This window comes from Kribbella sp. NPDC050459 (assembly GCF_040655315.1).
Lineage (GTDB): Bacteria > Actinomycetota > Actinomycetes > Propionibacteriales > Kribbellaceae > Kribbella.
The window spans coordinates 56,005-111,478 of the sequence record NZ_JBFAJQ010000005.1 but is presented as its reverse complement, the minus strand read 5'-3'; the positions used below and the strand labels follow the sequence as shown (position 1 = coordinate 111,478).

At 69.7% G+C, this 55,474-nt stretch carries 55 protein-coding genes (2 of these 55 running past the window's edge); 25 read left to right on the top strand and 30 right to left on the bottom strand.

Annotated elements, in window-relative coordinates:
- From AB0I12_RS19310 to AB0I12_RS19290, 5 genes are all read right to left on the bottom strand, one after another.
- On the bottom strand, positions 1–3,413 hold the 5' portion of the coding sequence (locus tag AB0I12_RS19310; RefSeq protein ID WP_359931220.1) for an AAA domain-containing protein. 1,660 nt of this gene lie to the left of the window's left edge; only the first 3,413 of its 5,073 coding nucleotides appear in the window; its start codon is at positions 3,411–3,413; the stop codon falls past the left edge of the window.
- Positions 3,410–4,573, bottom strand: a complete 1,164-nt coding sequence (locus tag AB0I12_RS19305) for a M48 family metalloprotease (protein WP_359931217.1) — start codon at positions 4,571–4,573, stop codon at positions 3,410–3,412. The genes AB0I12_RS19310 and AB0I12_RS19305 overlap by 4 nt, the downstream gene beginning before the upstream one ends.
- Positions 4,574–4,649: 76 nt before the next feature.
- Positions 4,650–5,543, bottom strand: a complete 894-nt coding sequence (locus AB0I12_RS19300; protein ID WP_359931214.1) for an ABC transporter ATP-binding protein — start codon at positions 5,541–5,543, stop codon at positions 4,650–4,652.
- Position 5,544: 1 nt separating this feature from the next.
- On the bottom strand, positions 5,545–6,582 hold the full coding sequence (locus AB0I12_RS19295) for an iron chelate uptake ABC transporter family permease subunit (protein WP_359931211.1): 1,038 nt from the start codon (positions 6,580–6,582) through the stop codon (positions 5,545–5,547).
- On the bottom strand, positions 6,579–7,646 hold the full coding sequence (locus AB0I12_RS19290) for an iron chelate uptake ABC transporter family permease subunit (protein ID WP_359931208.1): 1,068 nt from the start codon (positions 7,644–7,646) through the stop codon (positions 6,579–6,581). The genes AB0I12_RS19295 and AB0I12_RS19290 overlap by 4 nt, the downstream gene beginning before the upstream one ends.
- Before the next feature lie 114 nt (positions 7,647–7,760).
- On the opposite strand from AB0I12_RS19290, the gene AB0I12_RS19285 reads away from it, so the two are divergent.
- On the top strand, positions 7,761–8,567 hold the full coding sequence (locus tag AB0I12_RS19285; RefSeq protein ID WP_359931205.1) for a siderophore-interacting protein: 807 nt from the start codon (positions 7,761–7,763) through the stop codon (positions 8,565–8,567).
- Between the two features lie 51 nt (positions 8,568–8,618).
- On the opposite strand, the gene AB0I12_RS19280 is transcribed toward AB0I12_RS19285, so the two are convergent.
- The 3 genes from AB0I12_RS19280 to AB0I12_RS19270 all read right to left on the bottom strand — a co-directional run bounded on the left by AB0I12_RS19280 (position 8,619) and on the right by AB0I12_RS19270 (position 10,966).
- On the bottom strand, positions 8,619–9,806 hold the full coding sequence (locus AB0I12_RS19280) for an alginate lyase family protein (protein WP_359931202.1): 1,188 nt from the start codon (positions 9,804–9,806) through the stop codon (positions 8,619–8,621).
- A gap of 159 nt (positions 9,807–9,965) precedes the next feature.
- Positions 9,966–10,373 carry a PPOX class F420-dependent oxidoreductase gene (locus AB0I12_RS19275; protein WP_359931199.1) on the bottom strand — a complete coding sequence of 136 codons (408 nt, stop codon included), beginning with the start codon at positions 10,371–10,373 and terminating at the stop codon, positions 9,966–9,968.
- A gap of 8 nt (positions 10,374–10,381) precedes the next feature.
- Positions 10,382–10,966: a TetR/AcrR family transcriptional regulator gene (locus tag AB0I12_RS19270; protein ID WP_355695260.1), complete on the bottom strand. Its 585-nt coding sequence runs from the start codon at positions 10,964–10,966 to the stop codon at positions 10,382–10,384.
- A 92-nt stretch (positions 10,967–11,058) separates the two neighbouring features.
- Here AB0I12_RS19270 and AB0I12_RS19265 point away from each other — a divergent pair, with 92 nt between their 5' ends.
- From AB0I12_RS19265 to AB0I12_RS19250, 4 genes are all read left to right on the top strand, one after another.
- On the top strand, positions 11,059–11,760 hold the full coding sequence (locus AB0I12_RS19265; protein ID WP_359931194.1) for an SDR family oxidoreductase: 702 nt from the start codon (positions 11,059–11,061) through the stop codon (positions 11,758–11,760).
- Positions 11,761–11,844: 84 nt separating this feature from the next.
- A complete protein-coding gene (locus AB0I12_RS19260; protein WP_359931191.1) occupies positions 11,845–12,009 on the top strand; it encodes a hypothetical protein in 165 nt (54 codons plus the stop codon).
- Positions 12,010–12,086: 77 nt separating this feature from the next.
- Positions 12,087–14,117 carry a sialate O-acetylesterase gene (locus AB0I12_RS19255; RefSeq protein ID WP_359931188.1) on the top strand — a complete coding sequence of 677 codons (2,031 nt, stop codon included), beginning with the start codon at positions 12,087–12,089 and terminating at the stop codon, positions 14,115–14,117.
- 30 nt (positions 14,118–14,147) lie between these two features.
- Entirely contained in the window at positions 14,148–15,998 is a 1,851-nt protein-coding gene (locus AB0I12_RS19250) for a protein kinase (protein WP_359931185.1), read from the top strand.
- A 24-nt stretch (positions 15,999–16,022) separates the two neighbouring features.
- Here AB0I12_RS19250 and AB0I12_RS19245 read toward each other — a convergent pair whose 3' ends face one another.
- Both AB0I12_RS19245 and AB0I12_RS19240 read right to left on the bottom strand, forming a co-directional pair.
- Positions 16,023–17,303, bottom strand: a complete 1,281-nt coding sequence (locus AB0I12_RS19245) for an adenylosuccinate synthase (RefSeq protein ID WP_355695268.1) — start codon at positions 17,301–17,303, stop codon at positions 16,023–16,025.
- 297 nt (positions 17,304–17,600) lie between these two features.
- Positions 17,601–18,086 carry a VOC family protein gene (locus AB0I12_RS19240; protein WP_359931181.1) on the bottom strand — a complete coding sequence of 162 codons (486 nt, stop codon included), beginning with the start codon at positions 18,084–18,086 and terminating at the stop codon, positions 17,601–17,603.
- Between the two features lie 57 nt (positions 18,087–18,143).
- Between AB0I12_RS19240 and AB0I12_RS19235 the strand changes: the two genes are divergently transcribed.
- Positions 18,144–18,962 (top strand): helix-turn-helix domain-containing protein, encoded by an 819-nt coding sequence (locus AB0I12_RS19235; protein WP_359931178.1) that lies wholly within the window; start codon positions 18,144–18,146, stop codon positions 18,960–18,962.
- Here the strand turns inward: AB0I12_RS19235 and AB0I12_RS19230 are convergent.
- The 3 genes from AB0I12_RS19230 to AB0I12_RS19220 all read right to left on the bottom strand — a co-directional run bounded on the left by AB0I12_RS19230 (position 18,949) and on the right by AB0I12_RS19220 (position 21,505).
- Positions 18,949–20,154, bottom strand: coding sequence for an MFS transporter (locus AB0I12_RS19230; protein ID WP_359931175.1), 1,206 nt, complete (start codon positions 20,152–20,154; stop codon positions 18,949–18,951). The two genes, AB0I12_RS19235 and AB0I12_RS19230, sit on opposite strands and share 14 nt — an antisense overlap.
- 153 nt (positions 20,155–20,307) lie before the next feature.
- Positions 20,308–21,054, bottom strand: a complete 747-nt coding sequence (locus AB0I12_RS19225) for a 2-phosphosulfolactate phosphatase (protein ID WP_359931172.1) — start codon at positions 21,052–21,054, stop codon at positions 20,308–20,310.
- 43 nt (positions 21,055–21,097) lie between these two features.
- Positions 21,098–21,505: a DUF3151 domain-containing protein gene (locus AB0I12_RS19220; RefSeq protein WP_359931169.1), complete on the bottom strand. Its 408-nt coding sequence runs from the start codon at positions 21,503–21,505 to the stop codon at positions 21,098–21,100.
- Between the two features lie 143 nt (positions 21,506–21,648).
- Here AB0I12_RS19220 and AB0I12_RS19215 point away from each other — a divergent pair, with 143 nt between their 5' ends.
- A complete protein-coding gene (locus AB0I12_RS19215) occupies positions 21,649–22,098 on the top strand; it encodes an HNH endonuclease (protein ID WP_355484837.1) in 450 nt (149 codons plus the stop codon).
- 82 nt (positions 22,099–22,180) lie between these two features.
- Positions 22,181–23,152, top strand: coding sequence for a type IV toxin-antitoxin system AbiEi family antitoxin domain-containing protein (locus AB0I12_RS19210; RefSeq protein ID WP_359931165.1), 972 nt, complete (start codon positions 22,181–22,183; stop codon positions 23,150–23,152).
- A 65-nt stretch (positions 23,153–23,217) separates the two neighbouring features.
- Here AB0I12_RS19210 and fbaA read toward each other — a convergent pair whose 3' ends face one another.
- Both fbaA and AB0I12_RS19200 read right to left on the bottom strand, forming a co-directional pair.
- Entirely contained in the window at positions 23,218–24,243 is a 1,026-nt protein-coding gene (fbaA, locus tag AB0I12_RS19205) for a class II fructose-bisphosphate aldolase (protein ID WP_359931162.1), read from the bottom strand.
- A gap of 207 nt (positions 24,244–24,450) precedes the next feature.
- Positions 24,451–25,170, bottom strand: a complete 720-nt coding sequence (locus tag AB0I12_RS19200; protein ID WP_167204857.1) for a GntR family transcriptional regulator — start codon at positions 25,168–25,170, stop codon at positions 24,451–24,453.
- 139 nt (positions 25,171–25,309) lie between these two features.
- Between AB0I12_RS19200 and AB0I12_RS19195 the strand changes: the two genes are divergently transcribed.
- Together AB0I12_RS19195 and AB0I12_RS19190 are read left to right on the top strand one after the other, a co-directional pair.
- Complete coding sequence (locus AB0I12_RS19195; protein ID WP_359931158.1) at positions 25,310–26,329, top strand: SIS domain-containing protein; 1,020 nt, start codon at positions 25,310–25,312, stop codon at positions 26,327–26,329.
- 80 nt (positions 26,330–26,409) lie between these two features.
- Positions 26,410–26,829, top strand: coding sequence for a VOC family protein (locus tag AB0I12_RS19190; protein ID WP_359931155.1), 420 nt, complete (start codon positions 26,410–26,412; stop codon positions 26,827–26,829).
- Positions 26,830–26,832: 3 nt separating this feature from the next.
- On the opposite strand, the gene AB0I12_RS19185 is transcribed toward AB0I12_RS19190, so the two are convergent.
- Together AB0I12_RS19185 and AB0I12_RS19180 are read right to left on the bottom strand one after the other, a co-directional pair.
- Entirely contained in the window at positions 26,833–27,810 is a 978-nt protein-coding gene (locus AB0I12_RS19185; RefSeq protein WP_359931152.1) for a DUF1905 domain-containing protein, read from the bottom strand.
- Between the two features lie 47 nt (positions 27,811–27,857).
- A complete protein-coding gene (locus AB0I12_RS19180; protein ID WP_359931149.1) occupies positions 27,858–28,640 on the bottom strand; it encodes an IclR family transcriptional regulator C-terminal domain-containing protein in 783 nt (260 codons plus the stop codon).
- A 136-nt stretch (positions 28,641–28,776) separates the two neighbouring features.
- Here AB0I12_RS19180 and AB0I12_RS19175 point away from each other — a divergent pair, with 136 nt between their 5' ends.
- From AB0I12_RS19175 to AB0I12_RS19165, 3 genes are read left to right on the top strand one after another with little or no spacing between them, the layout of a single operon-like run.
- A complete protein-coding gene (locus AB0I12_RS19175; RefSeq protein ID WP_359931147.1) occupies positions 28,777–29,817 on the top strand; it encodes a maleylacetate reductase in 1,041 nt (346 codons plus the stop codon).
- Between the two features lie 16 nt (positions 29,818–29,833).
- Positions 29,834–30,679, top strand: a complete 846-nt coding sequence (locus AB0I12_RS19170; RefSeq protein ID WP_359931144.1) for an intradiol ring-cleavage dioxygenase — start codon at positions 29,834–29,836, stop codon at positions 30,677–30,679.
- Positions 30,676–32,406: an FAD-dependent monooxygenase gene (locus tag AB0I12_RS19165; RefSeq protein WP_359931141.1), complete on the top strand. Its 1,731-nt coding sequence runs from the start codon at positions 30,676–30,678 to the stop codon at positions 32,404–32,406. The genes AB0I12_RS19170 and AB0I12_RS19165 overlap by 4 nt, the downstream gene beginning before the upstream one ends.
- Here the strand turns inward: AB0I12_RS19165 and AB0I12_RS19160 are convergent.
- From AB0I12_RS19160 to AB0I12_RS19150, 3 genes are all read right to left on the bottom strand, one after another.
- The gene (locus AB0I12_RS19160) at positions 32,395–32,580 is read right to left on the bottom strand and encodes a hypothetical protein (RefSeq protein ID WP_355695300.1); all 186 of its coding nucleotides are present in this window, start codon (positions 32,578–32,580) and stop codon (positions 32,395–32,397) included. The genes AB0I12_RS19165 and AB0I12_RS19160 overlap by 12 nt on opposite strands.
- Positions 32,581–32,673: 93 nt before the next feature.
- Positions 32,674–33,846 (bottom strand): alpha-amylase family glycosyl hydrolase, encoded by a 1,173-nt coding sequence (locus AB0I12_RS19155; RefSeq protein ID WP_359931137.1) that lies wholly within the window; start codon positions 33,844–33,846, stop codon positions 32,674–32,676.
- Positions 33,836–34,459, bottom strand: coding sequence for a TrmH family RNA methyltransferase (locus AB0I12_RS19150; protein ID WP_359931134.1), 624 nt, complete (start codon positions 34,457–34,459; stop codon positions 33,836–33,838). Before AB0I12_RS19150 ends, AB0I12_RS19155 begins: the two co-directional genes overlap by 11 nt.
- Before the next feature lie 60 nt (positions 34,460–34,519).
- On the opposite strand from AB0I12_RS19150, the gene AB0I12_RS19145 reads away from it, so the two are divergent.
- Positions 34,520–35,218: a VTT domain-containing protein gene (locus AB0I12_RS19145; protein ID WP_359931131.1), complete on the top strand. Its 699-nt coding sequence runs from the start codon at positions 34,520–34,522 to the stop codon at positions 35,216–35,218.
- Here the strand turns inward: AB0I12_RS19145 and AB0I12_RS19140 are convergent.
- From AB0I12_RS19140 to pyrE, 5 genes are all read right to left on the bottom strand, one after another.
- Entirely contained in the window at positions 35,212–35,622 is a 411-nt protein-coding gene (locus tag AB0I12_RS19140) for a hypothetical protein (RefSeq protein WP_359931128.1), read from the bottom strand. The genes AB0I12_RS19145 and AB0I12_RS19140 overlap by 7 nt on opposite strands.
- Positions 35,623–35,708: 86 nt before the next feature.
- Complete coding sequence (locus AB0I12_RS19135) at positions 35,709–38,690, bottom strand: BTAD domain-containing putative transcriptional regulator (RefSeq protein ID WP_359931125.1); 2,982 nt, start codon at positions 38,688–38,690, stop codon at positions 35,709–35,711.
- A gap of 217 nt (positions 38,691–38,907) precedes the next feature.
- Positions 38,908–39,747 carry a LemA family protein gene (locus AB0I12_RS19130; RefSeq protein WP_359931122.1) on the bottom strand — a complete coding sequence of 280 codons (840 nt, stop codon included), beginning with the start codon at positions 39,745–39,747 and terminating at the stop codon, positions 38,908–38,910.
- A 64-nt stretch (positions 39,748–39,811) separates the two neighbouring features.
- On the bottom strand, positions 39,812–40,513 hold the full coding sequence (locus tag AB0I12_RS19125; protein WP_359931119.1) for a hypothetical protein: 702 nt from the start codon (positions 40,511–40,513) through the stop codon (positions 39,812–39,814).
- A complete protein-coding gene (gene pyrE, locus AB0I12_RS19120) occupies positions 40,513–41,058 on the bottom strand; it encodes an orotate phosphoribosyltransferase (protein WP_359931116.1) in 546 nt (181 codons plus the stop codon). The genes AB0I12_RS19125 and pyrE overlap by 1 nt, the downstream gene beginning before the upstream one ends.
- A 217-nt stretch (positions 41,059–41,275) precedes the next feature.
- Here pyrE and tdh point away from each other — a divergent pair, with 217 nt between their 5' ends.
- Both tdh and AB0I12_RS19110 read left to right on the top strand, forming a co-directional pair.
- Positions 41,276–42,334: an L-threonine 3-dehydrogenase gene (tdh, locus tag AB0I12_RS19115; RefSeq protein ID WP_359931113.1), complete on the top strand. Its 1,059-nt coding sequence runs from the start codon at positions 41,276–41,278 to the stop codon at positions 42,332–42,334.
- Positions 42,334–43,518: a glycine C-acetyltransferase gene (locus AB0I12_RS19110; protein WP_359931111.1), complete on the top strand. Its 1,185-nt coding sequence runs from the start codon at positions 42,334–42,336 to the stop codon at positions 43,516–43,518. The genes tdh and AB0I12_RS19110 overlap by 1 nt, the downstream gene beginning before the upstream one ends.
- 1 nt (position 43,519) lies before the next feature.
- Here AB0I12_RS19110 and AB0I12_RS19105 read toward each other — a convergent pair whose 3' ends face one another.
- A complete protein-coding gene (locus AB0I12_RS19105; protein WP_359931108.1) occupies positions 43,520–43,945 on the bottom strand; it encodes a hypothetical protein in 426 nt (141 codons plus the stop codon).
- Between AB0I12_RS19105 and AB0I12_RS19100 the strand changes: the two genes are divergently transcribed.
- The gene (locus AB0I12_RS19100) at positions 43,911–44,540 is read left to right on the top strand and encodes a hypothetical protein (RefSeq protein ID WP_359931105.1); all 630 of its coding nucleotides are present in this window, start codon (positions 43,911–43,913) and stop codon (positions 44,538–44,540) included. The two genes, AB0I12_RS19105 and AB0I12_RS19100, sit on opposite strands and share 35 nt — an antisense overlap.
- Here AB0I12_RS19100 and AB0I12_RS19095 read toward each other — a convergent pair.
- Positions 44,537–45,082 carry a hypothetical protein gene (locus AB0I12_RS19095; protein WP_359931102.1) on the bottom strand — a complete coding sequence of 182 codons (546 nt, stop codon included), beginning with the start codon at positions 45,080–45,082 and terminating at the stop codon, positions 44,537–44,539. The genes AB0I12_RS19100 and AB0I12_RS19095 overlap by 4 nt on opposite strands.
- A 355-nt stretch (positions 45,083–45,437) precedes the next feature.
- Here AB0I12_RS19095 and AB0I12_RS19090 point away from each other — a divergent pair, with 355 nt between their 5' ends.
- The 3 genes from AB0I12_RS19090 to AB0I12_RS19080 all read left to right on the top strand — a co-directional run bounded on the left by AB0I12_RS19090 (position 45,438) and on the right by AB0I12_RS19080 (position 47,849).
- On the top strand, positions 45,438–45,845 hold the full coding sequence (locus AB0I12_RS19090) for a hypothetical protein (protein WP_359931099.1): 408 nt from the start codon (positions 45,438–45,440) through the stop codon (positions 45,843–45,845).
- Between the two features lie 31 nt (positions 45,846–45,876).
- Positions 45,877–46,962 (top strand): winged helix DNA-binding domain-containing protein, encoded by a 1,086-nt coding sequence (locus AB0I12_RS19085; protein WP_359931096.1) that lies wholly within the window; start codon positions 45,877–45,879, stop codon positions 46,960–46,962.
- Positions 46,963–47,024: 62 nt separating this feature from the next.
- Entirely contained in the window at positions 47,025–47,849 is an 825-nt protein-coding gene (locus AB0I12_RS19080; protein WP_359931093.1) for an aldo/keto reductase, read from the top strand.
- Here the strand turns inward: AB0I12_RS19080 and AB0I12_RS19075 are convergent.
- The gene (locus AB0I12_RS19075; RefSeq protein WP_359931090.1) at positions 47,846–48,739 is read right to left on the bottom strand and encodes a LysR substrate-binding domain-containing protein; all 894 of its coding nucleotides are present in this window, start codon (positions 48,737–48,739) and stop codon (positions 47,846–47,848) included. The two genes, AB0I12_RS19080 and AB0I12_RS19075, sit on opposite strands and share 4 nt — an antisense overlap.
- 301 nt (positions 48,740–49,040) lie before the next feature.
- Between AB0I12_RS19075 and AB0I12_RS19070 the strand changes: the two genes are divergently transcribed.
- Complete coding sequence (locus AB0I12_RS19070) at positions 49,041–49,940, top strand: LysR family transcriptional regulator (RefSeq protein WP_359931087.1); 900 nt, start codon at positions 49,041–49,043, stop codon at positions 49,938–49,940.
- Between the two features lie 23 nt (positions 49,941–49,963).
- Here the strand turns inward: AB0I12_RS19070 and AB0I12_RS19065 are convergent, their stop codons facing one another.
- Both AB0I12_RS19065 and AB0I12_RS19060 read right to left on the bottom strand, forming a co-directional pair.
- Positions 49,964–52,252: a N,N-dimethylformamidase beta subunit family domain-containing protein gene (locus AB0I12_RS19065; protein ID WP_359931084.1), complete on the bottom strand. Its 2,289-nt coding sequence runs from the start codon at positions 52,250–52,252 to the stop codon at positions 49,964–49,966.
- Positions 52,253–52,471: 219 nt separating this feature from the next.
- Entirely contained in the window at positions 52,472–53,248 is a 777-nt protein-coding gene (locus tag AB0I12_RS19060) for an SDR family oxidoreductase (RefSeq protein ID WP_359931081.1), read from the bottom strand.
- A gap of 53 nt (positions 53,249–53,301) precedes the next feature.
- Between AB0I12_RS19060 and AB0I12_RS19055 the strand changes: the two genes are divergently transcribed.
- The 4 genes from AB0I12_RS19055 to AB0I12_RS19040 form a co-directional block, all read left to right on the top strand.
- Complete coding sequence (locus tag AB0I12_RS19055) at positions 53,302–53,940, top strand: pyrimidine 5'-nucleotidase (RefSeq protein ID WP_359931078.1); 639 nt, start codon at positions 53,302–53,304, stop codon at positions 53,938–53,940.
- A 94-nt stretch (positions 53,941–54,034) separates the two neighbouring features.
- Positions 54,035–54,733 (top strand): FCD domain-containing protein, encoded by a 699-nt coding sequence (locus AB0I12_RS19050; protein WP_359931075.1) that lies wholly within the window; start codon positions 54,035–54,037, stop codon positions 54,731–54,733.
- Positions 54,730–55,170, top strand: coding sequence for a GNAT family N-acetyltransferase (locus tag AB0I12_RS19045; protein WP_359931072.1), 441 nt, complete (start codon positions 54,730–54,732; stop codon positions 55,168–55,170). The genes AB0I12_RS19050 and AB0I12_RS19045 overlap by 4 nt, the downstream gene beginning before the upstream one ends.
- 71 nt (positions 55,171–55,241) lie before the next feature.
- Positions 55,242–55,474, top strand: the 5' portion of a protein-coding gene (locus tag AB0I12_RS19040; RefSeq protein WP_359931069.1) for a glycosyl hydrolase family 28-related protein. Its footprint extends 1,720 nt past the window's final position; only the first 233 of its 1,953 coding nucleotides appear in the window; the start codon lies at positions 55,242–55,244; its stop codon lies beyond the right edge, outside the window.

Sequence of the window (55,474 nt, the reverse complement as noted above, 5' to 3'; positions counted from 1 at the left end):
CCGACGATCGCGTCGACGCGCTCCGAGGACAGCTGCAGCGGTGCGGCCGCACGAGCGCGTTCCCACTCGGCGGCGCACACGGCGTACTCGAGTTGGTCGGGCGTGGCGTCGAGGTGACGGAGGGCCGTCCGGACCGGTGACGGGACGCCGGCGAGGTCGCGGAGCCGGGACGCGACCGCACGGGCGGTCGGGCTCTCGGACTCCAGCCGACCGAGCAGTTCGCGGAGGTCGTCGACCGTCAGCGCGTCCCACTGGTAGGCGAGCAGGTCGCGCGTCGGCGCCTCGGCCTGCTCGAAGCGGTCGGCCAGGCGCGAGAGCTGAGCGGGGGCGCCGTCGCGGAGGACGAAGCGCCAGTCAGGGATGTTCTTGCGCGCGGCGGCGAGTTGGTCGATCAGGTCGCGCGGGTCGTCCACGCCCCAGTCGAGCCGGCTCTGTTCGGCGTGTTGTGCCACAGCTGCCGTGGCGGACTGTGCGGCGATCAGATCGGTGAGGATGTCGGTGACCGACGGCGGGACGGCCCGGGTCGTCGCGTCGAAGCCGCTGCGGACCAGGCTCTGCACCCGGCGCCAATCCCCGCTGAGGAAGGAGAACAACCCGCCTTCCTTGCTCTGAGCAACTTTTAGCGCGGCCCGCGCATCCGTCGGCGCCAAGGGCTCCTTCCAACCGGCAGCTTCCTTCCATGCAGCCTGCTCGGCGCCCACAAGCTGCTTCCGCTCCGCGGCGGCCGCCGCCAGATCCTGCGCTGCCGGCGAGCGCGGAACAATCGCCTCGACCCGATCCAACGCAGCCAACGGCTCCAGCAACCGCCCAAGCCCCGCCAACCCACGCACGTCATGCACAGCCATCGCCCCGGCTTCGGCACCACCGCCGGCTTCGGCTTCGGGAGCGGGGTCGTTCGACAGGTCGATCGCCGCCAGGGCGGTCGCCGCCGCGTCCCACCGGGTGCGGAGCTCACGTGCCGCGGTCGGCAGCTCGGCGTCGTCCCAGCGATCGGCCACGACGAAGGCGAGCGAGCTCCGCGCCAGCACGCCGCCGGTCGACGGATCCGCCGCGGCCAGCCCCGCGGCAACCTCTCGGACGACGTCCCGCGCAGCCCACCAGTCCGCGATCGGCGGCAGCCCCACCCCGAATCGTGCGTTCTGCTCGGAGTCCGGCGTCCAGGCGTGCGTGTGCAGTTCGGCCAAACGATTCACGAGGTCGCGAAGACGAGGGCTGCCGGAGGCCAACTGCTCCTCGTACGCATCGACGGTCGCCAGCAGCCGATCGACGCGCGCAACAAGCTCCGATCGGCGCGCGGTCAGCACGTCCAGGTCGTCCTCCGCGGACAACCACGACTCGTACGTGTCCCGGAGCCCGTGGACGAACGCCTTCTTGTCGCCCTGCGAGTCGTGGATCAGCGCGCACAGACCGTCCAGCCGCCGGCTCGCCAGCCGCGCGTGCACGACGTCCAGCGCGGCCCGCTTCTGGCAGACGAACAGCACCCGCTTCCCGCGCGCGACGAAGTCCGCGATCAGGTTGGTGATCGTCTGCGACTTGCCCGTCCCGGGCGGTCCCTGAATCACGAAGCTCTCGCCGCGCCGCGCCCGCGCGATCGTCGCGACCTGCGAACCGTCCGCGGGCACCACCAGATGGCGATCGGCCGACGGCAGCTCGGGCAGCACGGTGCCGACCGGCCGTGGCCGGTCCGAGAACAGGTGATCGAACGAGGCCGCGGACTCCCCGGTCGTCAGCAGCTCGTCGTAGTCACGCACCAGCCCCAGCGTCCGGTAGTTGAAGTTCGCCAGCGAGACCGCGCACAGGTCGACGTCCCACGAGTACGGCCCGCCCTCGGTATCGAGCGAGTACACGTCGGTCTCGATCGCGCCCGGTCGCCGCGGCTCCTCGCCGAGCGCGATCCCGAGCGGCAGTATCTGCTGCGCGATCTGCGTCCGGAAGATCTGCACGCCGAGCGGTTGGTAGTCGGTCCGCCGATAGGAGTACGGATACTGCTTCCCGCCAAAGCCGGTCGCGACATTCCCGTGCCGGCGACGGTTGTACGTCCGCAGGCGGGTCATCGCGCGTTGCCGCACCAGGTCGATCCGCGGCTTCTCCCGCAGATGCAACCGCAGCCCCGGCTCGGTCGCCTGGATCTCCTTCGCGAGCCGCTCGTGCAGCTGCCGCATCGCACCCGGTGCCGACAAGTCGACAGTTTCCGGCAACGAGATCCCGTACAGCTGGCGCAGACTGTGCCGCAGCGTCGGGTTCACCTCGGCGATCGGATCCGTGACGTGCAACGTGTACGAGTCCCGCACGCCGCGCTTCTTCGTCAACTGCACCTTCGCCAGCACCAACGGCGACGCGAGGCGGGTGTCCCGATCGTTCTTCAGGTCGTGCCAGCGCAGGAACGCCGGCACCAGACGAAGCTGGTCCTGCCCGTAGTCGGCCCGGTCCCGGCGCGCGGTGGAGATCAGTTTGTCCAGCGTGTTCGCGGCGTACGGCGCCTCGTCGTACCGGATCCACTTGCCGAGCGGCTGGGCCTTCTTCAGCAGCGGCCCCGCGAGGTCGTCGCGCCAGGTGAACAGTTGCTCCGAGCGGATCGTCCGGACGTCGAGCATCAGCGGGACCGAGACCTCGGTGAGGTTCAGCGTCTGCGCGGTCGCCCGGAAGTTGATCAGCCGGTTCCGCCGGGAGAGGTCGAAGAGCCGGTCGCGGAGCGCGCCGAGCACCGCGGTCCGCCGGTCCGCCGCGCCCCGGACGATCGCCTCGACGTCGAAGTCGAGCGGCTGGTCGCGGTAGTTCTCCAGCTGCTCGATGAGCGAGTGCAGGTCCTGCGCGCGCCGGTGCCGGTCCGGCTCGGCCATCTGCGCCGCGACCGAGACGATCACCGGGTGCAGGTCCGGATCCAGCCGGTACAAGTTGCCTCGGGCATCGATCAGGGCGGCGACGTCCGCGGTCCTGGACAGGTCGAGCCCGCACCCGAGCGCGAGCAGCAGCTGGCCCAGGCTGAAGATGTCGGTGAGCTGGTCGTGGTGCCCGACGACGTGTTCCCAGCTCTGCCATCCGGCCACCAGCGTCGGCGCGGCGATCGCGTCCGGAACCGGCTCGGGCACGACGGTGGTCTCGCGCCCGCCGCTCTCCCCCAGGTCGAGGTCGGCCTGCCGCTGCGCGACCACCTCCACGGCCGACGGCCGCTTCCCCTGCCGGGCGTCGATCTGCTGGGTGGCGAGCGTCGGCCGGCCCGCGTCCTCGGGCGCGAAACCGAGCCTGTTCTGCTCGTCGACCACAATCCGGTCGAGGCCGCGCAGCGGCGCGACCAGCCCGCGCTCGTGCACAGCGGCCGTCTCGTGGAACAGCGGCAGCACGGACGCGAGCAACGCGTCGTTGCCCAGACCGCCCTGCGAAACGGCCAGCGCGACCAGGTCTTCGGCGCTCATCCGGCCACCTCCGCGGCCTGCACGAAGCGCGTCCGCTGCTTGTCGCTCCACCCGAGCTCGTCGTCCGCGATGTCGACGTACCCAGGCAGCCCGGACCGGCGGGCGACAACCAGCGAGGCGATCAGCCCGGCGTCTCCGGTCTCCGGATCGGCTGTGGCGAGATCGAGCAACAAGTACGACAGGTAGCGCTTGGTGGCCGCAGCCAGCGGGCGTGGTCGCGGCAGCGGCGCACCGTCCACCGGACGCACCGCCAACGGTTCGTCGAAGCGCACAGCTCCTCCTGGCACCCCGAGCGGACCGGGCGGATCCGCGAAGCCGGCGGCGGCCGCGGCGACCGCATCGGTCCGCAGCCCCTCGGCGTACGCGACCGCCGCCGCGAAGTCCCGGCTCAGCTCGCGCAGCAGCACAGCGTCGAGCAGATCAGGCGCGTCCACGTCGAGCGGCCCGGTCACCAGAACCTCGACGTCCTCGCCGTCGAGCCAGTTCTTCAACGCCCACGCCCGTCCGACCGCCTCCGGGTGGGACGTCCCTCGACTGCCCGAGCGAAGATCGAGCGATTCGGCCTGCCGCAGGTACGCCGCGGGGTCCGCAGTGCTCAGACCTGTCTCCAGCTTGAGCAACGCGCGGATCGTGGTGGTCAGGTCACCGCACGCCGTCAACGCGCCCCGGTCCGCGAACAACTCGGTCGCGAGCGACCAGCGGCGATGCGTCTCGAGGTACTGCGACGGGGTCCGCGCGTCACCCGCTGCCGCGTCGAGCAGCCGGTCGACGGCCAGATACGCACCGCTGTCGGCCTGCCACAGCAGCCGATGCGCCAACTCATGGCCGATCACGGCGGTCAGCTCGTCCTCGTCGAGCCGGTCGAGCAACGCCCCTTGGAACACGATCACGGCCTTGCCGGCCTGGTGCAGGTACGCCGCGTTGGGCTCGCCGCTGACCTGGAAGTAGTCGATGTCCGGATCCAGCTCCAGCGCCGCGGCCGCCCGCTGCCCGGCCCGGAACACCGCCGGATGCGCGTCGGCCTCCAGCCGATAGGCATTCCGCAGCAGCAGCTCGTCGAGCGAACCCTCCGGACCGCCGTGCAACGCCGTCCACGCACGCTCGTCCGCCTGGCGGACGACCGCCAGGACGGACCGGTGATACGCGAGCGCTGACAACATGCCCGCCACCATAACCATCCCGACCGACGAAAACCGATACCGCTTGCTGCCGTACGGCGTACCCCGGTCCGCGGCGCTAGCGGTCGATGGGCCGGCAGACGCCGTTGGCCGCGGCACTGGCTGCCAGCGCCGCGGCTGCCGGACTGGCCGGCGCGGTGTCCTGGACGGACCGGTGCCGGCCGATCGGCACCACCATCGGCGTACCGGCGACCGGATCGGGCACGACCTTCGCGGCCAGCCCGAACACGTCCTGCACCACGTCCTCGGTGATCACCCGCGACGGGTTGCCCTCGGCAACGATCGCGCCGTCCTTCATCGCGATCAGGTGATCGCCGAACCGGCAGGCCTGGTTCAGGTCGTGCAGCACCAGCACGATGGTCCGGTGCTGCGACCGGTTCAGGTCGACCAGCAGGTCGAGCACCTCGAACTGGTGCGTCAGGTCGAGGAACGTCGTCGGCTCGTCGAGCAGCAGGATGTCGGTCTCCTGCGCGAGCGCCATCGCGATCCACACCCGCTGCCGCTGCCCGCCGGACAGCTCGTCGATCGGCCGGTCCGCGATCGACAGCACGTCGGTCGACGTCAACGCGGCCGCGACCGCCTCGTCGTCGGCGCGCGACCACTGCCGGATCCACCGGGTCCGCGGGTACCGCCCGCGGCCGACCAGGTCCGCGACCGTGATCCCCTCCGGCGCGGTCGGCGACTGCGGCAGCAGGCCGAGCTTGGTCGCCACCTCCCGGGTCGGGATCTGCTGGATGCTCTTCCCGTCGAGCAGCACCGTCCCGCGCGAGGGCTTCAGCAGCCGCGCCAGCGTCTTCAGCAGCGTCGACTTGCCGCACGCGTTGGCGCCGACGATGACCGTGATCTTCCCGGTCGGGATCCGCACCGACAGGTCGTGGATGATCTCCCGCTGGTCGTAGCCGACCGCTAGACCGTCGGCGGCCAAGCTGTGTTCCACGGACTTCTCCTCCATCTCAGCCACCACTCCCGACTCGGTTCGCCCGCGCCAGCAGGAACATCAGGTACGGCGCACCCACCACACCCGTCACCACACCGACCGGCAGCTGGGTGTCTCCGAACGCGTGCTGCGCGACCAGGTCCGACAGGCCGACCACCAGTGCACCGAGCAGACCGGACGCGATCATCGCCGGCCCCGGCGACCGGGTCAGCCGCCGCGCGATCGGCGGCGCGACGAACGCCACGAACCCGATCGGCCCGGCCGCCGCCGTCGCCACCGCGGCCAGCAGGACGGCGACCACGATCAGCCCGAGCCGCGCCCCCTCCACCCGCAGGCCCAGCCCGTACGCCGTCTCGTCCCCGAGCTGCAGGATCCGCAGCTGCCGGACCAGCAGCACCATCACCGGCAGCAGGACGACGAACGTGACCGCCAGCGACCGTACGTTCGACCAGTCCCGCCCGTTCAGGCTCCCGGTCAGCCAGATCAGCGCCTGCTGCGCGATCTCCACCCGGGCCTTGGTCAGCAGGTACGACGTGATGCTGGTGGCGATCGCGCCGATGCCGATCCCGATCAGGATCAGCCGGTAACTCGACACCCCGTGCCGCCACGCCAGCATGTACATGATGAACGCGGTCAGCACGGCGCCCACGATCGCGAACGCCGACACCGCGACCCCGGTAAGCCCCAGAGTGACGATCGCGAACACCGCGAACGCGCTCGCGCCGTACGTCACGCCGATGATGTCGGGACTCGCCAGCGGGTTCCGCGCGATGCTCTGGAAGATCGCTCCGGACAGGCCCAGTGCCGTACCGACCAGCAGTCCGGTCAGCGCTCTGGGCAGCCGCAGCCGGTTGACGATGAACTCGGTCGCCCGGTCGCCGCCGCCGAACAGCGTCTTCACCACGTCGACCACGGGGATCTTGAAGTCACCCAGCGACAGCGAGACGCAGAACGTCGCGAACACCAGAACAGCCAGGACGACGATGACGATCAGTGAACGGGTCTGCCGGGCGATCCGCGCCCGGGCGATGACGTGAACCGCTTCGGCCGTCACAGGTCGGCCAGCTTCCGTCGGCGAACCAGCGCGATGAAGAACGGGGCGCCGAGGACCGCGGTCACGATGCCGACCTGCAGCTCACCGGGCAGTGCGACGACCCGGCCGATCACATCGGAGCCGAGCAGCAGGATCGGAGCGAGCAGCGCCGAGTACGGCAGGATCCAGCGGTAGTCCGGCCCGGTCACGAGCCGCGCCACATGCGGGATGGTCAGCCCGATGAACCCGATCGGCCCGGCCGCCGCGGTCGCGGCGCCACACAGCAGGACGACGACCACCGCGACGAACGCGCGGGCCAGTCCTACCCGCTGACCGAGTGACTTGGCCACGTCGTCCCCCAGCGACAACGCGTTCAGGACCCGCCCGCAGAACAGCGCCAGCACGATCCCGATCAGGATGAACGGCGCCACCTGGGCCGCGATGTCGGAGCCGCGGCCGGCGAACGACCCCACCGACCAGAACCGGAACTGGTCGAACGTGTCGACGTCCCCGATCAGCAACGCCGTCGTCAGCGACCCGAGCATCGCGGTCAGCGCCGCACCGGCGAGCGCGAGCTTGACCGGCGTCGCACCCTCCCGGCCGAGCGATCCGAGCAGGTACACCGCGACCGACGCCGCGGCCGCGCCGAGGAAGGCGAGCCAGACGTACGACGTCAGCGTCGACAACCCGAACCAGTAGATGCCCCCGACAACGAACAGCGCGGCGCCGCCGTTGACGCCGAGGATGCCCGGATCGGCCAGCGGGTTCCGCGTCACGCCCTGCATCAACGCCCCGGACAGGCCGAGGGCCGCTCCGACCATGAGGCCGATCAGCGTCCGCGGGACCCGCAGCGACCGCACGATCACGTGGTCGGTGTCGGCCTCGTTGTAGTGGCGCAGGGCGTCGATGACCGTGGACAGCGGGATCTGCTTGGAGCCGATCGCGATGCTGAGCAGCGACACCAGGACCAGGAGTGCGACGCAGCCGGCCAGCCCGAGGACCAGCGTGGTCCGCCGGGCCCGGCGCGGGCGTGACGGCGCAGCGGTCTCCGGGCCGGCGTCGACCGTGGCAGAGGGCGGGGGCATTGGACTTTCGGGATCCTCTTAGGTAAGGCTAACCTCTAGACGCCTCAGAATAACCCGCCCGTCCACGGGTCCGCATCCGAGGTCCCCCCTGCGAAGTTTATGGAGAAACCAGGCATGACGACTGTGCTCGAGCGGCCGATCGTGTTCGACTCGCTCCTGGCCACCGTGGCGGCTGTTGACGACATGAGCCCGCACTTGCGCCGCGTGACGTTCGTCGCACCGCGGATCGCGGAGGCGGTCACAGCCGGCCCGGACCAGCGCATCAAGGTCCTGCTGGCTCCGCCGAACGGCAGTGCGATCAAGCTGCCGTCCGGACCCGAGTGGTACGCCGAGTGGTGCGCCCAGCCGGTCGACGAGCGTTTCATCATGCGGACCTATACCGTGCGGGCCCTCCGGCCAGAGGTGGCAGAGCTGGACGTCGAGTTCGTGCTGCACGGAGTGAACGGCCCCGCTTCGGCCTGGGTCAGCGAGGCCGAGCTGGGTGATCAGGTGGGCCTGTTGCTGCCGTTCGCGGTCGACAAGACCAGCACGAAGGGCCTGCTGCACTCCGGCGTCGACTACGTCCCACCGGCGACCAGCGTGCGTCGGGTCCTGGTCGCGGACGAGACTGCGCTGCCTGCGGTTGCGGGCATCCTCGAGGAACTCCCGGCCGGAGTACACGCCACGGTCTTCATCGCCGTACCGAACGCTGCGGACATCCGCCCGCTGGCCGGCTCCGCCGACGTCACCTGGGTGACCGACGGCTCGCTGGTGGACGCGCTGAAGTCAGCAGCGCTGCCGTTCGACGTCGACTACGCATGGGTCGCCGGTGAGTCCTCGATGATCAAAGAGGTGCGCCGGCACCTCGTCAACGTGATCGGGATGCCGAAAAGCGCCATCTCGTTCCAGGGCTACTGGAAACGCGGCGAAGCGCACTGCTGAAGGGATCCGGGAGAGCCGGAGGGCAGAGTTCCAACCCTCCCGGAAGACCAGCTAGGACGGGTTCTCCGCGTGAGTCAGCGTCTCCCACGCGACGAACAGGTTGTTGGAGCCGGCCGGACGGCGGGACTCGGTCAGCGCCTGGGTGTTCGTCATCGCGATGCCGAGACGCGTATGCAGGGCGTTGTAGCCGACCTCGGTGATCGGACCGAGGCCGCGGTGCAGCGTCCCGTTGCACAGCCACGACGGCACCGGCTCCAGGTTGCGCTCCCACTTGGACTGGAAGCCGAGGGCCTGTCGCAGCCGCTCGCCGAACTCCGGGTACATGTCGATGCCCTGGATCCGCGCGGTTTCCAGCACGTGTGAGATCGACGAGATGCCGTAGCCGGTGTGGGTGAAGTCGCGGCAGGTCTCCTGAGTCAAGCCTGTCACGAACGTCCCCTGGCCCTGCCAGTAGCTGACGATCTTGTCGCGGGTGTTGAGGTTCTGGCTCGGCACCGTCTTCGGCAACGCGCCGTCGGACTCCAGATAGACGTACGCCGGGACGCGCAGCCGGTACAGCGCGATCGCCTTGTCGTAGATCGCCTTGTCCTCGAGGAACACCCCGATGCCCTGCAGGGCCTCGGTCATGCTCAGCTCCCAGTTCCCGTTGGAGTTCGAGCCGTTGATGATCTCCGGGACGTACACGTTGCGGAGCATCGTGGCGAACCGGCCGGCGTTCGGCCAGTTGCCGTACACGTGCTTGATGATCTCCGCGGCCTTCGGCCACGACGACGCCGACCAGGCGGTCTGCAGCGGCGCGTTGCTGTTGGTGTGGTCCTGGATGGTCGCGGACCACGCATCCATCAGCTGGATCGACTTCTGGGCGTATCGGTCGTCGCGAGTGAGGTACCAGAGCAGTGCGTCGGTGTACGCCGCGATGGCGTCCTCACGCTCGTCGGTGCAGCCGTAGTTCGGGTTCGAGTACGGACCGCATTCGACGACCGCGCGGGGTTTCGGCGTCCGGGACAGAGACGCGTACGCGCTGTTCTTGGCCTGGTTGAAGGCGTCGGTCCACGGCTGCGCGCCGGCCTGCACCTTGGCGCGGACGAAGTCGAGCTGGGCTTGACTCGACCCAACACCCGGGTGCGTGAACACGGCCGGGGCGTCGACGGCTTGGGAGGAGGCGACAGCCGGAGTCGTGAGGGTCCCGGCAACCAGCGCGGCACAAGCCGCGGCCAGGACGAAGGGCATCTTTCGCATGGGCGGTGTCCTGTCTTCGGGGGCGGTAGGACAGCGGTTTCCACGGCAGTTTCACGACGCCCGGCAGCCGGGTCAAGACCCCGCCGGTACCGGAACTTCTTCTGGAACACAGAGCATTTCTGTCCCATTTCCCATGGAACAAAGGGCGTTCGTGTCCCGCTAGTGACCGAGCTGGCTGGTGATCCGGTCGACGATCACGCTCGTCGTGTACCGCGTCGTCCCCGGCGGCTCGACGTCCGACCAGCCGCCGGTGTACTTGCGGGCGACCGCCTGCTCCAGGGCCAGCTCCGGATCCGGGACCAGGTCGTCGATCCGGCCGCGCAGCTCGACGTAGTACGTCGGCCGCGCCGGGTCGACGACCACCAGCGAGATCCGCGGGTCGCGCCGCAGGTTCCGCAGTTTCTGGCGCCCGTCGACGAGGCTGATGCGGACCCGCTCGCCGTCCCAGAGGAACCACAACGGCGTCACCTGCGGCTCACCGGACCGGCCGATCGTGCCCACCATCGCGACCGCTTTCGACGACAGCAGGTCGTGGAACACCGCCGGGATCTCTGCCGAACCGCTCACCTGTGCGCTCACCGGAAGGCGAGTTCCGCGGCGTGCAGGCCGGCGGCCTCCAGGAGGGCAGCGGCGGTGACCGCGCCGATACCGTTCAGCGGCTGGGCACGGACGACCGCGCGGGCGGCGGCGCCGTCGAAGATCATCGTGAGCTGGACCGCCAGCGTCGCCGGATCCTCCGCGCCGGCCTTCACCAGCTCGCGGTGGAAGAAGTCGGTGAGCTGCTGCTTGAAGTGCCGCGCGACCACCGACCCTGGGTGCTCGGGGTTCTTCAGCTCCACCGCCGTACTCACGTACGGGCACCCGAGGTAATTGCCGCCAGCAACCATGTCGTCCTGCCGCTCGAACACGGCCAGGATCCGCTCCCGCGGCGACCGATCGTCCTCCGGCCCCGGCTGCAACAGCGCCTGGTACGCCGGTCCGCGGCTGGCCAGGCTCTCCGCGATCAGCTCGTCCTTCGACCGGAACAACTGGTACATCGACTTCTTCGACACCCCGGCCGCCTTGCACAGCGCATCCACGCCGATGTTGACGCCGTCGCGGTAGAAGAGTTCCCCCGCGGCGTCCAGCAGCCGCTCGCGGGGTGTCGCCGAAGTACTCATGCACTGAAGCGTACCGGCTCGATTTGAATTCGGAAACTGATCGGTTTACGGTGGCTGAAACAGATCGGTTTCCAGCTCTCTCAGGAGTTCTCATGACCACACTCGAAGGCGCCGTCGTCCTCGTCACCGGCGGGCAGCGCGGGATCGGCAAGGCAATCGTCGACGACCTGCTCACCCGTGGCGCGGCCAAGGTTTACGCGACCGCCCGCAGCCCGCGGCCGAGCACCGACCCGCGGGTCGTGCCGCTGCCGCTCGAGGTCACCGACCAGGCCTCGATCGACGCGCTCGCCGCGGCCGCACCGGACGTCACGGTGCTGATCAACAACGCCGGCGCGAGCTCGCCGAACAGCTACCTCGATGCCTCGATCGAGGACGTCCGGGCGGTCTTCGACGCGAACTTCTTCGGCCCGCTGCAGCTCACCCGCGCGTTCGTCCCGATCATCGAGCGCAACGGCGGCGGCCACATCCTGAACGCTCACTCGGCCCTGTCGTGGGTCGCCCGGCACGGCGCGTACTCCGCGACCAAGGCCGCGTTCTGGCTGCAGACCAACGCGATCCGTCTCGAACTGCTGGACCGCGGCATCGGCGTGACCGGCCTGCACATGGGCTACGTCGACACCGACATGGTGACCGCCGTGACCGCGCCGAAGTCGCGCCCCGAGGACATCGCCAAGCACGCGCTCGACGGCATCGAGTCCGGCGCGTTCGAGGTCCTCGCCGACGAGACGGCCCGCGGCGCCAAGGCCGCCACGGCGCTGGACCTGACCGCCGTGTATCCCGAGCTGGCCCGCTGACACAAAGACGTCGCGGTCGCGGGTGTACTCCATGACACCCGCGATGCCGTCCGCGACGTCGGCGCTGAGTTCACGCTCGACGATGTGCAGCGCCAGGTCGATCCCCGAGGTGATGCCGCCCGCGGTGACGAGCGTGCCGTCGTCGACGACCCGGTTGGTCTTCAGCTCGGCGCCGAACGCCTCCAGCTCGGTCCACGCACCGCGGTTCGTCGTGGCCGGCACCTCTCGGCGCACGGTTCGGACCGCTGAGCGCTTACCGCTCGCACTCGGGGTGACCGAGCAGCTACATCTGGTGGAGACACCCCCGCCGCCCCGGAGGTCCTCCCATGCGACGTGCTGCCGCTGTTGCCCTGCTCCCACTGTTCGCCGGCCTCACTGTCACCGGCGCTACTTTCACCGGCGCTCCAACCCAGGCCGCAGCAGCCACCGGCTGCGATGCGGCATCCGCCGGCTTCACACCGGTGCTGCAGCTCGATCTGCCCGAACGGGCCAACTACCTGAACACCACCCCGCCGTACAGCCTCGACCGGACCGCGGAGATCGGCACCGGCTTCGACCGCGTCGGGTACTGCCTGGAGCTGAACGGGCCGGACGGCCCGCAGTGGGTGTGGACCGCGATGGAACCGTTCAGCGCCGACGCCCGGCGGATCGGCCTGCCGACCAGGCCGGGCGAGATCGTGCGCCAGCGCGTCGGCGATCTCGACGTGAGCTCCAACGTGCCCGGCGTGACCCAGGGCACCGGCCAGTCGGGCTACCTGGAGATGTGGCCGAACCAGTACGCGAAGACGGCCGGCGCCCAGGTCGCCAACGGATCGGCCACGACGTACGACGCCGACGACAGCCCGACCACGCCGCTCGGCTACGGCTCGTTCCAGGTGTCGCAGGTAGGCGCGACGCGACCGTCGAGCGTGCCCGCGAAGCTGGTGTTCGCGATCAACACCTTCACCCAGTCGGACACCAGCCTGCTGTCGCTCGGCATCGGTGCGCGGCCGACAGCTGACCCGGACTGGACGTTCGCCGGCAACGCGGCGCAGTACACACAGCGCCGGCTGACGGCGTACGTTCGCAAGTCACTCGTCAGCCTCACTCAGGCTCCTCAGGACCGGCAGCTGGTACCGCGTGACGCCAACAATCGCGCGACTGTGCCCGTTGCCGGACGCATGACGGATCCGCGCGTCAAGAGCGTGCAGCTGACGGTGACCAGCAACGGTGAGACCGAGGTTTACACCTCCGCGTCCAGGGATTTCCGCTTCACCCCGCGGATCAAGGCCGGACTGCGCGAGTACACGTTCGAGCTGAAGGCCCTTGGCCGGGTCGTCGCCCGGCGTGAAGGCATCGTGGCCGGTGACGTTTACGTCGTGCACGGGCAGTCCAACGCCGAGGCGTCGATGTACAACGGCGCCGCGGGCGGCGAGGAATCGCCGTACCTGCGGAGTTTCGGCAGCCCCGTCTCCGATCCGTCGATCTCCGCGGCGGACCGGGTCTGGAACTACGCGACCGGCGACGTGTCGCGGCAGTCCGGCTCGGTCGGTCAGTGGGCGATCCGGATGGGTCGGCAGCTCGTCGACAAGTACAAGGTTCCGATCGCACTGATCAACGGAGCGCACGGCGGGCAGCCGATCAGCTTCTTCCAGCGCAACGACGCGAACCCGGACGACATCACCACCAACTACGGCCGGCTTCGGCAGCGCCTGCTGGCCGCAGGAGTCATCGGCCACATCCGCGGCGTGCTCTGGTACCAGGGCGAGTCCGACAACGACAACGCGGCGGTGCACGTCAGCGGCTTCACGGCGCTCCTCCAGGACTGGCGCACCGACTTCGGCCCGATGCCGAAGTACTACGTCTACCAAGTGCGTACGTCGCCGTGCGGCAACTCGACGAGCACCAACCTCCGCGAGGCACAGCGCGAGATGGGTGACACCCTCGGCGTCACCGTGCTGTCGACCACGGGCCTGTCCGGTCATGACGGGTGCCACTACGCCTACGCCGGCGGGTATCGCGACATGGGCGACCACACGTACGCCGTCCTCGCGCGCGACCTGTACGGCGGGCCGTCGGCCGGTGTGGCTCCGCCGAACCCGCGCACTGTCACGGCCAGCGGCTCACAGCTGGTCGTCCAGCTCCGGTCCACCGACCCGCTCAGTGTGGAGGACGGCGTCGCTGCTGACTTCCGGGTGGACGGCGCGGCGGTCACGGTGACGTCGGTCGCCTACCAGTCGGGTCAGCTGGTCCTCCAGTTGTCAGGTCCGCCAACCGGAGCGACCAGCCTCACCTACCAGGCCCATCTGCGTGCCGGACCGTGGATCACGAACGCCGTCGGCGCGGGTCTGCTGACCTTCACGCTGCCGATCACCTGATTGGTCTGATGCCGACGTACCGTAGATGGCATGTCAGTCACAGGGGGACCGCCTTCCACCAGCGAGGAGGAGGTGGAAGAGCGGGTCGGGCCTTACCGGTTGATCCGGCGGCTCGGACAGGGTGGCATGGGCGTCGTGTACCTCGCCGAGGGCGCCGAGCACCAAGAGGTCGCGCTGAAGGTCCTGCGGCCGCATGTTGCCCACGACCCGATCGCCCGCGCACGGCTGCAGCGTGAGGCGACCACGCTGCAGAAGGTGAACCACCCTGGTGTGGCCGGCATCCTCGACCATGACCTGGAGGGCGAGCAGCCCTACCTGGTGACCCGCTTCGTCCCTGGCCGGCCGCTGGACGAACAGGTGGACGAGCGCGGGCCGCTGACGCCGCGCAAGTGGCTGCCGCTGGCCGGGTGCCTGGCCGAGTCGCTGCAGGCGATCCACGCGGTCGGGGTGATCCACCGCGACCTCAAGCCCGGCAACGTGATGATGTGCAACGGCAAGCCGGTGATGATCGACTTCGGCATCGCCCAGGCCGCCGACGACCTGCGACTCACCCAGACCGGTCTGGTGATCGGTACGCCGGGCTACCTGGCGCCTGAGCTCATCGAGGGCGAGATGGTGTCGGAGTCCGCCGACTGGTGGGGCTGGGCGGCCACGGTCGCGTTCGCCGCGACCGGGCGTCGCCCGTTCGGCAAGGGACCGTTCGAGGCCGTGCTGGCCCGGGTGCATTCCGGCCAGGCCGATCTGGACGGGCTGGACCCGCGGCTGAAGCCGTTGCTCGCCGCGGCGCTCTCACCGAACAAGGCCGACCGGCCGACGCAGCAAGAGGTCATGACCGGCCTCAACCGGTACGCCGAGGGACGCGACGCGCTCCCGCCGCGTGAAACGCCGACCGTGGCCGCCGTAGCGCCGACCAGGCTGGTGACCAAGCTCATGCCGACGGAGGAGCCTGCGGCCGCGGTGCCGGCAGGGCCGACGCCGACCGAGGTGGCGCAACTGGTTCCGCCGGTGATTCCGCCGCTGTCGGCGTTCACTCCGATCCGGGACAAGATCCGGGACGCCGCCGCGAAGAAGCCTGTCGCGGAGGCGCCGCCTGTGCAGCCGTACGGTCCGGCTTCTTATGTGCCCGCGCCGTACCAAGCTGGTGCGCCCTACCAGCAGCCGGTGCAGCCTTCTCAGCCTGCGCATCCGGTCCCGGTGCAGCCGGCGCATCCGGAGAAGCCCGTCAAGGCCCCGCCGACCGGTCGCCGCACGGCGGTCATCGTCGGCTTCATGCTCGCGCTGACCGGGCTCGTCGCTCTGACGCCAGGACTCGGCACAGTCGTCGCGATCCTGTTGCTGGTGCTGGCCCGGACGGTCGACCGCTCGAGCACGGCGCTGATGCGGCGCCGTCAGGTCCGCGGCCGGTCCGGACGGTCGGACGGTGTGGTCGCGTTTGCCGCCAGCCCGCTGCAGCTCGCCATCGCAGCCCTGATCACACTGCCCTGCTTGATCCTCCCGCTGCTGACAGCGGCGGTTGTCGGCGGCATCGTCACCGGCGTCGCCGCCTCGACGTACGGGCTCGACTGGCAGCCGCTGTCCGCCGTCGGGTTCGCGAGTGCGGCCCTGACCGCTTTGTTCTGCTGCTGGTGGGGGCCGGGCGGTAGCTCGTTGCGCCGCGGCGCTCACATCACGGCACGCAACATCTTCCGGCCGCACTGGCTGTCCGCACTCGTCGCCGTCGTCCTGCTGGCCATCGGCGGCCTCACGTTCTACCAGGCGACACAGGGCGCCGGCGCCGACTGGGCGCGTTCGCCGATCCAGACGCCGAACATCGAGCGTCCGACCTTCGGAGACCTGCGGAACGCCCCGTTCATCCGGGACCTCCCCATCATCGGCAACTGACGACGGGGAGGCCTTCGGCTCGTCTCAGAGCTGGATGATCTGGCTGCGCTCCGGGCCCACGCCGATGGCGGAGATCCGGGCGCCGCTGAGCGACTCGACGGCGCGGACGTATGTCTGCGCCTCCTTGGGCAGCTCGTCGAACGTGCGGCAGCCCGAGATGTCGTCCGACCAGCCGTCGAACTCCTCGTAGATCGGCGTCGCGTGGTGGAAGTCGGTCTGGGTCATCGGCATCTCGTCGTGCCGGACGCCGTTCACGTCGTAGGCGACGCAGACCGGGATCCGCTCGCGGCCGGTCAGGGTGTCCACCTTGGTGAGGACGAAGTCGGACACGCCGTTCACGCGCGCGGCGTACCGGGCGATGACCGAGTCGTACCACCCGCAGCGGCGCGGGCGACCGGTGGTGACACCGAACTCGCCGCCCTGGGTCCGCAGCCACTCACCGTCGGCGTCCAGCAGCTCGGTCGGGAACGGGCCCTCGCCGACCCGCGTGGTGTACGCCTTCACGACCGCGATCACGCGGTCGATCCGGGTCGGCGGGATGCCGGTGCCGGTGCAGGCGCCGGCGGAGATCGCGTTCGAGGAGGTGACGAACGGGTACGTGCCGTGGTCGACGTCGAGCAGCGTGGCCTGACCCGCCTCCATCAGCACGGTCTTACCGTCGTCGAGAGCCTTGTTCAGCAGCAGGCTGGTGTCGGCGACCATCGGCTTCAGCCGGTCGGCGTACCCGAGCAGCTCGTCGAGGACCTCGCGGATCTCGACCGCGCGCCGGTTGTACACCTTCACCAGCAGCTGGTTCTTCTGCTCCAGCGCGCCGGTGACCTTCTGCTCGAGGATCTTCTCGTCGTACAGGTCCTGGATCCGGATGCCGATCCGGTTCATCTTGTCGGCGTACGTCGGGCCGATACCGCGGCCCGTCGTCCCGATCCGGCGGCTGCCCAGGAAGCGCTCGGTGACCTTGTCGAGCGTCCGGTTGTACGGCGGGATCACGTGCGCGCTCGCGCTCACCACCAGGCGCGACGTGTCCAGCCCGCGCGCCTGCAGCGCCTCGAGCTCCTCGAACAGCACGCCGAGATCGACCACGACCCCGTTGCCGATCACCGGGGTCACACCCGGTGTCAGGATGCCGCTCGGAAGCAGGTGCAGCGCGTACTTCTCGGACCCGATCACCACCGTGTGCCCGGCGTTGTTGCCGCCGTTGAACTTGACCACGTAGTCGATGACCTCGCCCGTGTTACCGAGCAGATCGGTCGCTTTACCCTTGCCCTCATCGCCCCACTGGGCGCCGACGAGCACGATTGCGGGCATCTCAGCCCTCCTCTTTCACGCGCCGGCCTCACACCCCGTGGCGGCCCGCGCTGGAAACGGTGAAGCCCGGAGACGTTCACCGGACATTCATCCGGCGACGCATCCAGGCTCTTGCGACCAAAGCCTACCGGACACCGGCGCACTCGTTTCGGGCCTGTCCACAACCCCTAATCGATCGTTTCAAGTCTCTGTTTCATCAGGTGACGGGTTGCCAAGTTGCGTGATCGCGTGCACACTCTTAGTCAGCGGCCCGCCGAAACTGCCGCAGGGGACGGTTCCGGCGGGCCGCTTCCTCTTTTACTCCAGGCCCTCCGGGTTGCCGGCCAGCCACTCCTTCACCCGCCGGTCCGCCTCTTCGCGCGAGACGTCCTCGACCTTCGTGAGGATCGCCCACCGGTGCCCGAACGGGTCGATCACGGTGCCGAACCGGTCACCGGTCATGAAGGTCTGCACCGGCTCGACCGATGTGGCGCCGGCCTCGATCGCCTTCGCGTACGTCGCGTCCACGTCCGGCACGTAGTGCACCAGCGACGAGTGCACCCACTCGCCGTTCGGCGCCCGCAGCCCGATCTGCGGCATCTGGTCGCTGAGCTGCAGCATCGAGTTGCCGAACTTGAGCTCGGCCTGTCCGACCCGCCCGTCCGGCATGTCCTGCCGGCTGACCACCTCGGCCCCGAACACCTCACGGTAGAACTCGATCGCCTTCGGCCCGTCCGGCACCGCGAGGTACGGGGTCAGCGAGTGATAACCGTCGGGGATGGGGTTTACCGTGTTCGTCGTCATGACACACAGTCAATCCGCCGCCCGCCGAACGGTCTTGGAAGAAAGCGACAGCCCCCTGTGACCCAGCCATCCGACAGCGAGAAGGGCATCCTGCATCCGCGGGAGCAGGCCCGGCACCGCTCGCTCAGCCGGCTCGCGCCAGGGCCCGAGGCCGGGCGCTTCGTGGAGTGGTACTGGATCGTCGAGTGGGACCTGGACGAGCCGTACACGGCCGAGGTGCTGCCGTTCCCGAGTGTGAACGTGACGTTCGAGCAGCCGGGTGGCGCGTTCGTGCACGGCGTCTGCACCCGCAAGTTCGAGCGGGAGCTGCGCGGGCGGGGGCGCGCGTTCGGTGTGAAGTTCTGGGCCGGCGGCTTCGGCGCGATCACCGGGCTCGACGTCGGCTCGTTCCGCGACGAGGTGCTGCCGCTGACAGCGGTGTTCCCGGACGGCGACCGGCTCGCGGACCTGATGTTCGAGGCCGAGTCCGACGTCCGGCGGCGTGCGGTGTTCGAGGCGTTCCTGCGTGACCACCTGGCGCCGCCCGATCCGTCGTACGAGCTGGTCCGGGAGATCGTCACCACGATGGCCGCGGATCGCACGCTGGCCCGCGTGGACGAGATCACCGAGCGCTTCGACGTACCGATCCGCACGCTGCAGCGGCTGTTCCGCCGGTACGTCGGTGTCGGCCCGAAATGGGTGCTCCGGCGCTACCGGCTGCACGACGGCGCGGAGCTGCTGGCCGAGGGCGAAGTCGCCGAGCTCGCGGAGCTGTCCGCATCGCTCGGCTACTTCGACCAGGCCCACTTCTCCAACGAGTTCAAACAGCAGATCGGGCTCACGCCGGCCGAGTACGCATCGCGTGCCGCGGCCGAGCGGCAGATCACCTATCGCTGAACTTCACCGCGACCGCCATCATCGTTGCGGTCAGCGCCGCAGCCAGCGCGACAGCGAAGCCGTACTGGGTGCTGTGGCCGTCGACGACCCAGCCCGCGAAGGCGGAGCCCAGCGCGATCCCTGCCGCGCCGCCCGAGTTGAGCCAGGTGAAGGCCTGGGTCAGGACAGCGGAGTCGACGGTCGACTCGGTCAGCACCGCCGACAACGTCTGGAACGGCGCGATCGCGAGGCCCGGGAGCGCCAGCGCGACAGCAGTCATCAGCGGACCGTGCGCCGCGATCAAGGGCAGGCAGCTGAGCGACAGCCAGACGAAGGCGATGACGAACTGCGTCTCCGGAGCGATCCGCCAACGCCTGGCGCCGTACACGAGTCCGGCGAAGAGGCTCACCAGGCTGGTGATGCTGTAGAGCGGCCCGGCCAGGCCCGGCGTACCGCGCGAGACCGCGAACGCAGTGACCGAGACCTGCATGCTGCCGAAGAACAGTCCGATGCCGATGTTCGTACCCACCAGGCCTACGAATCGCTTGTGCAGCAGGCGTTTCGAGCTGCTGTGCCCACCACGTGCGGTCGGCGGTGGCGCCGTACCGCGTTGTGCTGCGAGCAGGAAGCCGCCTGCCAACAGCAGACCGGCCGCGAGGGTAGAGCCGGTCGCCGGACCAGAGGACGAGCTCACCAGGCCGATCAGCACCGGGCCGACCATGAAGGCGACGCCGACGCTGAGCGACTCCAGTGCGAACGCCGTCGCCAGGAGTGGCGTGTCCCGGAGCGCATGGGACCACCGCGCACCGGTTTGCGCACTGACCTGCGGCAGCGAACCGCCGGCCAGCACTCCAGCCGCGATCAAGGCCGCGAGCGGTGCACCCGACAGTGTCAGGACGATCAGGAGCGCGACCGCCGCCGCGTGGGCGAGCAGCGTGACCGGCAACATGCGGGTCTGACCGAAACGGTCGATGAGCCGGGCGACCTGCGGCCCGGCGACCGCCTCGGCGACGGCGAAGCCGCCGGTGACGCTACCGGCCGCGGCGTACGAGCCGGTCGATCCGTGGACCAGCCAGACGATGCCGAGACCGGTCATCGCGATCCCGATCCGGGCCGGGGCCGCTGCGAGATAGAACTTCCACGCGCCAGGAGTACGCAGTACCTCTGCGTAGGTGTTGGTGGGCGCGTCGATCCGTCCGGTGAGAGCCGGCACGGGTGACCTTCCGCTGCCCGATGGGGCGGGGACCCGACCGTGGGCGTCCAGCTTCACCGGTCTGTCCGTCCGCCTAGAACCGTCCATGTTCGGCAAGAAGCGGGGACGCTCGCCGCCTGCCGGCACTGTCAACGGGCAGAAACCTCGAAAGCTTCAGGTTGACCGGAAGAGTCTACCGTCCCGGAGCACCGGCACGCTGCGGCTCTCGTCGACCTCCGCCGCGATCGCGACGTCCTCCGGAAATCCGTACTGCGTGAGCTCGCGGCCGCCGGCGCACTCGTGCAGCATCCGTGGCAGCTCGTCCGCGACCGCCTCGTACGCCGCTGCCGCCGCCCTCGCCTCCGGCGACAGGTCGTCGCGCTGCAGGGCGCTCAGGAAGCCGCCTGCGCCCCAGAGATCCTCGACCGCCGGTCTGAGCGAGCCGTCCGTCCAGCGCTCGCCCGCCGCGATCGCCACGACCTTCGCCGTCGGGCGCTCGGTGAGCTGCTTCGTCACCCACTCGGCGGCCGCGGTCCGGTTACGCAGCGACACGGCGATCACCGTCGCGCCGGTGTCACTGAGCTGTTGCGAGATCGTCGAACCGTTGGGTGATGGGAGGACCAGCTTGGTGATTCCCGTCACGCGCCTGATCGACATCGGCGACAGGCTGACATCGTCCGGCCCGGCCGCTGACCGCCCGACCGCGAGTGTCGCGCTGTTCTGCTCGGCGTACGCGACCGCCGCCTCGTCACGCCACCGGTACGGGTACACGTCGATGCCGAGATCTGCCGCCACCGTCACCGCTGTCGTGAACGACAGCACGTCGACGACCGCGACGATGTCCCCGGCAACGACCTCAGCTCCGACCGGTCCCCAGTCGAACCCGACGCCGAATCCGTCCTGTGCGTAAGGGCTGGTCACCCGGCAGATCATTCCGCCGGACAACCAACCCCACAAGCAGGTTTCAGCCCAGCACGTCGGCGGCGGTCGGCGACGAGTCCCGCAGGAACGTGACGCAGCGCTCGGCCTCGTCCTTCTCGTCGATGAGCGCCGCGGCCTTCCCGAGCGCAGCCAGCGCGCGCAGGAACCCGCGGTTCGGCTCGTGCTCCCACGGAACCGGGCCGTGGCCCTTCCAGCCGTTCCGCCGGAGCAGGTCCAGCGCGCGGTGGTAGCCGGTCCGCGCGTAGGCGTACCCCTCGATCGTGCGCCCGTCCGCCAGCGCCCCCTCGGCCAGCACGGCCCAGGCGAGCGACGACGTCGGGTACTTCGCGGCCACGTCCGCGGGAGCGGCCCCGTCGGCGAGTTCCGCCGCGGCCGGGTCGACCGGTAGTAGTGTCTCGGGTGGACCGGACAGCAGATTGTTCAATTCCATAAGCACATCTTCGCCGATCACGCATCCGTACCGGCACGTGACCGTCTGGCGAAATCCGTTGACCGTTCACCCGGCGGCCACGGATGCTTGAGACCCTGCGTCAACCGCCGTGGTTCCCAGCTACGGCCGGAAGGAGGCACCGGATGAGCGTCATCGTCCTGAACGCGTCGTACGAACCGCTGCACACTGTATCGATCCAGCACGCCATCCGGATGCTGGTTCGTGAGGTCGCAGTGGTGGAAGAGGCGCACGGAGAGCGAACCATCGGCCCGTTCCCGGTCCCCCGAGTCCTCCGCCTGGTCCGGTATGTGGTGACCCACTGGCGCTACGCCGCCGGCCGGATGAAGTACAGCAAGCACGGCGTCCTGCGGCGGGACAAGTTCCGGTGCGCGTACTGCGGCCTGGAGAACGCCGACACCATGGACCACGTCCAACCCAGGTCCAGGGGCGGCCGCACCGAGTGGCTGAACGCGGTCGCCGCCCACGCCTCGTGCAACGAGCGCAAAGGCAACCGCACCCCGTCCGAGGCCGACATGCCCCTCCTCTGGCAACCCTGGGTACCAACCCGCGCGGAGCTCGTCATAGACACATGACGGGCCTTTTTTATGCCCGGAGTTCTCCACAGATCTGAAATCGCCGGCTCCTGGACGGCCGGATCGCGGCACTTTCTCGGGCATGAATCCTCAGCTTGCCGTGATGGCGTCGATCCGGGGTGGCGTGTTCACCCGGGCCGACGCGCGTGCCTGTGGTTACCCCGACGCTGATATCGACTCCCTGCTCGACTCCGGCTCCTGGCGCCGGATCCGGCGGGGCACCTATGCCGCCCATCGTTCCCTGATGCTCGTCACCGACGAGGTTGTCCACCTGCGCCGGATCCACCACGTCCTCCGGACCAGTGGGCCCAACGTGTTCGCGAGCCACCAGTCGGCCGCAGCGCTGCATGCCCTCCCCGTCTGGGGTCTCGACCTGACGCGCGTCCACGTGACCGCGCCGGACGGTCGCTCCGGCCGGCAGCGTGGCGTCCACCGGCACATCCGCGACCCAGTGGGACCCGGCCTCCAACTGTGGAACAAGCTGCGTCTGGTCTCACCGGCCCGCGCGATCGCCGAGGTGGCCGCGACCGCACCAGTGGAGCCGGCGGTCGTGCTCGCCGACGCCGCGATGTATGCCGGACTCGTCGACCGGCGCAGGCTGAACCACGCGGTGAACAATCTCGATCACGGCAGCAGACGTGCCCTGCAGGTTCTCGGCCGGCTCACCGGATCGGCCTCGATCGCGGAGTCCCGGCTGCGCTTCATCCTCGCCGACGCGGGGCTCCCGGCTCCGAGCCCATCGCCGCCCCCGGACACCGAACCAGCCGATCCCGACAGCTCCGCAGCCGAAAGCCTGTGGTTCCCCGACGAGCGCACCGTCGTCGAGTTCGAGCCGCGGTTTCCCTTCTGGTGCGAGGAATTCGAGCCTTCCACCGAAGAACCACTCCCCGAGCCGATCGCCGCCGATCCCGACGGACCGCAACCCGTCGAGCACTGCTGGATCTCCTGGACCGACCTCACCGACCCGCCGACCGTGGCCGACCGCATCCGCACCACGTTCGCCCGGGCCGCCCGCCGGACCGGAATCCGCCCCTTCACCCTCGCCCGGATGTGACGAAGGGCCCACCGCCCGACGGCGGTGAGCCCTTCACAGACCCCCTACAGGAGGACCAGATGATGTCAGGCGTTCAGCGACGTGCCCGTCGAGCGAAGGTCCTCGCACGCCTCGCCGACGCGCTTCGCCATACCCTCTTCGGCCGCCTTGCCCCACGCGCGCGGGTCGTAGGCCTTCTTGTTGCCGACCTCGCCGTCGACCTTCAGCACACCGTCGTAGTTGCTGAACATGTGCGCCGCCGCCGGCCGGGTGAACGCGTACTGCGTGTCGGTGTCGACGTTCATCTTGATGACGCCGTTGTCGACCGCGGCCCGGATCTCCTCCAGAGTCGAGCCGGACCCGCCGTGGAACACCAGGTCGAACGGGCGCTCCTTGCCGAGCTTGGCGCCGACCGCGTCCTGGATCTCCGCGAGGATCTCCGGCCGCAGCTTGACCGCGCCCGGCTTGTAGACGCCGTGCACGTTGCCGAAGGTCAGCGCGGTCAGGTAGCGGCCGTTCTCGCCGACGCCGAGCGCCTCGACCGTGGCCAGACCGTCCTCGACGGTGGTGTAGAGCTTGTCGTTGATCTCGTTGGCGACACCGTCCTCCTCGCCGCCGACGACGCCGACCTCGATCTCCAGGACGATCTTCGCCGCGGCCGTCTTGGCCAGCAGGTCCTTGGCGATCTCCAGGTTCTCGGTCAGCGGCACCGCGGAGCCGTCCCACATGTGCGACTGGAACAGCGGGTTCTCACCACGCGCGACGCGCTCGGCGGAGATCTCCAGCAGCGGCCGGACGAAGCCGTCGAGCTTGTCCTTCGGGCAGTGGTCGGTGTGCAGCGCGATGTTCACCGGGTAGCCCTTGGCGACCTCGTGCGCGTAGGCGGCCAGCGCGACGGCGCCGGAAACCATGTTCTTGACGGTCGGACCGGACAGGTACTCCGCACCGCCGGTGGAGACCTGGATGATGCCGTCCGAGCCCGCCTCGGCGAAACCGCGGATCGCGGCGTTCAGCGTCTGCGAGGAGCTGACATTGATGGCCGGGTAGGCGAAGCGGTTCTGCTTGGCCTTGTCCAGCATCTCGGCGTAGACCTCAGGGGTTGCAATAGGCATGTCTCGCGGTACTCCTCACAACACAGTTCTTGTGGGTTCGGCTCCAGTATTGCCGCCGGGCACTTCGTCGGATCCGGCGGCCCACCTGCTGAACCGGCCCGGTGGCCGGGGAGCGATCGGCAGGGATGTAGACCAGTTCGTGAACAGGACCGATCCAGTTCGTTGCGTCCGGATGTCCTCCAGAGGCGAAGGACGCTCCGGGGACGGTCAGGCGGACCCGGTTCGCGGGCCGCGGGGGGTGAGGGCCATGTGCAGCCGGTAGCGGTCGGCGCGGTAGGCCGACCACGACAGCTCGACGACCTTACGGCCGGCGAAGGTGGTGCGCTCGAGGACCAGCAGGGGTGCCCGCCGGGCCACACCGAGCACCCGGGCGACATGACCGTCGGCGTTGTCCGCCCGCACGGTCTGCTCACCGGAAGTGACGACGACGTCGTACTCGCTGGCGAAGACGTCGTAGAGAGTGCCGAGCTCACGGCCGAGCAGGCCGGGAAAGAGCGCGGACGGGTAGTAGCCGACCTCATAGGCCATCGGCGACGCGTCGGCGGTGCGGAGCCGCTCGACCCGGATCACCTTGGTTCCCTTCGCGACCCGCAGGCCCTTGGCGGTCTCCTCGGAGGCCTCGATCTCGCTCGCCGACAGCACCACGGTCCCCGGCTCGAGCCCGCGGGCCCGCATCTCCCGGGAGAACGAGGTGAGATGCAGCTGCGAGTCGACCTGGGGACCGGTGACGAAGGTGCCCTTGCCGTGCACCCGCTCCAGCGCGCCGGACTCGACCAGGTCGCTGATCGCCTGCCGGACGGTCACCCGGGAGACATTCAGTTTGTCCACCAGGGCCCGTTCGGAGGGGATCGGGTCCCCGGGATGCAGCTCGACGTCGATCAGCCGTTCCAGCACCGATCGGACCTGGGCCCGCTTCGTCGCCACCATGGAATCTCGATCCTCCAGACCTGGGCGGGCCTCGGGGGTGCCCCGGAGCGCCGCTCACTGCTATCGTGCGCAGCATACCTGTTAAGACCAGATAGGACCAGTGATCGTAGTGGTGTCTGTCCCCGCCCAGGAAACCCGGATGGCGGCCGAGATCGCCGAGCAGCCGGCTGCGCTCGCGGCGACGTTCGAGCACGTTCTGCCGCTGCGGCACGACATCACCCGGCTGGCCGCCGGGCGCCGGAACGTGATCTTCGTGGCCCGCGGCTCCTCGGACAACGCGGGCGTCTACGGCCGCTACCTGACCGAGATCCACGCCGGCCGGCAGGCGTCCCTGGCGGCGCCGTCGGTGGCCACGCTGTACGGCGCGAACCTCGACCTCTCGAACTCGCTGGTCGTCGCGGTCAGCCAGTCCGGCGCGACCCAGGAGATCGTCGACACGGCCGAGTGGGCGAAGCGCAACGGCGCGGCGATCGTCGGCATCACGAACGACGGCAACAGCCCGCTGGCGTCGACGGCCGACGTCGCCCTGATCACCCAGGCGGGCCAGGAGCTCGCCGTACCGGCCACCAAGACGTACACGACCCAGCTGGCCGCGATCACGGTCGCCGTGGACGCGCTGGCACCGCGGCCGGGGACGCTCGACGCCGACATCGCGCGGGTCCCGGACGCCGCGACCAAGATGCTGTCCGGCTCGGTCGACGCGGCCGCGGACCTGCTGGCGGGGGCGCACGACGTGCTCGCGAGCGGTCGCGGGCTGACGTTCGGGACGACGCTCGAGGTCGCGCTGAAGCTCGAGGAGACCTGCCTGCAGCCGGTCCGCGGTCTGTCGTACGCCGACCTGAAGCACGGCCCGATCGCGGTCGTCGACGCCGACCTGGTGACAATCCTGGTCGCCGCCGGCGACGGCCCCGCCCTGCCCGGTATGACCGAGCTGGCCGGCCTCGTCCGCGAGAAGGGCAGCAAGATCCTCGGCATCGGCGGCGACCCCACCTTCGCCTCCCGCTGCGACGTGAACCTCGCCGGCCCCGACCTGCCCGAGACCCTCGCCCCGCTCGCCCTGGTCATCCCGGCCCAACGCGCGATCGAGCTCCTCGCCCGCAAACTCGGCCTCGACCCCGACGCCCCGCGAGGCCTCCGCAAGGTCACCCAGACAGACTGAACAAAGTGCTCACTCGGTGAGCACTTTGGCTGGAATCGTGGTGGTCATCAACCGGGGACACCTGAGAGAGGACCACCACGATGTTGCGAGGACTTGCCACCGTCAGTTTCTACGCGGGGGACGTTAAGGCGGCGCGGCGTTGGTACGAGGAGCTGCTGGGGATCGAGGCGTACTACGCGGTGCCGAGCGCGGAGGAGCCGGCGTATGTCGAGTTCCGGTTCGGGGATTTTCAGTGCGAGCTGGGGATCATCGATGCGAAGTACGCGCCACACGCTGTCGGGCCGACGGCGGCGGGGGCGATCGTCAACTGGCATGTCGACGACCTGGAGGGCACGCTCGCACGGCTGCTCGAGCTCGGGGCGACGGTCAACGAAGGAATCGTTGAGCGAGGCAACAACACGGGGTTTCGTACCGCGTCGGTCGTGGATCCGTTCGGCAACCTGATCGGCATCATGAACAACCCGCACTACCTGCGGATCCTCGAAGACCTGAAGGGCTGAGGGTCAGAAGTCGATGCGCATCACGGCGCGGCGTCTGCCCGGACGGCTCGCCTCGGCGTACCCGGCGTCTGCGAACGTGGCGAGCGTGCCGACGTACCCGCCGTCGACCAGGTCCGGGTAGCCCTCGACGGCGCGGGCGCCGCAGTCCCGGGCGAAGTCGGCGGCGGCGCGGGCGAGGGCGCGGCTGATCCCGCGGCGCCGGTAGCCGACGCGGGTGACGAAGCAGGTGACCGCCCAAACTGTCGGATCGGCCTTGTCCTCGGTGCGGTCCTGCCATGGGACGCGGAAGTCGCGGAGCAGTCTCGGGTGGTCGACCCGGGGCGCGACCGCACACCAGCCGACGGGGTCGCCGTCCAGGTAGGCGATCAGGCCGCTCGTTGCCTCCGCCTTCGGGTTGTCGCAGGCGGTCTGGTCGCGGAGGCGGGCGGCGAGTTCCTCGGCGCCCTCCGATGCCCACGACTCCTTGGGCAACATCCGAAACCGCTGGCACCAGCAGCGCGCGCTGGCACCCCGCTCCCCGAAAACCGCCCGGAGATCCGCAGCAGTCGCCTGATTGGCCGGCACGATCGTCAACTCCGCCGCCCCGACCGACTCCCGCGACCGCACCGACCGAGAATCCCGCGCCCCATCCCGCGCAGATTCCCTGGTCCGTGGGCGCGCGGTCTGTTCACGGGTCTGCTTCTGGCCTCGGGGCGGTGGTTCGAAGGTGAGTTGGATTTCGACGGTATCGCCGGCGTCGAGGCCTTTTGGCTTGCGTACGGCGTCCTTCAGTGGGAGGAGGTAGCCGCCGTCCTTCGGCCACAGTGATGTCTTCCATTCGGTGGTGCCGATGCGGGCGCGAATCGGCAGCATGCCCCAGCCGTAGCTGGCCGACAGGGCGACGGCCCGCAGTGCTTCGCCGTCCTCCTCCGGCACGGGTACGAAGTAGTACGGCGCCGGTCCGCGCCATTCGATGACTTCGCCGGTGAAGGACTGGTCCATGGCCCGATGCTAGGCCCGGTTCCGGACACATCACTTCCGGTTTGGGGTCAGAAGTGGCCGCGGTGCGTGAGGGCGGTGGTGATGTGCTGGGCCGCCTGCTGCAGGTGTGGAAGGAACTCCTCGCACAGCGACGTCGGAGTCGAGCGGGACGCATGGGCGGAGACGTTGAGGGCGGCGATGACGCGGCCGCGGGAGTCGCGGATCGGGGCGGCGATGGAGCGCAGGCCCAGTTCGAGCTCCTGGTCGACGAGGGCATAGCCGTCGACGCGCGCCTGGGTGACGGCGGTGCGGAGGTCCTCGGGAGCAGTGAGCGTGCGGTCGGTGAGCGGCTCGGCTTGCAGCGTGTCGAGGTACGCCGTGAGGGCGTCGTCGGGCAGGCCGGCGAGAAGGACGCGGCCCATCGAGGTCGGGTACGCCGGCAGACGGGCGCCGACGCCGAGCGCGACGGTCATGATCCGGCTCGTCGGTACGCGGGCGACGTACACGATGTCCGGGAGGTCGAGCGTCGCGATCGAGCACGACTCGCGGGTCTTGGCGCTCAGCTCGTCCATGAACGGGCCGGCGAGTTCGCCGAGGTCGAGTGAGGACAGGTACGCCCAGCCGAGGGCGAGGACGCGCGGGGTGAGGGAGAAGCGGCGGTTGTCGCTGCGTACATAGCCGAGCTCTTCCAGGGTGAGCAGGATCCGGCGGGCCGTTGCCGGAGTGATGCCGACCGCGCGGGCCACCTCGCTCAGCGTCAGGGACGGCGCCGCGGCGGAGAACGCGCGGATCACCGCGAGACCTCGCTCCAGACCCTGCAGAAACGTGCCTGTAGACGCGTCACCCGGCATCGGCTAGCCTGCTTTTCGTTGAAAGAAGAACTATTCGCTGAGCGAAATCCTAGCGGAGCTGCCGATGCCACGTCCAGCCGAGCCCGAGGCGACAGCACCCGGGGGTGGGTTCGTCCACACGTTCCTGCCCGGGCGGGTGGTGTTCGGAGCCGGCTCGCTCCACCGGGTCGCGGGTGAGGTCGAGGCGCTCGGCGTACGGCGGGCGCTCGTGGTGGCGACGAACTCCGCGCGGGACGCGGCCGACGTGGTCGAACAGCAACTGGGCAGCCGTTTCGCCGGACGGATCGACGGCGTGGCACAACACGTGCCCACCGAGGTGGCCACCGCCGCGCGAGCCAGGGCTCGCAAGGTCGGCGTCGACGCGATCGTCGCCATCGGAGGCGGCTCAGCCATCGGGCTCGCCAAGGCAATTGCCCTCACAGCAACCAGCACCGCCGAGGTTGGCGGTGGGGGCGTGGTGGTTGTGGCGGTGCCTACTACTTATGCGGGGTCTGAAATGACGCCGGTGTGGGGGGAGACTGCTGGTGGGAGTAAGACGACGGGGACTGATATGCGCGTGCTGCCTCGCGTGGTTGTTTACGACCCGGTTTTGAGCCGAGGGCTGCCGTTGAAGGTGACGGCGGCGAGTGTGGCCAATGCGGTCGCGCACTGTGTGGAGGCGGTCTGGACGCCTAAGGCCGATCCGATTACGGAGATGACCGCGGTTGAAGGACTGCGCGCGTTGAGCGGCGGGTTGCGTGACGTGCTGGTCGAGGCCGGCGACTTGGGTGCTCGGGAGCAGCTTCTGTACGGCGCCTGCTTGGCTGGATCTGCGCTGGCGACGGCCGGCACCGGGCTGCATCACAAGCTGTGTCATTTGCTTGGTGGCACCTACAACCTGCCGCACGCGGAAACGCACGCGGCCGTCCTCCCGCAGGTGACCCGCGTCAACGCTTCCTCAGTCCCCCAAGCAAAAGCGCGACTGGAAGCCGCCCTGGGCACCACGGACCTGGCGCGAGGCCTGTTCGACCTGTTCCAGGCAGCCGGCGTGCCGACGAGCTTGCGGGAGCTGGGATTGACCGAGGCGCAGGTCGCCGAGGCGGCCGCAAGGTTCAAGCCGACGGACAACCCGGTCCCGGTGACCGAGGACCTGGTGCGGGACGTCCTGACCCGCGCCTGGTCCGGTACTCGACCTTGATGAACGAGGAGATCGGATGGATCTGCAAGGCGACGACCTGACCGCTGCCGTGGTAGCCAGCTTCGACGACAGTCCGAGCGACCGCTACAAGGAGGTGATGGGCGCCCTGGTGCGCCACCTGCACGCGTTCGCGCGCGAGGTCGACCTCACCGAGGACGAGTACTTCACCGCGATCGACTTCCTCACCCGGACCGGCCAGATCTCGACCGGTACGCGGCAGGAGTTCGTCCTGCTGGCCGACGTACTCGGGTTGTCGATGCTCACCGTGGGCCTGGGGAACCGGAAGCCGCCCGAGGCCACGCAGTCCACCGTGTTCGGCCCGTTCTTCGTCGAGGGCTCCCCCGAGGCGCAACTCGGCGACGACATCTCGAACGGAGCCCCCGGACAGCCGTGCCTGGTGAGCGGGCGTGTCCTCGACACGAACGGCGAGCCGATCCCGGGAGCACTCGTCGAGACCTGGCAGGCCGACGAGGACGGCTTCTACGACGTGCAGAAGGATCTCGATGCGCCGCAGAACCGCGCGCACCTGACCACCGATGCCGATGGCAACTACCGGTTCTGGGCCGTGAAGCCGGTCGCCTACCCGATCCCCGACGACGGGCCGGTCGGCGAGCTGCTCCGGGCCGGTGGTCGCGGCCCGATGCGTCCCGCCCACATCCACTTCATGGTCACGGCGCCTGGCTACGCCCGTCTCATCACGCACGTCTTCGCGGCCGGCGACGAGTACCTCGACACCGACGCGGTCTTCGGCGTCAAGCAGTCGCTCATCGCGGACTTCACCGAGCACACCGACGAAGGCAAGACCTACTACACCGTCCAGTACGACCTCGTGCTCGCCACCACCGAGGAGACGAAGCAGTGATCACCACAGACGTCCTGATCGTCGGCAGTGGTCCCGCCGGCGGAGCCGCCTCGCTGTTCCTGTCGACGTACGGCATCGACAACATCGTCCTCACTCGGTACGGCTGGACCGCGAACACGCCCCGCGCACACATCACCAACCAGCGCACTATCGAGCTGATGCGCGACATGGGCATCGAGGACCAGGTCGTCGACAAGGGCACCGCCCACGACCTGATGGGGCAGACCGCGTTCTGCACGAGTCTCGCCGGAGAGGAGATCGGCCGGATCCGCACCTGGGGCACGCATCCGCGGCGCCTGGCCGACTACACGGAGGCGAGTCCCTGCCTGCCGATGGATCTCCCCCAGACGCTGTTCGAGCCGATCCTGGTCAGTACGGCGGCCAGTCGCGGCGCGCGGCTGCGCTTCAACACCGAGTACGAGAGCCTCGAGCAGGACGATGACGGCGTCACCGCCACGGTCCGGGACCGGTTGAGCGGTACGTCGTACCAGATCCGCGCGAAGTACCTGATCGGAGCGGACGGCGGGCGGAGCAAGGTGGCCCAGGACATCGAGTTGCCGATGGCCGGCGCGATGGACATCGAGGGCTCGATGAACATCGTGTTCGAGGCCGACCTGAGCCGGTACGTCGCGCATCGGCCGAGCGTCCTGTACTGGGTGCTGCAGCCCGGCGCGCAGATCGGCGGCATCGGCGCGGGCCTGGTCCGCATGGTCCGCCCGTGGAACGAGTGGCTGATCGTCTGGGGCTACGACATCAACCAGCCCGCCCCCGTGGTCGACGAGGCAATGGCGACCGAGATCGTGCACAACCTGGTCGGCGACGACACCATCGACGTGAAGCTGAAGAGTACGTCGGTGTGGAGCGTCAACCACATGTACGCCGAGAAGACGTCCAAGGGCCGCGTGTTCTGTATGGGTGACGCGATCCACCGGCACCCGCCGAGCAACGGCCTCGGCTCGAACACCTCGATCCAGGACGCGTACAACCTGGCCTGGAAGCTCGCGCTGGTCCTCAAAGGGCAGGCAGCGCCGAAGCTCCTCGACAGCTACCACGACGAGCGAGCACCGATCGCACAGCAGATCGTTGACCGCGCCAACAAGAGCCGCACCCAGTTCGGGCAGATCTTCCGCGCGCTGGGGATGACGCCGGACGCCCCGGCCGGCCGCACGATCGACTCCCGCAAGGACGACACACCGGCCGCGGCGGAGCAGCGCGAGGAGCTGCGGAAGGCGATCGAATTGAAGGACTACGAGTTCAACGCGCACGGCGTCGAGCTCGGGCAGCGCTACCGGTCGTCCGCGGTCGTCGACGACGGTACGCCGGAGCCGCCGTACGAACGGGACCACGAGCTGTACTACCACCCCACGACCTGGCCGGGCGCGCGGATCCCGCACTGCTGGCTGACGCGCGGATCGGACACCGTGAGCACGCTGGACGTGGTCGGGAAGGGCCGGTTCACCCTGCTCACGGGTATCGGCGGCGACGCCTGGGTGAAGGCGGCGCAGTCGGTGTCCGAACAACTCGGCGTACCGATCGAGCCGCTCGTGATCGGACCCGGCCGGGAGCTCGACGACCTGTACGGCGACTGGGCGCGGGCGCGCGAGATCCCGGACGAGGGATGTCTGCTCGTCCGGCCCGACGCGCACATCGCGTACCGCGCGTTCGATCAGCCGGAAGACGCGACCGAAACGCTTCGCCAAGCAGTGAACGGATTGCTAGGCGGCTGACGTGGCGTCCGCGCGGAGGATTCGGTCGAGGATGGCCGAGATCTCCGCGGTCTCGGCGTCCAGCAGCGTGATCAGCGCGACCCGCGAGGTCTCCGAGCGCGCCTCCAGAGCCGCCGCGCTCAAGGCGCGCACGGTGCCCAGCTCGTGTATCAGTTCGTCCCACAGAGCGTTCATCAGCAAACCCCCATGATTCCCGTCGCAAAGGCAGTGCGACGAGAAGGCCTCACTTCTGTCTCACCGAGAACAACGGGCGCAAGCGCAAGGAGGTTACGGACTCGTCAATAACTTCCAGCTGTGGGCCGGGACCGGCGGTGTGTCGTCGAGCGGGAAGGGCTGCTCCTCGTCCGACACGTTCAGCAGGAGCAGGACCCAGTCGTCACCGTGCCGACTCCGCAGCGCGATGGTCTCGTTGGTCAGGTGCTCGACGGTCGTCCGGGCGCGGGTGAGCCACGCGTTCCGCCGCCGTACGCCGATCAGCTCCTGGTGCAGGCGGTACGTCGGCAGCCCGTACGGCGCGAGCTCGTCCGGCGATCCCGGGAACGCCGGGCGGATCGCGTCGTCGCCGCCGGCGCGATCCTCCTTCAGCCCGCGGAACGCCTGCTCGTCGCCGGAGTAGACGCTCGGGACGCCGCCCACGACGAACAGGATCGCCAGCGCGTGACCGAGGTGGCGTTCGTCCTCGAGCCGCGTCGCCAGCCGGGTCACGTCGTGGTTGCCGACGAACGTCTGCGGGACGAACGTGTCGAGCAGCGCGTTGTGCCGGCCGAGGGCGTACGACAGCTCGAAGAAGTTGCGATCGTTCAGCGAGCTCCAGATCGCCTTCCACAGCTCGTACTGCGTGACGGAGTCGAGGCCGCTCTGTTCGACGTACGCGGCGTAGTCACCGTGGATGACCTCGCCGAAGTACCAGGTGTCGCGGTCCCGCGGCAGCGCCGCGCGCCAGAACCCCGGCGGTACGGCGTACGCGGCGTCCAGGCGCCACGCGTCGACGCCACGGTCGTTCCAGAAGCGGAGGACGTCGCCCACATAGGAAGCGACGTCGGGGTTGCCGTGGTCCAACGCGACCAGATGCTCGTGCCCTTCGAACACGTCGCCACCACGGAACCACTCCGGATGCGCGAACGACCGCGCGACGTGGTTGAAGACGCCGTCGAGCGCGATCCGCAGGCCACGGGCGTGTGCGGCGTCCACCAGGTGGTCGAAGTCGGCCTCGTCACCGAGCCTCGGATCGATTCGGAAGTGGTCGACGGTGTCATAGCCGTGCGTCTCCGAGGCGAAGACCGGGCCCAGGAGCAGGCCCGAGCAGCCGAGCTCGACCGCGTAGTCGAGCCAGTTCTCCAGCTGCGGCAGGCGGTGGACGACAGCCGGCTGGGCGACGGACTCGGCCGCGGTGAAACCGAGCGGATAGACCTGCCACCAGATCGCGTGATCAGCCCACATGTTGACCGAACGTGTGGTGGCGGATCCACGCGTGCATCGCGATGGCGGCCGCGGCGCTGGCGTTGATCGAGCGGGTGGAGCCGAACTGGGCGATCGACAGGACCGCTGTGCAGATCTGGTGGGCCTCCTCCGTCAGCCCGGGGCCCTCCTGCCCGAAGAGCAGGACGCAGGCGCGGGGCAGGTCGTAGGTTTCCAGCGGGACGGAGCCCGGCAGGTTGTCGATGCCGATGACCGGGAGTTGGTTCACAGCGGCGTACGACGCCAGGTCGGCGAGGGTCGGATGGTGGCGGACGTGCTGGTAGCGGTCGGTGACCATCGCGCCGCGGCGGTTCCACTTCCGGTTACCGACGATGTGCACCTCGGCGGCCAGGAACGCGTTCGCGGTCCGGACGACCGAGCCGATGTTCAGGTCGTGCTGCCAGTTCTCGATCGCGACGTGGAACGGGTTCCGCTGCCGGTCCAGGTCCTCGACGATCGCGTCGAGCTTCCAATACCGGTACCGGTCGACCACGTTGCGCCGGTCGCCGGCCGCCAGCAGCTCCGGGTCCAGCCGCGGGTCGTCCGGCCAGTCGCCCTCCCACGGGCCGACGCCGACCTCGTTCGGCCCCACCATGTCCGCTCCCCGTAGGTCGCTGCTCAGCTCATGCACAGGTCGGGACGCTACCCTGTCCGCGTGCTTGCTCTCGTCGCGATGCTGATGCCCAACTGGATGGACCCGGAGTACCTGCTGCACTGGCTGGGTGACTGGGCCCTGTGGGGCACGCTGCTGGTGGTGTTCATCGAGTGCGGGCTGCTCTTCCCGATCCTGCCCGGCGACTCGCTGCTGTTCGCGGTCGGCCTGTTCATCGCGCAAGGCAGCATCGACGTACCGCTCTGGCTGGCCTGCGTGCTGCTGACCGTCGCCGCGTTCCTCGGCAACGTGTCCGGCTATTACATCGGCCGGGTGCTGGGAACGTCGCTGTTCCGGAATCCGAACGCCCGGTTCCTGAAACCGAAGTACATCGAGCAAACGCATGAGTTCTTCGCGCGGTACGGCCCCCGCGCGCTGGTGATGGCCCGGTTCGTGCCGATCGTCCGGACCTTCATCACCGTGGTCGCCGGCGCCGGGCGGATGGACGCGAAGAAGTTCTTCCTCTGGACCGGGATCGGCGCGGTGATCTGGGCCTGCGGCATCACGCTGCTCGGGCACGCGCTCGGCAACGTGAAGTTCATCCACGACCACCTGGAGTCGGCGCTGATCCTGCTGGTGCTGGTCTCGCTGGTCCCGATGGTCGTCGAGTACTTCCTGGCCCGCCGCCGCAACCGCAACGGGCGGGCCGGCGACGCGCCGAAGCACGCCGCCCCCAAGCACCCGATCGGCAACGGTCAGTGACCGAAGGGGAAGTGCGGGTCTGACCAGACCCAGTCGGCGCTCAGGAGCGACAGCTCCGCGACGTCGACCGGACCGGTCGGCAGCGGGCCGACCACCTGGCCGGAGCCGAGCGAACAAGCCACCCGGATCCGGTCTGCCGCCTGGTACCAGACCAGCGCCCCCCGTGGCGCCGCCCCTTCACGGAGCAAAGCATGGTGGTCGAGCCAACGAACCGCGTCGGCCGCGTCGTGCCAGCCGCTGTCGTGCGCGTAGCCGAACGCCATCCGCTGGAACTTCAGCGGCCAGTCCAGCCACGCTGCGGAGCCAACTCGCTCCAGTTGCCAGTTCAGCGCCGCTTCGGTGTCCCGCGGGTTCGCGACCCGCGAGACGTCACGCCCCTCCACAGCAAGCTCCCCCCAGGCCATAGGTGTTCTCCCCCGATCCCCCGTCCTCGGCCTGCTTGCCGCGGCATGTTCACAGCGTGCTGGATCCGTATACAGCCGCCGTACATTCAGCCGGCGGCGACAGCGGCCTCTGACCCGGTCAGCAGCCGCCGGCACTCGGACGCGGCGGCGTCGTTCCCTGCCTGCTGCCACACGCGCGCGGCGCGTTCGAGGGTACGGCGGGCGTTGTCCAGGCTGCCGGTGGACAGATAGAGCTCGCCGAGGTGCTGCGCCGCGTCGCCCTCCACGCTCCGGTCGCCCAGGCGGTGACCGATGTCGATCGCGTCCAGCAGGGTCTTCCGGGCCGCCGCCACCTCGCCACGCTCCATCAGCGCCCGCCCGAGCAGTGCCCGGGTGTACGCCGCGCAGTGGTCGTCGCCCATCCCGTCGAAGATCGCGAGCGCCTTGCGCAACTGCCGGATCGCCTCGTCGTGCCGTCCCTGGTTGACCCGGAGCGCCGCGATCCGGCGGCGGACCTTGGCCTCCCGGTGGGCGTCGGCCCGCCGTACGGCGATCAGGAACGCCTGGGCCAGGTACCGGCGGGCGGTGACCAGGTCGCCGCGGACCAGGTAGACGTTCGCGGCAGCGGTCCGCGCCAGCGCCTCGGCGTTCGCGTTGCCGTCCTCGACGAACGCCTCGATCGCCTTCTCGTACTGCTCCAGGCCCCGCTCGCGTTCGCCGCGTTCCCGCAGCCAGGTGCCGAGGCCGACGGCGGCGACCCCCTCACCGAGCCGGTCGCCGACCTCGGCGAACGCCTGCGCGGCCGCGTCGAAGTGCCGGCGAGCGTTCTCCCAGTCGTCCTGGTACAGAGCCAACTGGCCGAGGTTGCGGTGCATGATCGCCGCGCCGTGCCGGTCCCCGCAGGCGATCGCGCTCAGCAGCCCTTGCTGGTGCGAGCCGTTCCAGTCGTCGAACCCGGCGCGGAGGTCGAGGTACGGGCCCCAGGCGGCCGCGATCCGCCAGGCGTGCTCGTGCAATCCGTTCTGCGCCGCGGCACGGATCGCCGGCACGAAGGTGCTGCGCTCGCTGTCGAACCAGGCGATCGCGTCGGTCTCGGTGAACGGCGACGGATCGGGCGCGGTCAGCGGACCGGTGTGCTCCAGGACGCCGAAGTACTCGAAGGACAGCGCGTTGTTGGCCCGCCGGATCTTGTTCAGGATCGCGTCGACCACCGCCTCGACGTCCCGCACCGCCTGCGCCTTCTGCTCGCCGTCGCCGACGCCGAGCGCATGCAGCCGGAGCAGGTCATGGACGCGGTAGCGCGCCGTACCGCGGTGGTCGACCGAGCTGATCCGGACCAGGTTGACCTCGATCAGCCGGTCCAGGCTCCGCCGTACGGCGGCCGGCGAGGCGACGGACTCGAGCGCCCGCGCGGAGAAGACCCCCACGGCGAAGTGGCCGATCAGCCGGTACAGCCGGGCCTCCTCGGGGCTCAGCGCGTCATAGCTGAGGTCCGCGCTCGACCGTACGGCGAGCTCGCCGATGCTCAGCTCGTCGAGCCGCGAAGTCTCGTCCCGCAACCGCCGCGCCAGCTCCCGCGCGCTCAGGTCCGGCCGCTGCGCCAGCCGGCTGCCGACGATCCGGATCGCCAGCGGCAGGTTCGCGCACGCGGACAGGATCTCCTCGGCCTCGGGCGACGACGGGTCGATCCGGCCCGATCCGGCGACCGAGGACAGCAGCAGCGCCGCCTCCCGGTCGTCGAACGTGTCCAGCGGCGTACTGTCCGCGCCGGCCAGGTCCATCAGCCGGTTGCGGCTCGTCACCACCACCGCCGACGCGCCGGTACCGGGCATCAGCGGCGTCACCTGACCCGCGGTGGCCACGTCGTCGAGGAGGATCAGCACCCGCCGGCTCGCCAGCTCGGACCGCAGCATCGCCGACCGCCGCTCCGGGTCGGTCGGGATCGCGTAGTCGGGCAGGTTGAGGCTGAGCAGCAGATCGGTCAGCGCGGCAGCGGGGTCGCGCGGGTGCGTCGCACCGTGCATGTCCAGGTAGATCTGCCCGTCCGGGAAGTGCTCGCGGACCAGATGGCCGAGCCGGACCGCCAGCGAAGTCTTCCCGGTCCCCGGTGCGCCGGAGATGACGGCGATCGGCGGCCGCACCGGATCCCGGCCGCAGACCAGGTCCCGCAGCTGCTCCAGCTGGTCCTGCCGGCCGCTGAAGTCGGCCAGGTCGAGCGGGAGCTGGCTCGGCGGCCGCAGTGGATCGGTCAGCTCGGGCGCGGCCATCGGACCGGGCTGGGCGGTCGGTTCGGGGCGGTCCGCCGTACGGTCGGCGGGCACGCCCGGGTTCGGCCAGTTGGCCGAGCGGCCGTTCTCGGCGCGGGCGCCGGCGGCCTCCAGCTCCGGACCGGGCTTGATGTCCAGCTCGTCGGCGAGCGTCTGCACCGCCTTCGCGTACGCCGCGCGCGCCTCGCCCACCCGGCCTGCCGCCACGAGCGCGTCGACGAGCCGCCGCCAGAGCTGCTCGTCGTACGGGTCCTCGGTCAGGCGGGCACTGAGCAGTACGGCGGCACCGCTGGCGTCGCCGTACTCGAGCCGGAGATCCAGCAGGCTGTCGACGAGGCCGCGGTGCTGCGCTTCGAGCCGGGAGATCGTGCCCTCCCACGCGGCGGGCATCGGCAGGTCCTCGAGCGGACGCCCCTGCCACAGCGAGTAGGCACGGGACAGGACCCGCATCGCCTGCCGGCCGTCACCCGCGTCCCGCAGGTGGCCGCCCTCGGCGAGCAGGGACTCGAACAGGCTGGCGTCGAGCTCGTCGACCCCGACCTCGATGCTGTACCCGGCGGCCGACGTGTCGATCGGCGCGGGCAGCCCGGCCTCCTGCAGCACACTGCGGAGCGCGCGGACGTACGTGCGGATGTTCGCTGTGGCCGACCGCGGCGGGGTGTTCTCCCAGAGCGCGTCCGCGATCAGATCGGTCGAGACGAACCGGTTGGGGTGCAGCAGCAGCGTGGCGAGCAGCTGACGCGGTTTGGCGGCCTTGAGCGGCTGGCCCTGGACATGGACGAGCCGCAGAGGTCCGAGGATCCCGTACCTCAGACTGTCCACTCGTCCGACCTCTCCACTCTGGAAACCGCCCTATCGTGGCATCCGCCGGTACCCGCCGGGAAGGCCGATGTACGCCGGATGTATCTCAGTGCGGCACAGTTGACACAGGTACCGGGGGGAGGACAGGCCCGGAGGTGGCGACTTGACCGCCGTCACACCGGGCCTGGCACTGGGAGAGAGTCCGGGGTCGGGGGTCCTGGACTACGGGGACCGGTGCCTACTGGCCACCGGTGAATGGCGGCTGACCGTCCTGTGGCGCGGGGGAACCCGCAGGCGGCCCGCCCACCGGTGGCTCTCCCTGGTACTGCCCCGGGTACTGGCCGGGCTGGCCCTGGTACGGCGGCTGCTGCTGCGGCTGCTGGTAGCCGCCCGGGATCTGCTGCTGCGGGTAGTTGCCCTGGTCACCCGGCATCTGCGGGTGGATCTGTCCCGACGACGGCGCCCCCGGCTGCATCTGCGGCGGTGCCTGCTCACCGGCGACCGAGCCGATGGTGCCGAACGAGACCTGCGGCACCGCGCGCACCTGCTCGTCCTTGACCTCGAAGTAGCCGGCCTTCTCGAACTTGAAGCCGCTCGCGATGAGATTCGACGGGAACGCCTCGATCCGGGTGTTGTAGTCGCCGACGTTCGCGTTGTAGAACCGGCGGCCGGCCGCGATCCGGTCCTCGGTGTCGGTCAGCTCGCGCTGCAGGCCGAGGAAGTTCTGGTTCGACTGCAGCTGCGGGTAGGCCTCCACCGAGATCATCATCTGACGCAGCGCGCCGGACAGCTCACCCTCCGCCGCCGCCCGCTGCTCGGGGGTGGTGTTCTGCACATTCACCGCCTGGGTGCGCAGCCGGGCGACCTCCTCGAACACGTGCCGCTCGTGCGCGGCGTACGCGCGGACGGTCTCGACCAGGTTCGGGATCAGGTCGTACCGGCGGTGCAGCTCGACGTCGATCTGCCGCCACGACTCCTGGATCAGGTTCCGCTGCTTGACGAACCGGTTGTACGACGTGATCAGCATGATCGCCGCAACGACGATCACCGCGACGATCACGATGATGACCCAGACCATGACGAGCTCCCGAGAGTTGGCAGTGCTGACAGCGACTCTACGGCCAGCCGGGTCCGCCCGCTGGTTAACGCAGGCGGGGGTCGACGCCTGCGTAGTCGCGCCAGACGTACGGCGGAACGTTCAGGACGACCTGCTCGAGCAGCGCGAGCCGGTTCAGCACTTCGGTCGGGTCGTGCGCGCCGTTGTCCCAGCCGACCAGCGAGTTGCCCTCGACCCGCCACCCGATCTCGCCGCGGGCGAGCAGCATCTCCATCATCCGCGGCGTCACCACCGCGTGCCCGAACCGTTCGTCGTCGGCCTTGACCCGGAACGCCCGGTTGAACTGCTCGCTCTCGAACTGGAGGTCGCGGAACCCGAACGCGTTCGCGACCGCGCCGCCGAAGATCCCCTCGTGCGTCACCTCGAGGTGCGGCAGCGCGCCCGGCAGTTGCAGCACGACCACGCCGAAGTTGTGGGTGGTCGTCCGCCGCTGGCCTTTCCCGTTCGTGGTGTGGGTCTGGTAGCTGTAGTCGAAGGCAACCATCTGGTGCCCGTTGTACGGCCCGGACAGCACGTTCTTGACGCGCCAGTTGTCGCCGGTGCGGAACGGTGTACCGGCCCACTGCCCGGCCAGCGAGTGGTTGGCCGGGACGTAGGACCAGCCGTGCTGGGCAGCGAAACCGGCGAACAGCTCCCGGCGCTTCTTCGCGCGGTAGTAGTTGAACCAGGCGAGGCCGACGCCGACGACGATCGCCAGTAGGACGATCAGCAGGGTGCTGCTCTGCATCAGCCGAGCCCCAGGTCCTCGAGACCGAACACCGACCGGTACTCCAGACCCTCCGCCTCGACCCGCTCCTGCGCCCCGGTCGACCGGTCCACGATCACCGCGACCGCGACGACCTCGGCACCGGCCTCACGCAACGCCTCGACGGCGGTCAGCACCGACCCACCCGTCGTCGACGTGTCCTCGACCGCCAGCACCCGCCGGCCCGTCACGTCCGGGCCCTCGATCCGCCGCTGCAGACCATGCGTCTTCTCGGCCTTGCGTACGACGAACGCGTCGAGCGTCCGGCCCTGCTGGGCGGCTGCGTGCAGCATCGACATCGCGACCGGGTCCGCGCCGAGCGTCAGCCCGCCGACCGCGTCGTACTCCAGGTCCTTGGTCAGCTCGAGCATCGCCGGTCCGATCAGCGGCGCCGCGGCCGCGTCGAGAGTGATCCGGCGCAGGTCGACGTAGTAATCGGCTTCCTTGCCCGACGCCAGCGTCACCCGCCCGTGCACGATCGCCTTGCTCTTGACCTGCTCCAGCAGTCCGTCCCGGTCGTAGCTCATGAGCCTTGAGCTTAGATCACCTGTGGGGCGCACCTATTTGTTGATCACGCGCACCAGGTGGCCGAAGGCGACCGAGCAGCCAGGCCCCGACCACCAGGAACACGATTCCGAGTCGCCTGACTACTCCCCGCATACGTCCCAGTATGCAGTTCGGCTGTAAAGGCTGTGCACGACGTGTCGATGGACGCCGATGGTTGCCCCGGACGACGATGTGGGCATGAAGGCGCTCGTGAAGGCCGAGGCGAAGCCAGGCCTGTGGTTGCAGGACGTACCGGAGCCGAAGATCGAGGCCGACGAGGTCCTGATCAAGGTGCTCCGGACCGGGTTGTGCGGCACCGACCTGCACATCCAGAGCTGGGACCACTGGGCGCAGAAGAACGTGCCGGTGCCGATGGTCACCGGGCACGAGTTCTGCGGTGAGGTGGTCGAGATCGGCGTCGGGGTCCGCGACGTAGCGGTCGGCGACCTGGTCAGCGGCGAGGGACACCTGGTGTGCGGCCGCTGCCGCAACTGCCGCGCCGGACGCCGGCACCTGTGCATCAAGACCCGCGGCCTCGGAGTCCACGTGCCGGGCGCGTTCGCGGAGTACGTCGCGCTGCCGGCTACGAACGCTTGGGTGCACAAGGACGACAACGGCACCGTCGACCTCGACGTCGCCGCGATCTTCGACCCGTTCGGCAACGCCGTCCACACGGCGCTGTCGTTCCCGCTCGTCGGCGAGGACGTGCTGATCACCGGCGCCGGCCCGATCGGGGTGATGGCCGCCGCGGTCGCGCTGCACGCCGGCGCCCGGAACGTGGTGATCACCGACCTGTCGGAGTACCGCCTCGACCTGGCCCGGAAGATCGGCGTGACGCACGCGGTGAACGTGGCGGACGAATCCATCGCGCAGGCGCAGCAGAGCCTCGGGATGCGCGAGGGGTTCGACGTCGGGATGGAGATGTCCGGGCAGCCGGCCGCGCTGCGGGACATGATCGCGAACATGAACCACGGCGGGAAGATCGCGATGCTCGGCCTGCCGTCGGACGAGATCGCGATCGACTGGGGCACGGTGGTGCTGAACATGCTGACCATCAAGGGCATCTACGGCCGGGAGATGTTCGAGACCTGGTACTCGATGTCGGTGATGCTGGAGCGCGGGCTCGACCTGACGCCGGTGATCACGCACCGGTTCGGGTACGGCGACTTCGAGCGCGCCTTCGACGTGGCGCGCCAGGGGCAGTGCGGCAAGGTGATCATGGACTGGACGGCTGAGACGCTGGAGGAGAAGCACTGATGTTCGGGCGGATGCGGGACGACCTGACGGCGACCATCGGCGAGATCCGGGACGCCGGGCTGTACAAGTCCGAGCGGGTGATCACCTCACCCCAGCAGGCCTTGATCTCTGTTGCTACCGGCAACGAGGTGCTGAACTTCTGCGCCAACAACTACCTGGGCCTGTCCGACCACCCGGAGGTGGTCGCGGCCGCCAAGGAAGCCCTCGACCGGTGGGGCTTCGGCCTGTCCTCGGTGCGCTTCATCTGCGGCACGCAGCAGATCCACAAGGACCTGGAAGCTGCGCTGAGCACCTTCCTCGGCACTGAGGACACCATCCTCTACAGCTCCTGTTTCGACGCCAACGGCGGTCTGTTCGAGACCCTGCTCGGCGCCGAGGACGCGATCATCTCCGACGAGCTGAACCACGCCAGCATCATCGACGGCGTCCGGCTGTCGAAGGCCCGCCGGTACCGGTACAAGAACCGCGACATGGCCGACCTGGAAGCCCAGCTGAAGGATGCCGCCGACGCGCGGTACCGGCTGATCGCGACCGACGGCGTGTTCTCGATGGACGGGTACGTCGCGCCGCTCGACGAGATCTGCGACCTGGCCGAGCGGTACGACGCGCTGGTGATGGTCGACGACTCGCACGCGGTCGGTTTCGTCGGCCCGGACGGCGCCGGTACGCCGTCGCTGTTCGGCGTGAAGGACCGCGTCGACATCGTCACCGGCACCCTCGGCAAGGCCCTCGGCGGCGCGTCCGGCGGCTATGTGTCCGCCCGCCGGGAGATCGTCGAACTGCTCCGGCAGCGCTCCCGTCCGTACCTGTTCTCGAACTCGCTGGCGCCGTCGGTCACCGCCGCGTCGCTGAAGGCGCTCGAGCTGATCGGCGGGTCGAGCGACCTGCGCGACAAGCTCGCGGCCAACACCAAGCTCTTCCGGACCAAGATGACCGAGGCCGGTTTCGACGTCCTCCCCGGCGACCACCCGATCTCCCCGGTGATGATCGGCGACGCCGCGGAAGCCGGGCGGCTGGCGGACAAGTTGCTCGACCTCGGGATCTACGTGATCGGGTTCTCGTATCCCGTCGTGCCGCAGGGCAAGGCACGCATCCGCGTCCAGTTGTCGGCGGCGCACTCCACCCAGGACGTCGAAACCGCGATCGCGGCGTTCATCGAGGCTCGGGACGCCCTCGCGGGCTGACTCAGTCCAACGGGGGCGCCGGCGGCCGCAAGGCCTGCTCGAGGTCGGCGGCCACCGCGTCCAGGCCCTGCGACACGAGGACCGGGCCGGGCGATGTCAGCAGGCCGTCGATGCGTCCGCGCGCCGTTCGTACGGCGTCGCGCAGCGAACGGGCGCGGTTCTGCGCGGCATCGTCCGGGGCCGACGGCTCGAGCGCGGTCAGCTTGTCCTCCACCGCGGTGATCCGGCTCGCTGCGATGTTCCAGCCGCCGGCGACTTCGGCCGGCGAGCCCAGCCGGCGGAGTTCGGGGATGAGACTGCGGGCGAACCACGCCACCTCGCCCTCGGCGGATGCGAGGTCGTCGCGCCAGAACTTGGCACGGCGGCGCGACCGCACCAGCAGCAGAACACCGATGACGAGCGCGAGCACGACGACGGCTGCGAGCACCCACCACAGCCATGAAGGCGGGCCGCTCGACTCGGACGACGACGGCTGCACGGACGGCGAGGCCGTCGGCGCCGACGTGGCCGCTGTCCGGGTCGGCGAGGTGGGCGGCGCCGTCTCCGTCGGCGAGGTGCGCGGCGCCGTCTCCGTCGGCGAGGTGCGCGGCGCCGTCTGCGTCGGCGAGGTGCGCGGCGCCGTCTGCGTCGGCGTCGGGGCCACCACGATCACCGACGACTTGGTGGGGCTCGGCTCCGCCTGCGCCGGCGCAGACGTCCGGGTGGGAGCAGGCGGGGACGGCGACTCGGTGTCTTCCGGCGTACGGGTTCGCTCCGGGACCTCCGGCGACGCCGGCGTCCGACTGGGTTCCGCGGACGCCGGCGTGCGGGTCGGTTCCGGGACCGTCGCTGTGGGGGACGGCAACCCGCTCGCGGTGCGCGTCACCGTCGGAGAGGGCAGGTTGACGTCTCCGTTCCCTCCACAGGAACCGAGGAGCAGGGCCGTCAGCGCCAGCCCGGCGATCCGCACCATCAACGGCAACCATCCGGCGCTGCCGGATCCCGCTCGCCTGGCCACTGCGCCCCCGCCCGCGTTCGGCTAACCGGCCGCAGGGGCAGCGCCCGCGGCCCGGGCGTCGCGTTCGATGGCGTCGGCGTCGGCCTTGATCTCCTTCGCCTCTTTCTTCTTCGCGTGCTTCATCGACGCTTCGATCTTGGCGCCCATGTCGGACACGCCGACGACCACCAGCCCGGCCTGGCCGGCGTCGAGGCTCTCGCCGAGCTCCTTCAGGTCGCTCCGGCTCATCCCCGCGGAGGCATGTCCCGCGACCGCGCCCAGGACGGCTCCGCCCGCGGTCGTGGCCGCGAGCAACCCGCCGCCGATCGCCGCGAACGGGAACAGCGCGACGACCAGGCCGGTGGCCAGCCCCACGCCGCCACCCAGGACCCCGCCGGCCCGGGTCGGTGTCTCGTGCTTCTTGCTGATCTTGACCTTCCCGTCCTCGCGACGCTCGATGAGGGCCGCGTCGTACGCGTCGATCAGATTGGCTTTGGTGTGCAGCTCCTTGACGAGCTGGTAATCCGCCTCCGCGTCGGCGACGTCGTCGTACACGCCGACGTAGGCCATGAAGGTGTCAAAGGCCATGACTCCTGCTCCCTCGTTCGCTCGGGTCTTCCAGGAGCAAGATCGCACCTGCAGTGACCGCTCGGGATCATCCGCGAAGGGCGAGATCCACGGGAACCGAACGATTCAGGGGCCGGGGCGCGAAGGACGGCCGTCGCCGCTAGGGTTGTCCGGTTCGCACTGGGTGAGGAGCTTTATGCGCCAGATGCTGGCCGTTGTCGGGGTGCTGTGTTTGACGTGTGTGGCCGGATGCGGGGCCGATGCCGGGACGGGGGTGACGGCGCCGTCGCCGGCGTTGTCGAGTGCGCCTTCTGTGACTCCGTCGGCGCCGGGTGGGGCCTACGCGCCGCCGACCCCGGCGCGGAGTGTTCCTATCGTGCGGTCGTCGCCGTCGGCGATGACGGTGGCCGCTGCCGGTGCGAAGTACCTGCAGGTCACCCGGGCGTACAACGTGGCGCTCGAGCGGTTCGAGAAGGCCGCGAACGAGAACATGTCCCTCGCGACGTTGCAGAACCGGGCCAAGGCGGTGGCCGCGGCGAACCTCGCCGAGTACACCGCGCTGCGGTCGACTGTCTGGCCGGCCCGGGTCTCGACGCAGATGCGCGCCTTGGCGAAGGCGGACGCGGCCGCGCGCCCGCACTGGCTCGAGGTCGCGGCCAGCGAGAGCAAGTCGGAGATGGCGGACCACCTGAAGCTCGCCACGGCCGCGGGCGGCAAGGCCCCGTCCGCGCAGATCCGCCGGCTTCTCGGCCTCCCGAAGTACGACGAGAAGGACTACAGCTGAACTTGTCGGCGCCGTACGCGAAGATGCGTGCATGGCGGTGATGAGCGGGCGGGCGGTCAACCGGGCGACATTGGCGCGGCAGCTTCTGCTGGACAGGGAAGCGGTGCCGGCCGTCGACGTGGTGGGCCGGCTGGTGGGGATGCAGGGTCAGGAGGCCAAGCATCCGTACGTCGGGTTGTGGTCGCGGATCGACGGGTTCGAGGAGTCCGAGCTGGATCGCGCCGTCCAGGAGCGGGACGTCGTGCGGGGCACGCTGTTCCGCGGGACGCTGCATCTGGTGACCGCGGCGGACTACCTGCGGTTCCGGGTGACGGTCGCGCCGGTGCTCGAGGCCGGCTTGAAGGTGCTCGGCGATCGTGGCGCCGGGCTGGAGCCGGAGAAGGTCGTTGCCGCGGCGGAGAAGTTGCTCGCGAAGGAGCCTCTGACGTTCACCGAGGTGCGGGACGCGTTGCAGCAGCAGTTCCCGGACGTGAACGAGCGCGCGCTCGGGTTCTGCACGCGGATGCTGGTGCCCTTGGTGGTGTACCCAACGGATGTCCGCTGGTCCTGGGCGGCGAACTCCAAGTTCACGCCGGCCGAGGAGTGGATCGGGAAGAAGCTGCACCGCCGCGCCCAGACGAAGGAGCTCGTCACGCGGTACCTGCAGGCCTTCGGACCGGCCACCCCCGCGGACTTCCAGACCTGGTCGGGGCTGCAGAAGGCGAAGCCGTTGTTCGACGAGCTCGAGCTCGAGACCTTCACGGACGAAGCGGGCAAGACGCTGTACGACGTACCCGACGCGCCCCGCCCCGATCCGGAGACGCCGGCGCCGGTGCGGTTCCTGCCGGAGTTCGACAACGTGCTGCTGTCGCACGCGAAACGCGAGCGGATCATCGCCGACGAGCACAAGCCGGCCGTGTTCACGAAGAACCTCCGGGTCAAGGCGACGTACACCGTGGACGGCCTGGTCGCCGGGCTGTGGACGACCGAGAAGAAGCGTGGTGTGGCCACTCTCACGCTCGCGCCGTTCGGCCGGATGCTGAAGAAGACGCAGGCCGAACTGGAGCGGGAGGGCGCCGGGCTGCTCCGCTTCCTGGAGCCCGATGCCAAGTCCTACGAGGTGGTTACTACCGGTTAATGAGGTTGTTGTCACATGTCGGATGACTGGGCCAGAAACCCTTTGCCGGGTGGAATGGGTGGATGAGCACAGTCCCCTCCATCACTCTGGACAACGGCGTCGAGATCCCGCAGCTGGGCCTGGGGGTCTGGCAGGTCGAGGACTCGATCGTCACCGAGGTCGTGACGACGGCGTTCGAGACCGGCTACCGGCACATCGACACCGCCGCGATCTACGGGAACGAGGAAGGCGTCGGCCGCGCGATCGCCGCGTCGGACATCCCGCGTGACGAGCTGTTCATCACCACCAAGCTGTGGAACTCCGACCAGGGCTACGACAGCACGCTGAAGGCGTTCGACCAGAGCCTGGCCAAGCTCGGCCTCGAGTACGTCGACCTGTACCTGATCCACTGGCAGTCGCTGCAGCGGGACCTGTACGTCGACACCTGGAAGGCGTTCGAGCAGCTGTACGCCGACAAGCGGGTCCGCGCGATCGGCGTGTCGAACTTCCACGAGCCCGCGCTGCGGCGGATCTTCGAGGAGACCACGATCCGGCCGGCGGTGAACCAGATCGAGCTGCACCCGGCGCTGCCGCAGGACGAGCTGCGCGCGTTCAACGCCGAGAACGACATCGTCACGCAGGCGTGGAGCCCGCTGGCCTCCGGCGAGCTGCTGGCGAACCCGGTGCTCGCGACGATCGGCGCGAAGTACGGCAAGTCGGCCGCCCAGGTGATGATCCGCTGGCACCTGCAGCTCGGCAACGTGGTGATCCCGAAGACCGTCACGGCGAGCCGGATCAAGGAGAACTTCGAGGTCTTCGACTTCCGGCTGGACAACGACGACATGGCCGCGATCGCGGACCTGGAGACCGGCGTCCGGACCGGCGGCGACCCGGACGTGTTCGGCTAAACGAGTTCGAGGAAGCGGGCGAGGGCCGGGGAGCGGTTGTCCGGGGACCAGGCTACGGAGAGTTGCCAGCGTGGCAGGTCGTCGGACAACTCGCGGTACACGACCGCGTCGGGGTTGGACGGCGGCGTCGGACCGATCAGCAGCGAGACGCCGAGCCCGGCCGCGACCAGCGACACGATCGTCTGGACGTCGGCCGCCTCCTGCTCGATCCGCGGCGTGAAGCCGACGGCGCGGCAGTACCCGACGATCGTGTCGTGCACTGCCGGCCCGCTCGGCCGCGCGTAGAAGACGAACGGCTCCTCGGCGAGGTCGGCCAGTCGTAACCGCTTCCGCCGCGCCAGCCGGTGCTGTGCCGGCAACGCGACCACCAACGCGTCCTCGGCAACCACCCGCGACGTCAGCTTCGGCGCGAGCTGGACGACGGCGCTCGCACCGGCGGGCGTGCTGGGCCGTAGCAGCCCCACGTCGATCCGCCCGTCGCGCAACGCCTCGGTCTGCCGCAGGGTCGTCCACGACTCCAGGTCGAGCACCACCTCCGGGTACGCCTGCCGGAAGGCGCCCAGCAGCCGCGGCAGCACCTCGAACGTCGCGGACTGCACGAACCGCAGCCGCAATGTCCCGAGCTCACCGCGCTGCGTCCGCTGCGCCGTCCGGACGGCCTCGTCGGACCGCCGCAGCAGGTCCCGCGCATCGGCCAGGAACGTCTCCCCCGCGGACGTCAGCACGAACCGGCGCTTCACCCGGGCGAACAGCTCCACGCCCAGATCGTGCTCGAGCGCCGCGATCTGCCGGCTCAACGACGGCTGGGTGAGGTGCAGCCGGACGGCCGCCCGCCCGACGTTCAGCTCCTCGGCCACCACCACGAACGATCTGAGCTGCCGCAGTTCCATGGCCTCAATCATGCACCAGACACATCAAGTCCGCGCAGAACTTTCATTGGACGTATCAATGCTCCGGTTCCTACTGTCGAGGTGTCGAAAGGAACCACCGTGCAGTACGTGCCATTCACCGTCATCAAGTCGATCCACGAACAGACCCACTCCGCGATGCCTCACGCCCCGTTGCGTCCCTTCGTCCCGAAACGCCACCCGATCCGCGACGCCGTCCGCCGTTGGCGCGAGCGGCGCGTGCCGGCACCGCCGGCTGTCGCACTGAAGCTCGTCCCGACCGACCTGTGCGAAGCTGAGGTTCGTGATCGAGGTACGACGGCTGCGGGTGTTGCGCGCGCTTGCTGACCACGGGACTGTGACCGCGGCCGCCGAGGTGCTGCACCTGACGCCCTCGGCGGTCTCACAGCAACTCGCCGCGCTGGAGTCCGAGGTCGGCCAGGAGTTGCTCGAACGCCGCGGCCGCCGGGTCGCGATCACCTCGGCGGGCCGCCTGCTGCTGGCCCACACCGACACCATCCTCGCCGAGGTCGAGCGGGCCGAGGACGCGATGCGGCTGCACGCGAACGGCGCCAACGGCGAGGTCCGCGTGGTCGCGTTCGCGACCGCGATCACGCTGCTGGTGGCACCGGCGCTGACCCGGCTCCGCGAGACCAGCCCCGGCCTCGACCTGGTCGTCCGCGACGCCGAGGGCCACCAGGGCATCACCCACCTGCTCGACGGCGACGCCGACCTCGCGATCGCGGTCGAGCACCGCGGCTCACCGCGTCCCGACGACCGCCGCCTGGCCCGGATCCCCTTGTACGCCGAGCCGTTCGTCGCGGTCCTGCCGCCGGCGCATCCGGCCGCGGACCGGGAGCCGCTCGAGCTGAGCATGCTCGCCCACGACGACTGGGTGATGACCGCGCCCGGCAACCCGATCCGCGACGTCGTCCTGCTCGCCTGTGAGCAGGCGGGTTTCCAGCCGCGGATCGTCCACCAGTCCGACGACTTCCGCGCCGTCGCCGCCCTGGTCGCGGCCGGCGGCGGTGTTTCCCTCGTCCCGCGCCTCGCCGTACCGGAGTCGACGCTCGCACTCACCCGCCCCCTCACCGAGCCCGCCCCGACCCGCCGCGTCTACGCCGCGGTCCGCGCCAGCCGCGCCGACCACCCCCTGATCACCGCCACCCTCGCCGTCCTCACCGAGGTCGCCGAGAAGCTGTGAAGGCGGAGGCCGGTCAGTCATCGTCATTGTCGATGGCAATCTTTTCCTTGGGAACACCGACCCGTAGCGCGGCGGCTCGAGGATCCGGAACCTGGATCGTCCCCCGGCCGACCCACTCGGTGATGTTCGCCAATCGTCGCCACGGCCTGCTGCGATGCCGTCGACGGGACCGGGACGTTCCAGTTCGTCGGGCACCTGCGGACCAGGAAGCAGCCGTAGGCGAACGACGAGCCGTTGAACACCCGGGCCCCGGACGGCGCGGTGTAGGTGGTCATGTGCACCGGCGCCGCGCGTCCGTTCGTCCGGCAGATTCCGGTGCCGCTGGCAACAATGCTCAGGCCGGGGTGCCGGTACAGCCCGGGCCAGACGTAGTCGATCTCGCCGGCAAGGAACCCGGGTACGGCGGTGCCGGCCGCGATCCCGCTGAACAGCCAGCTGCTGCCGGTGGTCAAACTGTTGCCCAGGTCGGCGCAGATGTACTCCGCCCCGAGCAGCGGCTGGGACGCGTACCCGTCGCCCAGGTAGCGCCAGATTGTCGAGTCGAAGCCGGCCGTGTAGCGATCGATGTCCCAAGCCCGGCGAGTTCCGTCAGTGAACGTGATGCGCCGGAACGCCGCGTTGGCGCCGAGGTTGGCCACGTTGACGCCCCGCGTGATCGCTTGGCTCAGGGCGGCTCGCATCGGCAGCGAGTAGTACTCGTCGTGGCCGGGCAGGTAGATGGTTCCGGCCCGCGCGGGCAGCTGACCACCGAACTGATCCAGGTCGTTGTCGGTCCAGTAGGTGACGTCCAGCCCTTTGGACTCGGCCCAGAACACCAGACCCTGCTCCAACGGCAGGTACTGGCCCGAGCCTTGCCCCTCCGCGTACGGCCTGTCGAACGTCAGCCGGCCGGAGCCGACGTCCAGACCACTGTAGAAGCTCACACCACCCCAGCTGTTGTACGCCTCCCAGGTGGTGTTCGCCTGTTGGATGAGCAGGTCGTGCTTGGTCCCGGTGTCGTCCCGGACCGTCAGCGGTGCGTACGCCGCGGATGTGCCGTCGCTGATCTTGACCAGATAGGGGCCGGGCACCCAGTCCTTGGTCACCGGGATGCTCAACGTCTTCGACCAACTGGCCGCCGACGTCATCCGCAACGGGTGACCGTTGGCGGTACCACCGGTCGTTGGCGCGGGCTGCACCACGGTCGGAATACCCTCCTGGCGCCAGATCTCGCGCGCGCCGAGTCCTTGGTAGTACCCCATTCGGTAGGCGACGACGCTGACCGGCTTGCCCGAGGTGACCTTGAGGTCGACGGTGTCACCGCAGGTCGCGGACACCTTGGTCAGGTAGGCCGACAACGCGCCGTTCATCGTGCTCGGGATGACCCACTGACCGGTCCCGGGCTTGGCGTTCTCGGCGACCGTCGTCGGCCAGCCGGAGGGACAGCCCGCGGGGATCGGGGCGAACGCGGCAACCGGAACGGCCGGCATCGGAGCCGGCGGGGCGATCAGGGTCAGCGTTCCGGCTCCGGACATCAGGACGACGCCGGTCGAGGTCGAGGCCGACATCCCGAGTTGCAGGAGGCCGCCGTACCTGGACAGCAAGACTCCGTAGATCGGGATCGAGAGTCGCGCGCCGGCACCGACGCTCAACGGCACCTGCGGCGTCCAGGTCGCGAACGAGCCGGAGGTCGACAGCGTCCCGTTGGCGCTCGTCACCCGCCCCGTGGCGCCGGCGGGAAGTTGCATCCGGACTGCGGAGAGCACGCCCGCACGTGTGACGGTGCCGGCGTAGGAGAGGTCTGTTCGCTGACCCGGAATCGGGTTGCTCGCCGTGATGCGCACGTTCGCGTCCGGCGGGCGGGTCAGGGTTCCGATGCTGGAGGAGAGGACCACTCCGGTCGTACTCGTCGCCTTCAGGCCCAGGGTCCACGGCCCGCCGCTGGGCAGCCGTACCCCGTAGAACGGGATCGCGAAGCGGCTGCCCACCACAACAGCGATCTTCTTGCTGGGTGTCCACCGCAGGACGCCGGACGCAACCGTGCTGACGGTGCCGTTGACGGACGTGATCCGGCCGGTCGAGCCGCGCGGGATCGACACGGTGATGTCGCGCAGCGTGCCAGCTCGCGTCGCCACGGCACGGTAGGTCAAGGTCGTCGTACCGTTCGTGGCCACCGTCGCGGAGACCGTGAGACCGGACCCGCCGATGGCCGCGGGTCCGACGGCGAGCGTCAGAGCCGTCGGCGCGACGAGGACGGCGACGGTCGCTGCGGCACGACGCCGCAGTGCTGATCGGCCGCGGCGCCAACGGCGTACGGCATCGGTGAAAGGCATCGTGGCTCCCCCTGTCGCCAGTGGAGGACCACGCCCCACCGGTCCCCCACGGCGCACCCGCACCGTCTCCCCGGCGGTCCCTGAAGTGCGCGACTAGCAGAACCATCACAGGTAGTCACCATGTGTACCCAGGGACCAACGGCCCGGGCACGGCCGCCCTTGTACCTGTTCAAACCAGAATTCCGGCCGACCTGCGCGGCTCTGCGGAGCGGCGACTGCTCAGGAGCGGCGGCGGCCGTCCAGGCCGACGGTAGAGACGCGGGCGATCAGGGCCCGCGGTGTGAAGCGGGCGGCGAGCACCACGAGCTTGTAGCGGCGGCTCGGGATCGAGATCGCCTTGCCGCGCATCAGGTCCTTCCAGGCCTCGTCGACCAGGTCGGCCGCGTCGAGCCACAGGAAGGACGGGATGAGCGACTTGTCCATCCCCATCCGCTCGTGGAACTCGGTGTGCACGAAGCCGGGGCACAACGCCATCACCGCGACGCCCTGGGCGTGCAGGCCGGTCGCCAGGCCGGCCGAGAAGCTCGTCACCCAGGCCTTGTGCGCGCTGTAGATGTTGCGCTGCAGAAACCCGGCCACCGAGGACACGTTGACCACCGCGCCCGAGCCGCGCTCGATCATCGGCTGGACGGCGGCGTGGGTCAGCCGCAGGACGACGCGGACGAGCAGGTCGAACTGCTTCTCCTCGACCTCGATCGGGTTCTCCCAGAACGGCTTCTTCTGCCCGAAGCCGGCGTTGTTCACCAGCACCTCGATCGGCCCGGTGCGGAAGCGTTCCTCGACCCGCGCCAGGTCGGCCGCGTCGGTCAGGTCGGCGGCCAGCACCTCGCACTCGACACCGTGCAGCCGCGTGACCTCGGCAGCGACCTCCTTGAGGTGCGCCTCGTCCCGCGACACCAGCACCAGGTCGTAGCCCTCCCGCGCCAGCTTGTCCGCGAACGCCCGGCCGATCCCGGTCGCCGGTCCGGTGACGAGCGCAGTCGGCCTCTGGGGCATGGGTGGTGTCCTCCCGTCGATGACGTCCCCAGTGTGTCACCTACGCTTGCCTGATGCTGGCGGACATCGACACCTGGGTGCTGGATCTCGACAACACCTTGTACCAGCCGCAGGTCGGTCTGGCCGACCAGATGAACGTCCGGATCCGTGCCTACTTCGCCAACCTGTTCGGCACCGACGAAACCGAGGCGCTCCGGCTGCAGAAGCAGCTCGTCGCCGACCACGGCACGACCCTGCGCGGCCTGATGACCACGCGCTCGATCGATCCGCACGACTACCTCGCGTGGGAGCACACGATCGACTATTCGGTCCTCGGTCCCGATCCGGTGCTGGCGGAGGTGCTCGGCGGGCTGCGCGGCCCGCGGTACGTGTACACGAACGGGTCGGCGTACCACGCGGACCAGGTGCTCGGACGGCTCGGGCTGACCGGCTGTGTCGACGGCGTCTTCGACATCCTCGCGGCCGAGCTGATCCCGAAGCCGTACGCCGCGAGCCTGGATGCGTTCCTGGCAGCCTTCGGGATCGACCCGGCCCGCGCCGCGATGTTCGACGACCTCGAGGTGAACCTGACCGCACCGTACGAGCGCGGGATGACGACCGTCTGGGTGACCGGCGGGACGCCGTCCGGGCAGTTGGCGGCGCGGCGCTGGCGAACCAGTGATCTGCCGGAGTTCCTGCGCGCAAACATCTGATGAATTGCCGCCATGACGCGGGAACGTAGGCGGAGAGCAGGCAGAATGTGTCGGAAATGGTCTGATGACTTACGCTTCGTGAGGAGGTGAGGGGATGGCTGCTACGGACAAGGCGCTGGCCGGGTTGCGGCAGATGATCGCGTCCGGGGAGCTCGGGCCGGGGGCGAAGTTCCCGCCGGAGCCCGAGTTGTGCGACCACCTGGGGGTGTCCCGGAGCTCGCTGCGGGAGGCCGTGCGGTCGCTCGGCGCGCTCGGCGTGATCGAGTCCCGGCACGGGTCGGGCACCTATGTCTCGGCGCTGGACCCGGCCGCGATCATCAGCAGGTTCTCGCTGTCGGTCGAGCTGATCCCGCTCGAAGGCGTCCTCGAACTCCTCGAGGTACGCCGCGTGCTCGAGTCGCATGCCACCGCCGCCGCGGCGGCCCGGCAGGACCCGGAGCTGGCCCAGCGGCTGGGCGCGATCCTCGACCGGCTCGAGTCGACCACCGACGCGACCGAGATCCAGCACCTCGACGCCGAGTTCCACGGCGCGATCTGCACCGCCGGCGGAAACTCGACCGTCACCGCGCTCACCGGCGTGATCCGCGGTCGCGGCGGGCATTACCGGATCTTCGAGCCGGGCGTGGACTTCGACGCGATCAAGCGGACCAGCGACCGCGGCCACCGGGAAATCCTGGACGCGATCACCACTCGCGATCCCGCGGCCGCCGCGACCGCCGCCTCCGCCCACATCGCCCAGACCGAACTCTGGCTGCGCGCCCTGCGCCCCGACCCCCAACCGGAACTGCCATGAACTGGACCTTGAGGCCCGCGACGCACGAGGACCTCGAAGAGCTCGCCGAGCTCCGCGCGGTCGTCATGCGCCCGGACCTGGAACGCCTCGGCCGGTACGACGAACACCGCGTCCGGCAGCGCCTGCGCGACGCCTACGCGCCCGAGCACACCCAGATCATCGAGGTCGACGGCGAATTCGCGGGCTCCGTCAGCGTCCGCCCGGCGACCGCCGACGTCCGGTGGCTCGAGCACTTCTACCTGAGCCCACGCCACCAGGGCCGGGGCCTCGGCACCGCCGTCCTGGGAACCGTGCTCACCACCGCCGACGCGGAACGCGCGACCGTCAAGCTGAACGTTCTGCAAGGCAGCCCGGCCCGCAAGCTGTACGAGCGGCACGGCTTCGTCGTCGAGAACGAGGATCCGGTCGACGTCTTCATGGTCCGGAAATTTCTCTGACCTGTCGAGATCTTGCGCGCCGAGCGTCGGCTGCATAACCTCCAGACACTTCGTCCGGAGGGGATCCGCCAATGTCCCGTTCACAGCTGCTCGCGGTCGCGCTGACCACCGCGCTCCTCGGTGCCACACTCACCATCCAGCCGGCCGCCGCTGCCCCGGCCCCACGCATCACCCGGGCCGGGCTCGACCCGGCGCTCGTGACCGGCCGCGGCGCCGACGTACCGTTCGTCGAGCAGGAGGCGGAGAACGCCGCCTTCACCGGCGAGAAGATCGGCCCGGGGCGGGATGCGTACACGCTTCCGGC

Bases quoted from the DNA above. Each gene is read 5' to 3' on its own strand.
- AB0I12_RS19305 (WP_359931217.1), bottom strand. From the start codon at position 4,573: ATGTTGTCAGCGCTCGCGTATCACCGGTCCGTCCTGGCGGTCGTCCGC.
- AB0I12_RS19300 (WP_359931214.1), bottom strand. From the start codon at position 5,543: ATGGAGGAGAAGTCCGTGGAACACAGCTTGGCCGCCGACGGTCTAGCG.
- AB0I12_RS19290 (WP_359931208.1), bottom strand. From the start codon at position 7,646: ATGCCCCCGCCCTCTGCCACGGTCGACGCCGGCCCGGAGACCGCTGCG.
- AB0I12_RS19285 (WP_359931205.1), top strand. From the start codon at position 7,761: ATGACGACTGTGCTCGAGCGGCCGATCGTGTTCGACTCGCTCCTGGCC.
- AB0I12_RS19280 (WP_359931202.1), bottom strand. From the start codon at position 9,806: ATGCGAAAGATGCCCTTCGTCCTGGCCGCGGCTTGTGCCGCGCTGGTT.
- AB0I12_RS19270 (WP_355695260.1), bottom strand. From the start codon at position 10,966: ATGAGTACTTCGGCGACACCCCGCGAGCGGCTGCTGGACGCCGCGGGG.
- AB0I12_RS19265 (WP_359931194.1), top strand. From the start codon at position 11,059: ATGACCACACTCGAAGGCGCCGTCGTCCTCGTCACCGGCGGGCAGCGC.
- AB0I12_RS19255 (WP_359931188.1), top strand. From the start codon at position 12,087: ATGCGACGTGCTGCCGCTGTTGCCCTGCTCCCACTGTTCGCCGGCCTC.
- AB0I12_RS19250 (WP_359931185.1), top strand. From the start codon at position 14,148: ATGTCAGTCACAGGGGGACCGCCTTCCACCAGCGAGGAGGAGGTGGAA.
- AB0I12_RS19245 (WP_355695268.1), bottom strand. From the start codon at position 17,303: ATGCCCGCAATCGTGCTCGTCGGCGCCCAGTGGGGCGATGAGGGCAAG.
- AB0I12_RS19240 (WP_359931181.1), bottom strand. From the start codon at position 18,086: ATGACGACGAACACGGTAAACCCCATCCCCGACGGTTATCACTCGCTG.
- AB0I12_RS19220 (WP_359931169.1), bottom strand. From the start codon at position 21,505: ATGGAATTGAACAATCTGCTGTCCGGTCCACCCGAGACACTACTACCG.
- AB0I12_RS19215 (WP_355484837.1), top strand. From the start codon at position 21,649: ATGAGCGTCATCGTCCTGAACGCGTCGTACGAACCGCTGCACACTGTA.
- AB0I12_RS19210 (WP_359931165.1), top strand. From the start codon at position 22,181: ATGAATCCTCAGCTTGCCGTGATGGCGTCGATCCGGGGTGGCGTGTTC.
- fbaA (WP_359931162.1), bottom strand. From the start codon at position 24,243: ATGCCTATTGCAACCCCTGAGGTCTACGCCGAGATGCTGGACAAGGCC.
- AB0I12_RS19200 (WP_167204857.1), bottom strand. From the start codon at position 25,170: ATGGTGGCGACGAAGCGGGCCCAGGTCCGATCGGTGCTGGAACGGCTG.
- AB0I12_RS19195 (WP_359931158.1), top strand. From the start codon at position 25,310: ATGGCGGCCGAGATCGCCGAGCAGCCGGCTGCGCTCGCGGCGACGTTC.
- AB0I12_RS19190 (WP_359931155.1), top strand. From the start codon at position 26,410: ATGTTGCGAGGACTTGCCACCGTCAGTTTCTACGCGGGGGACGTTAAG.
- AB0I12_RS19185 (WP_359931152.1), bottom strand. From the start codon at position 27,810: ATGGACCAGTCCTTCACCGGCGAAGTCATCGAATGGCGCGGACCGGCG.
- AB0I12_RS19180 (WP_359931149.1), bottom strand. From the start codon at position 28,640: ATGCCGGGTGACGCGTCTACAGGCACGTTTCTGCAGGGTCTGGAGCGA.
- AB0I12_RS19170 (WP_359931144.1), top strand. From the start codon at position 29,834: ATGGATCTGCAAGGCGACGACCTGACCGCTGCCGTGGTAGCCAGCTTC.
- AB0I12_RS19160 (WP_355695300.1), bottom strand. From the start codon at position 32,580: ATGAACGCTCTGTGGGACGAACTGATACACGAGCTGGGCACCGTGCGC.
- AB0I12_RS19155 (WP_359931137.1), bottom strand. From the start codon at position 33,846: ATGTGGGCTGATCACGCGATCTGGTGGCAGGTCTATCCGCTCGGTTTC.
- AB0I12_RS19150 (WP_359931134.1), bottom strand. From the start codon at position 34,459: ATGGTGGGGCCGAACGAGGTCGGCGTCGGCCCGTGGGAGGGCGACTGG.
- AB0I12_RS19140 (WP_359931128.1), bottom strand. From the start codon at position 35,622: ATGGCCTGGGGGGAGCTTGCTGTGGAGGGGCGTGACGTCTCGCGGGTC.
- AB0I12_RS19130 (WP_359931122.1), bottom strand. From the start codon at position 39,747: ATGGTCTGGGTCATCATCGTGATCGTCGCGGTGATCGTCGTTGCGGCG.
- AB0I12_RS19125 (WP_359931119.1), bottom strand. From the start codon at position 40,513: ATGCAGAGCAGCACCCTGCTGATCGTCCTACTGGCGATCGTCGTCGGC.
- pyrE (WP_359931116.1), bottom strand. From the start codon at position 41,058: ATGAGCTACGACCGGGACGGACTGCTGGAGCAGGTCAAGAGCAAGGCG.
- tdh (WP_359931113.1), top strand. From the start codon at position 41,276: ATGAAGGCGCTCGTGAAGGCCGAGGCGAAGCCAGGCCTGTGGTTGCAG.
- AB0I12_RS19110 (WP_359931111.1), top strand. From the start codon at position 42,334: ATGTTCGGGCGGATGCGGGACGACCTGACGGCGACCATCGGCGAGATC.
- AB0I12_RS19100 (WP_359931105.1), top strand. From the start codon at position 43,911: ATGACGAGCGCGAGCACGACGACGGCTGCGAGCACCCACCACAGCCAT.
- AB0I12_RS19095 (WP_359931102.1), bottom strand. From the start codon at position 45,082: ATGGCCTTTGACACCTTCATGGCCTACGTCGGCGTGTACGACGACGTC.
- AB0I12_RS19085 (WP_359931096.1), top strand. From the start codon at position 45,877: ATGGCGGTGATGAGCGGGCGGGCGGTCAACCGGGCGACATTGGCGCGG.
- AB0I12_RS19080 (WP_359931093.1), top strand. From the start codon at position 47,025: ATGAGCACAGTCCCCTCCATCACTCTGGACAACGGCGTCGAGATCCCG.
- AB0I12_RS19075 (WP_359931090.1), bottom strand. From the start codon at position 48,739: ATGGAACTGCGGCAGCTCAGATCGTTCGTGGTGGTGGCCGAGGAGCTG.
- AB0I12_RS19065 (WP_359931084.1), bottom strand. From the start codon at position 52,252: ATGCCTTTCACCGATGCCGTACGCCGTTGGCGCCGCGGCCGATCAGCA.
- AB0I12_RS19060 (WP_359931081.1), bottom strand. From the start codon at position 53,248: ATGCCCCAGAGGCCGACTGCGCTCGTCACCGGACCGGCGACCGGGATC.
- AB0I12_RS19055 (WP_359931078.1), top strand. From the start codon at position 53,302: ATGCTGGCGGACATCGACACCTGGGTGCTGGATCTCGACAACACCTTG.
- AB0I12_RS19050 (WP_359931075.1), top strand. From the start codon at position 54,035: ATGGCTGCTACGGACAAGGCGCTGGCCGGGTTGCGGCAGATGATCGCG.
- AB0I12_RS19045 (WP_359931072.1), top strand. From the start codon at position 54,730: ATGAACTGGACCTTGAGGCCCGCGACGCACGAGGACCTCGAAGAGCTC.